Genomic DNA, 54,280 nt, shown 5'->3' on the forward strand with positions numbered 1-54,280 from the left:
TCTCGACGCGAAAGGGGCGCCGAAAGCCCCGGTCAAGACTGGGCATCCCGCCCGCTCCCACAAATCCTCTCCGCCAGATCTCGTCATATCGATATGCATAAAAGATATTTAAATTAATTTTCTTATATCGCTAGATTGAGGCTCTGCGTACCTGCCGACCAATCGGCGCGCCGCACTTAACGTTGGGCTCGAGCCCTTCCCGAGTGATGCGCCGATTGGCGCTCTTGCATGGAGTTTCTTCTATGTCGGCATCCGCACTGCCTCGCCTCGGCGCCCATTCCAGCCAGGCCTTCGAGGTGCATCCCTTCGATGCGCCCCTGGGCGCCGAGATCATCGGTCTCGACCTTTCCCAGCCGCTGGCCGACCCGGACTTCGCCCGCATCCACCAGGCCCATCTGGATCACGGCGTGCTGGTGTTTCGCGACCAGCGCATCACCCCCGAAGAGCAGATCGCCTTCAGCCGCCGCTTCGGCCCGCTGCAGATCCACGTGCTCAAGCAGTTCCTGCTGGCCGGGCATCCGGAGATCTTCATCATTTCCAACATCGTCGAGAACGGTCAGCCGATCGGCCTGGGCGACGCCGGCAAGTTCTGGCACTCGGACCTGTCCTACAAGGAGCTGCCCAGCCTGGGCTCGATGCTCCATGCCCAGGAGCTGCCGGAAGAGGGCGGCGATACCCTGTTCGCGCAGCAGCAGCTGGCCTACGAGGCGCTGCCCGCCGCGCTGCGCCAGGCCATCGACGGCAGGCGCGCCGCGCATTCCTACACCGCGCGCTACGCCGACGAGGTCTTCGAAGGCATCCAGCGGCCGCGCCTGACGCCCGCCCAGCTGGCCGAGGTCAAGGCCGTGGTGCACCCGGTGGTGCGCACGCATCCGGAGACCGGACGCAAGGGCCTGTTCGTCAACGAGAACTTCACCACCCACATCCTCGACATCCCGGAAGACGAAAGCCGGCAGATCCTCGCCGAGCTGTTCGCCCACAGCGCCCGCCCGGAGTTCATCTACCGCCACACGTGGCAGCCGCACGACATGGTGTTCTGGGACAACCGCGCGCTGATTCACCTGGCCACCGGCTGCCCGCGGCACCTGCGCCGCCGCATGCACCGCACCACCATCCAGGGCGATGCCCCGTTCTGACCTTCGCCGATCCCGGCAACCCGTACATGGAGTTTCGCGATGTCTCTAGGTGAGCGCTTTTCCCTGAAGAACCGCCTGGCCCGGCTGGTCGGCGGCCTGGGCCTGTCTTTCGGCCTGCTGGCCGGCGCCCTGGCCACGACCCAGGCCGCCCACGCCGAAGGGCGTATCCGCATCGCCGAGCAGTTCGGCATCGTCTACCTGCTGCTCAACGTGGTGCGCGACCAGCAGCTGATCGAGAAGCACGGCAAGGCCGAGGGCCTGGACATCACCGTCGACTGGCAGCAGCTGTCCGGCGGCTCGGCGGTGAACGACGCGCTGCTGTCCGGCGCCATCGATATCGCCGGGGCCGGCATCGGCCCGCTGCTGACCGTCTGGGACCGTACCCAGGGCCGGCAGAACGTCAGGGGCGTCGCCTCGCTGGGCAACTTTCCCTACTACCTGCTGAGCAACGACCCGAACGTCAGGACCATCGCCGACTTCACCGAGAAGGACCGCATCGCGGTGCCCTCGGTGGGCGTGTCGGTGCAGTCGCGCTTTCTCCAGTACGCCGCCGCCAAACGGTGGGGCGACGACCAGTTCGACCGCCTGGACAAGTACACCCTGGCGTTGCCGCATCCGGACGCCACCGCCTCGCTGATCTCCGGTGGCACCGAACTGACCGGGCATTTCTCCAACCCGCCGTTCCAGAACCAGGCGCTGAAGAACCCCAGCGTCCACGTGGTGCTGGACACCTACGAGCTGCTCGGGCCGAACTCGCCGACCGTGCTCTACGCCACCGAGAAATTCCGCCGGGACAACCCGAAGACCTACAAGGCCTTCGTCGCCGCGCTGGCCGAGGCGGCCGCCTTCGCCCAGGCCGACAAGGGCGCGGCGGCCGACACCTACCTCCGCGTGACCGGCGCCAGGATCGGCCGCGACGAGTTGCTGCAGATCATCGACAACGAGCAGTTCCAGTTCACCGTCACCCCCACCAACACCTACCCGCTGGCGGACTTCCTCCACCGCGTCGGCGCCATCAAAAAAAGGCCGGCCTCCTGGCAGGACTACTTCTTCGAAGACGCCGCCATCGGCCAGGGAAGCTGAAATCCATGAATGCCCCTCTGCAAGGCCACACGGCCAGCAACCTGAATAAGACCGCCTTCGACACCGTTCTCGAAGTGGACCGGGTCAGCCTCGAATACCGCACCCCGCAGCGCGTGGTGCGGGCCACCCACGAGGTCAGCTTCGAGGTCGACCGCGCCGACCGCTTCGTCCTGCTCGGCCCCTCCGGCTGCGGCAAGTCCACGCTGCTCAAGGCGGTGGCCGGCTTCATCGAGCCGGTCGCCGGCAGCATCCGCCTGGACGGCGCCCAGGTGCGCGAGCCGGGCCCGGATCGCATCGTGGTGTTCCAGGAATTCGACCAGCTGCCGCCGTGGAAGACGGTCAAGCAGAACGTCATGTTCCCGCTGCTGGCCTCGCGCACCCTGGGCCGCCGCGAGGCCGGGGAACGCGCGCTGCACTACCTGGAGAAGGTCGGCCTGAGCGCCTTTGCCGACGCCTATCCGCACACCCTGTCCGGCGGCATGAAGGCGCGCGTGGCGATCGCCCGCGCGCTGGCCATGCAGCCGAAGATCCTGCTGATGGACGAGCCCTTCGCCGCGCTGGACGCCCTGACCCGGCGCAAGATGCAGGAGGAGTTGCTGCAGCTGTGGGACGAGGTGCGCTTCACCCTGTTGTTCGTCACCCATTCGATCGAAGAGGCGCTGGTGGTGGGCAACCGCATCCTGCTGCTGTCGCCGCACCCCGGGCGGGTGAGGGCGGAGATCGACAGCCACCGGTTCGGCCTGCACAGCCTCGGCGGCCATGACTTCCAGCAGAGCGCCCAACGCATCCATCGGCTGTTGTTCGAAACGGCGCCCGGCGAGGCCACGGCGGGTCCGCAGGCGCCACAGATCCCTCTCGCCCAGCCCCAGGAGCGCACGTCATGAGCCGCGCCGAATACGAAATCCTCCCCCAGCCGCTGCCCGAGCTCAGGCTCGAGCGCGAGCTGTCGCCGGGCCAGCGCCTCTGGCAGCAGGGCTGGCTGCGCAAGTCGCTGATCCTGCTCATCCTTGCGCTGATCTGGGAGCTGGCCGCGCGCTACCAGGGCAACGACCTTCTGCTGCCGAGCTTCCTGCAGACGGCCCACGCCTTCGTCGAGGGCATCGGCAGCGGCGAACTGCTGGAAAAGGTGGCGATCTCGCTGTCGGTGCTGGTCAAGGGCTACCTGATCGGCATCGGCCTGGCCTTCCTGTTGACCACCCTGGCGGTGTCCACCCAGCTCGGCCGCGACCTCTTGTCCACGCTGACCTCGATGTTCAACCCGCTGCCGGCCATCGCGCTGCTGCCGCTGGCGCTGTTGTGGTTCGGCCTGGGCGAGAACAGCCTGATCTTCGTGCTGGTGCACTCGGTGCTCTGGGCCCTGGCGCTGAATACCTACGCGGGCTTTCTGGGCGTCTCCGACACCCTGCGCATGGCCGGGCGCAACTACGGCCTCAAGGGCTTGCGCTTCGTGCTGTTCATCCTGATCCCGGCGGCGCTGCCGTCGATCCTCGCGGGCCTGAAGATCGGCTGGGCCTTCGCCTGGCGCACGCTGATCGCCGCCGAGCTGGTGTTCGGCGCCTCCAGCGGCAGGGGCGGGCTGGGCTGGTACATCTTCCAGAACCGCAACGAGCTCTACACCGACAAGGTCTTCGCCGGTCTCGCGGCGGTGATCCTCATCGGCCTGCTGGTGGAAAACCTCATCTTCGCCAGCGTCGAGCGGGTCACCGTCAAGCGCTGGGGGATGCAGCGATAGGGTGGATCACGCTTCACCGATCCGCCGTTTTCAACCGGTTGGTGGATGAAAAGAGCGTCATCCACCCTACGTGGCCTGGAAGGAGAAACGACAGGCGAAAGTCCCCTGGGAGCGGTCTTGACCGCGAAGGGGGCGACGCAAAAGCGCGCGGTCAAGACGAGGCGTTTTCCGACCGTTCCCACAGCCCTCGTAGGGTGGATCACGCTTCATCGATCCACCGCTTCAACCGGATTGGCGGAGAAAAAAGCGTCGACTCCGCGTCACGATCCTCCCGACGTCCTGATCTTCCCGCGAACCTAACCACCCAAGGAACCGCCTGGCCCATATGGCCGGGCACAGAGGAGATATACCCATGAAAAAATCCCGTCTCGCCGCGGCCCTCGGCCTGCTCGGCGCCCTCACGCTGCCGCTGGCCGCCCAGGCCGAAGGCAGGATCAGCATCGCCCAGCAGTTCGGCATCGGCTACCTCATCCTGCACGTGGTCAAGGACCAGCAGCTGATCGAGAAGCACGGCAAGGCCCAGGGCCTGGACATCGAGGTGGACTGGCGCACCATCTCCGGCGCCACGGCGATGAACGAGGCGTTGCTGGCCGGCGCCATTGACGTGGTCTCGGCCGGCGTACCGCCGATGCTCACCGTCTGGGACCGCACCCACGGCCGGCAGAACGTCAAGGCGGTGGCCGCGCTCGGCTCGCTGCCCAACTACCTGCTGAGCAACCGCGAGGAGGTCAGGACCCTGCACGACCTCTCCGACAAGGACCGCATCGCCGTACCGGCCGCCGGCGTCGGCTTCCAGTCGCGCACCCTGCAGATCGAGACCGCGCGGCTGTTCGGCAAGGACGACTTCCAGCGCTTCGACCGAATCTCCGTCAGCCTGCCGCACCCGGACGCCACGGTCGCGCTGACCAAGGGCGGCTCGGAAATCACCGCGCACTTCTCAAGCCCGCCGTTCCAGTACCAGGCGCTGGAAAACCCCAGGGTGCACAAGCTGCTCAGCAGCTACGACATCCTCGGCGGCCCGGCCACCTTCAACGTGCTCTACGCCACCGAGAAATTCCACGACGAGAACCCCAGGACCTACCGCGCCTTCTACGACGCCCTGGCCGAGGCCGAGCGGATCATCAAGGCCGACAAGGCGGCGGCCGCCGAGGCCTACATCCGCGTGGAGAACTCCAGGCTGCCGCTGGAGTTCGTGCGCACCATCGTCGAGGACCCGGAAATCGACTTCACCATCACGCCGCAGCGCACCTACGTCTACGCCGAGGAATTGCACGGGCTGGGCGTGCTGAAGAACAAGGCAGGGTCCTGGCAGGACTACTTCTTCGAAGAGGCCCACACCGCACCAGGGAGCTGACCGTAGGGTGGATCACGCTTCACCGATCCACCGGTTTTGGCGGATTGGTGGATGAAAAGAGCGTCATCCACCCTACGCAGCTACTTCTTCGAAGAGGCCCACACCGCACCAGGAGCTGACCGTAGGGTGGATCACGCTTCATCGATCCACCGGCTTTGGTGGATCGGTGGATGAAAGGAGCGTCATCCACCCTACGCAGCTGGCAGGACTACTTCTTCGAAGAGGCCCACACCGCGCCGGGAGCTGACCGTAGGGTGGATCACGCTTCATCGATCCACCGCTCCCACGAAGCGCCTTCACGGCTGGATCACACCCGCCACCGCTCCCACAAGAAGCTCCACCGCGGGTGGGTCACGCTTTACCGGTCCGCCGCTTTCAACGGGGCTGCTGGATCAAGGCGCCCAGCCCTGCGCTGTCCGGGCATTCCTGCATGCTCGCAGGGCCCCTCGTTTCGAGAATCATCCCCAGCGGTCACGGTCTTAACCCGTGTCGTGCACTGCGAGACGACAGCCTGACCACGACGGCCAGGCAGGACAGTTCCGGCAAAGACGCCGACGTCCAACTCACCCGCAAACGAGGAGGACGGGGATGGCCGATACCCACGCGCATGAGTTCGATTGCCTGGAGAAGGTGATCGATGAAGTCATTGGTCTCGGCGAGGGGGGATCGGAGGTGTCGGTCGGCGATATCCAGCAGACGATCGGGGAGCGCAGCTTCGGCCCCTTTCTCTTCGTGCCCGCCATCATCGAAGTCAGTCCGATCGGGGGCATTCCCGGTCTGCCCACGCTGCTGGCCGCGATCATCGCGCTGTTCGCGCTGCAATTGCTGTTCGGGCGCCGTCACCTGTGGATGCCCGGTTTTCTTGCCCGTCGCTCGGTGAAGGGGCAGAAGCTCGAAAAAGGCCTGAACAAGGTTCGCCCGCTGGTGCGCTGGCTGGACAAGGTCAGCCGTCACCGACTGCCCTGGGCCACTCGCGGTGTGTTTCTGCGGGTCATCGCGGTGCTCTGCGTGCTGCTGACCTTGTCGGTGCCGCCGCTGGAACTGGTGCCGTTCGCCAGTACCGCCCCGTTTTCGGCGATCTGCCTGTTCGGCCTTGGCCTCACGACGCGGGACGGCGCGGCGATCGTGCTGGGCATGGTGGTGACGGTCGGTGCCTTCGTGCTCCTGGGCATGGGGTTGACCGGTTGAGAGGGGGCGCAGATGGCTATTGGCGCCTCGCCGCGATGATCGCCACCGCGAGCGTCGTGATGTTCGGCCCGATGTCGCTGGAATTCGGGGAGGCGCGCCCGACGCGCCCCTTGTGAGCGCTGCCGACGGGGCGTCGCCCACCCCCTGCTTTAGCGCCGCGCGCAGGCGAGCGTCAGGTGCGCTCCGGGCGCCAGCCGGACCAGGCCGCCCGCATGCCGGATCGGCGTATCGCGCCGGTTGGCCGCGTCGGCGCGGACGAACAGGGTGTCGCCTTCGAGCCGCACGCGCAGCCGATCACCCCGGTAGCGTACCGCCACCTCGACATCGCCCAGCGCCGCCGGTGGCGCCGGGAACACGTGCAGGCCGTCAATGTCCGGGCGGATGCCGAGGTAATGCCGCTGGAGCACGTCCAGCGAGCCGGCCATCGCCCCCAGGTGCACGCCCTCGAGCGTTCCGCCGTGCGACGGCGCCTCGAGGTCGATGCCCATGCTCTGCCGGAAGTAGGACCAGGACGCCTGCGGATCGAGGCGGGCCATCGCACCGGCGCAGACGACGATCGACAGGCTGGATTCGTGGGTGATGTTCGACAGGTGGAACTCGGCGGTTCGACGCAGCGCCCGCTGATCGAACCGATAGCCGAGGGACTCGATCAATGCCTGCAACGTCGGCGGCGCAAAGAGATAGAGCAGCATCAGCACGTCCGGCTGCTTGGTCAGGCGGTAGCGATCGGGGCGGTCGCCCAGGGCTTCGAGCATCCAGTCCAGGCGGGGCCGATCATCGTGCCGCCAGGCGTCGGGGCCGTGCTCGAGTCGCTCGGCGCCGTCGAACTGATCCAGCACGCCGTCAGGCCGGATCGGCAGGTACATGGCCCGGGCGATTTCGCCCCAGCCGTCCAGCTCCGCGGGCGTCACCTCCAGGCGCTCGCACAGGCCCTCGGCCTGGCCGTCCGGCAGGCAGTCCACGACCTGCAAGCCCAGTTTCAGCGCCCATACCGCCATCAGGTTGGTATAGGCGTTGTTGCTCAAGCCCGGCTCGTGCCCGTCCGGGGGGAAGTTGTGGTACTCGTCCGGACCGATGACCCCGTGGATCATGAAGCGGCTGTGCTCGCTGTCCCACTGCGCGAGGCTGGCCCAGAAACGGGCGATTTCGAGGATCAGTTCCCCGGCCTCGCCGGCCAGCAGGGTCTCGTCGCCGGTGGCCAGATACAGCTGCCACGCCCCCTGGGCGATGGCCGATCCGATGTGGCGCTGGCGCTCGGTGTGGTCGGGCATCCAGTGACCGGACAGGGGGTTGCACTGGAACGGAGGCGTCTGTTCGCGGCCGCTGTCGGCGCTGCGCCAGGGAAACATGGCGCCCCGCAGGCCCGCGCTCCGGGCCCGCTTTCTGGCCTCGTCGAGGCGACGATGACGGTAGCGGAGCAGTTGCCGGGCCAGGTCCGGGAAATGGGTACAGAGGAAGGGATAGGCGAAGAGTTCGTCCCAGAACACCTGGCCGAAGTAGCCCTCGTGCCATCCCCGCGGCGGGAACCCGATGTCCTGCCCCAGGCTGTGCGGCGACAGGGTTTGCAGCAGGTGAAAGGCGTGCAGGCGCAAGGGCCGCTCCAGTTCGGCGTCCGACAGCGCCAGCGGGGCCTGTGCCCAGATCTCGCGCCAGGCCCGCGCATGCCTGAGCGCCAGCCGGGCGAAGGGCTCCTGCGGCAGGCGTTCGAGTGCCTGCCGTCTCGCTCGGGACGCCTCTTCCGGCCGTTCGGCATCCACCTGAACGACGACGCGTTTTTCGATCACCAGCCGATGACCGCCGGCCAGCCGGCATTCGGACTGCTGCAGCAACCGGTCGCCCTGGCGTTGGCATCGCCACGGCAGGGGAGCGCCGTCGTGGCGCGTCTGGACGGCCATCGCCAGGCGGCGCCCCGGGGTCGACAACCGCGCGCTCAGGGCCGCCCGACCGTCATCGGAGGCGTCGATGCACAGGTCGAGCAGGCGCCTGCCCTCGTAGGCGCGGTTCTTCTTCACCAGCGCGTTCTCCACGCCCCCGTCGAGCACCGAGCGCAGGAAGAGTCGCTCGGTGCCCGGCGGGCATTCCAGCTCCCAGCGCAGCACCGCGAGTTCGGGGTCGGCCAGGCTCAGCAGGCGTACCTCGCGCAGGCGAAAGGCATGCCCGGCCAGCTCGAAGGTCACCTCCCGTTCCAGCTGGGCACGGTCCATGCGCAGCGATTGCCGGTACCGCGGCTGCGGTACATCGGCCGAGCCGAACCACTGGCAGCCATCGAGCGAAACACTCAGGCCGAACGGATCGGGCAGGTTGACCAGGGCCTCCAGGCGTACCGTTTCGCCGTTGACGTCGCGTCTGGCATCGTCGTACCAGCCGGCCCGGTAGAAGCCGGCGTAATGCCGTTCACGCGCCGCGCCGTCGGCGGCCGACACCTCGGGCGCGCTGGCGCGCCACGACAGCTGGCCGTTGCCCAGTGCCAGCAGCGCCTCGCGCCGGCGTTCGTCCTCTGCGTCGAAAGCCTCGAAGCAGACCTGCCAGCGGGCCTTATCGCGCCTCATCGAGGCACCTGGCGTCACGCAGCAACCGGGCGGCCATCGAGCTGACCTGCTGGCGGTCCGGATAGGCGGGCTTGGAGCCGTAGGCGGTGACCGCGAGGTTGGCCGCCGCCACGCCCCAGGCCGCCGCCTCGAGCGGCTCGCGCCCTTCGAGCAGGGCGATGGCGAACACGCCGGTGAAGGCATCGCCGGCACCGGTGCTGTCGGTCACCTGCACCTCGCCGGGCGGTACGTGGATGGCGCCTTCGCCGGCATCCAGCACGCAGCCGCCATCGCCCAGCTTGATGCAGGCGATGCGCACGCCCCGGTCGCGCAGCTGGCGGGCCGCCCAGGCGGCATCGTGCAGGCCCTGGATCTCGCGCCCGGTCAGCGCCCGGGCTTCGCTGGTGTTGGGCGTCACCGCCTGCAGGCGGGACAACAACTCGTCCGGTACCCGGTCGGGAAACGAGGGGTCGAGCACGACCGGGATGTCCTTCCCGGTGGCCGCTTCTACCGCCGGCAGCACCACCGCAGCCGGCACCTCGCAATCGACCACCAGGCAGGCGGGCGATTCGGTGCGTTCGATCAGCCGGACCATGGCGTCGATGGCGGGCTCATCCCAGCAATCGTTGGCGTTGGTCGCCAGCACGATGTGCTTCTTCCCATCCGGCGGCACCATGATCATCGAGACCGCCGTCGGCTCGCCCTCGGCCACGGTCACACCGCTGACATCGACGCCCGCCTCGCGCAGCGAACCCAGCGCCTGGTCGGCCAGCTCGTCGTCGCCGACCCGCCCGAGCAACAGGCTGCGATGGCCGAAGGTCGCGCCCAGCCAGGCGGTGTTGCTCGCCTTGCCGCCGGCGAGCCTGCAGAAATCATGGGCCAGCAGGGTCTCCTCGCTGCCCGGTGGCTGGTCGACGCGGACCTGGAAGTCGGCATTGATGCTACCCAACGACAACAGCGTCGGCCGGGGCGGGGCATTCATGGGCATCTCCTGAGCGTGTGATCAGAGCGACCGGGCAGCCAGCGGCTCGATGGCCGGGCCGTGGAGGACGTCGCCGTCTGCCTGGAAGATCGACCCATGGCAGGGGCAATCCCAGGTGCGGTCGGCGTTGTTCCAGGTCACCGTGCAGCCCATGTGGGTGCAGGCGGCGGACACCGCGTGCAGGGCGCCGGCGTCGTCGCGCCACACGGCGATCTTTTCATTGTCCCGGGTGATCACGCCGCCTTCGCCACGGTCGATGGCGTCCAGCCCGTCGACCTGCGACTGGCTGTCGCTGCTCTGGTTGTAGTCGTCCGGGGCCGGGCGGTTGGGGTCGTACAGATGCTTCCACGGACGGCGACCGGTGATGATCTGGCGAGCGATGCCGAGGCCGGCGGCGGTGCCGTTGCTGATGCCCCAGCCGTTGAAGCCGGTCGCGACGAACAGGCCGGGTGATTGCTTGGGGTCCGGCTCACCGACGTAGGCCACGCGGTCGGCGGTGTCGTAGTCCTCGTTGCACCAGCGCCAGACCGGCTCGCCTGCCGGCAGGTTGCTGCGCGCCCAGTTTTCCAGGTCGACGAAGCGGCGGGCGACGTCGCCGTCCTGCCCGGTCCTGAAACGGGGGCCGAGCACGATCAGCAGGGGGCCTTCGGCATCGCGGCCCATGCGGATCGAGTGGGTCGGCTCGTCGACGCCGATGAACATGCCGGGAAGGTGCGCGCCCTCCGTGGGCCTGAAGGCCATGGCCACGTGGCAGCGCGGCTGTGTGGGGCTGGCCAGGTCGATCGGTGTCTCGACCGGCATATGCGTGGCGAGGATCACCTGGTCGGCCTCGATGCTGCCCCCTTCGAAACCCACCTGCCAGCGTTGCTGGCGTTCGAAGCGCTGCGCGCGGGTCTGCTGGTGGATGCGGCCGCCGCGGGCCTCGATCGCCGCCGCCAGACCGACCAGGTAGCTGGCGGGGTTGAACTGTGCCTGGTCGGGAAACTCCAGCGCGCCGGCGGTCGCGAAGGGCAGGGGCGCCTGTTCCAGCACCCTGGCGGCGAACCCCAGGCGGCGCGCTGCTTCGGCTTCCTGCTCGATGGCCGCGCGCCAGTCTGGCGAGCAGGCGTAGGCGAAGGCGGACTGGCGCTGATAATCGCAGTCGATCTGCAGGGTCTCGACCCAATGGCGGATGCGGTCGACCGCTTCGCGATTGGCATCGGCATAGCATTGCGCGAGTTCCTGGCCGAAGGTGTCGATCAGGTGCCGGTAGATCAGCGCGTGCTGGGTGGTGATCTTCGCCGTCGAACGTCCGGTGACCTGCCGGCCGACGTCGCGCGCCTCGATCACCACGACGGATTTGCCCGCCTCGCACAGGGTCATGGCGGCGCTGAGCCCGACGATGCCGGCGCCGACCACCACCACATCGCACTCGCTGTGCCCGGTCAGTCGCGGGAAACGGCTGTCCGGCGCGCTGGCGGTCCAGCAGCAGTCAGGGGTTGCAGGGAGCTCGGGCATGGGGCGGGTCCTCATCGGCTGGGTCGCTGGGGCGGTCGACGTTCGTCTGGCGACCGCGCGGCGGTACCGGAGTGGTCCCGCAAACCTGCGAGGGCTTTTGCGCGGCGGGCTGCGAAACGCCAACACACCAGCCAGTAGAGCGGACCGCGCCCGGCCAGGTTCCTGCCACCGAGCGGAAGGCGGCGGTGGTCTTCCCCTCTCGTCGGCCGGGGGCGGGCCGGCCAAAACGGATGGGTGCCGCGCGGGTCATCTGTCTTGAACCCATCGCGGAGGCGGCCAATGAAGCTCTACTACTACGATCACTGTCCGTTCAGTGCCCGGGTGCGCATGGCCTTGAACCTGAAGGCAATCGAAGCCGAGCGTGTGGTGCTGCCGGCCGACGACGAGCAGACCCTCGTCGGCCTGATCGGCAAGCACCAGATACCGGTGCTGGTGCGCGATGACGGCACGCCCATGGCCGACAGCACGGACATCGTCCGCTACCTCGACGCGCTCGACGGCCGGCCGACGATCCGCGAGCCGGATACGCCCGCGCTGCACCGGTGGCTCGAACCCTTCGTGCCGAACCTGCAGTACCTCGGTTATCCGCGCTGGACGCGGATCGGTCTGGAAGAGTTCGCCAGCCCCTCGGCCTACGCGCATTTTCGCGAGAAGAAGACCGAAACCATCGGCGACTTCGACGAGGCGCTGGCCAACACCGATGCCAAAGCCCGCGAAGTCGAGGAGCAGCTGGCCCGGCTGCCGGACATCCTGGACCTGACGCCGACCCACGATCATCCCCGCTGGGACGACATCACCCTGTTCCCCATGCTGCGCAGCCTCAGCGTGGTCGAGGCCATCGACTGGCCGCAGGCGGTGCGCGCCTACGTGGTCACCCAGGCCGAGCGAAGCGGGCTGGACACCTTCTTCGACCGGGCGTTGTGAAGCGGCGCGACAGCCGAATAGGGGGCGGGTCTATCCGAGCATGCCGATGCGTTCCAGTTCGCGCTGGAGTTCGTCTCGGCCAAGGGTTTGGAGGGGCAGGGCCAGGAAGGCGCGGCAGCGTTTCTCGATGATCGCCAGGGTGGCGCGGAAGGCCGCATCCACCGCCGCCTCGTCGCCCTGGACGTCGGACGGGTCGGCCAGCCCCCAGTGGGCCTTGAGCGCCGGGCCGAAATAGACCGGGCAGGCCTCGTTCGCGGCTTTGTCGCACACGGTGATGACGATCTGCGGCGGCTCGTCCGCGAAGGCGTCGTTGCCCTTGCTGCTCAGGCCCGCCGTGGGGATTCCGGCCCGCTCGAGCGCCGTCAGGGTGCGCGGCAGCACCTGGCCCCGGGGCACGCTGCCGGCGCTCACCGCGCCGATGCCGTCCGGCGCCAGGTGGTTGAACAGGGCTTCGGACAGAATGCTGCGGCAACTGTTGGCCGTGCACATGAACAGGACTCGCATGTCGTGCTCCTGCCGCGTCGAGGCGGCCGTCAGAGGGTCAGGCGCAAGGCCAACGCGGACAGGGTGATCAGCAGAACCGGCAGCGTCAGGACGATGCCGATGCGGAAGTAGTAACCCCAGGTGATGGTGATGCCCTTGCGCTGCAGGACGTGCAGCCAGAGCAGGGTGGCCAGGCTGCCGATGGGCGTGATCTTCGGGCCCAGGTCGCAGCCGATCACGTTGGCATAGATCATCGCGTCGCGGACCACCCCTTCGGCCTCGCTCGCCTGGATCGACAGCGCGCCGATCAGCACGCTCGGCAGGTTGTTCATGACCGAGGAGAGCACGGCCGACAGCAACCCGGTGCCCAGCGCCGCCGCCCAGACGCCTTGGCCGGCGAGGGCGTCGAGCGCCCGGGTGAGGTAGCCGGTCAGCCCGGCGTTGCTCAGCCCATAGACCACCAGGTACATGCCCAGCGAGAACACCACCACCTGCCAGGGCGCCTCGCGCATCACGCGGCGGGTGGAGATCGTGTGCCCATTGGCCGCGACGGCGAACAGGATGGCCGCACAGACCGCCGCCACCGCGCTGATCGGAATGCCCAGCGGCTCCAGCGCGAACAGGCCGACCAGCAGGACCAGCAGCATCCAGCCGCCGACGACGAAGGTGGTGCGGTCCCGGATCGCGCTCTGCGGCGCTTTCAGCTGAGCCACCTCGTAGCGCACGGGCAGGTCGCGCCGAAAGTACAGGTACAGCACCAGCAGCGTGGCGGCGACGCTGACCAGGTTGACCGGCACCATCACCGAGGCGTACTCGGCGAAGCCCAGCCCGAAGTAGTCCGCCGACACGATGTTCACCAGGTTCGAGACCACCAGTGGCAGGCTCGCGGTATCGGCGATGAAGCCGGCGGCCATGACGAAGCCCAGGGTCGCCGCCGGCGAGAAACGCAGCGCCAGGAGGATGGAGATCACGATGGGCGTCAGGATCAGCGCCGCCCCGTCGTTGGCGAACAGCGCCGAGACGCAGGCGCCGAGCAACACGCAGAAGGCGAACAGCCGGTGCCCGCTGCCGTTCGCCCAACGGGCGACATGCAACGCCGCCCATTCGAAGAACCCCGCTTCGTCCAGCAGCAGGCTGATGACGATGATCGCGATGAAGGTCGCGGTGGCGTTCCAGACGATCGCCCAGACGGTGGGAATGTCCTGCACCGACACCGTGCCCACCGCCAGGGCGATGAGCGCGCCGATACTGGCGCTCCAACCCACGCCCAGGCCCCTGGGTTGCCAGATGACCAGAACCAGGGTGAACAGGAATACGGCGGCAGCGACAACCATCGGGGATACGTCCAGGGCGGGTTAGCAGCAGGCGGAGGCGCGCACGGGGCGGCCATCCATGTGAAGCAGGCGGGTGGCGTTTCGTTCGAGCCAGGCGGCATTGGCCTGCAGCGTCATGTGCAGCACCTGATGCGCCCAGTCGGGCAGTTCCGGATTCAGGCGGTAATACACCCATTGCCCCTGGCGACGGTCGAGCAGCAGCCCGGCGCTGCGCAGCAGGGCCAGGTGGCGGCTGATCTTCGGCTGGCTTTCATCCAGCGCGCAGGTCAGCTCGCAGACGCACAGCTCGCCGTGCTCGGCGATCAGCAGCGTGGCGCGCAGGCGAGTCTCCTCGGCCAGGCACTTGAAGACCTCCGGTGGGGTGAGCATTGGGGGATGCCTCGAAAGCGAAGATGCGAATATATGGATATCCATATATGAATGCAAGCAGCGGCGCTTGCCGGGCTCTTTCGGCACCCGACGGGCCTCTCCGACCGAGCGGTCACGATCGACGCTTTCATTGACGCAGATCAACCAAATGGATTCGGCCAAAGGCCGCGCGCCGTCGATAAGGATTGTGACGCAGGCATCGAGGCATGCCGGCGCTTTTCCGGCCCATCCGCGACGAAACGGGATGGGCCAAACGGCATTCGGCTCTGGCCGCACGACGCCATGAGCCGGCAAACGAGGTACACGACGTGCTCAGAAATATCCCATTGCGCTTCAAGCTGGTGATGATCCTCCTGCTCCCTTCGATCGGCTTTCTCTGGCTCGCGGGGGTATCCGTCTCCGACAGCTACCGGACGCTGCGCAACATGGATCACACCGTCGCGGCCAGCGCTGCCGCGCAGAAGGTCAGCCAGCTGATCACCACCCTGCAACGCGAGCGTGGCGCCAGCGGCGTCTACCTGGGCAGCCAGGGCAGGACCATGCAGGACCGCCTGCCCGGCATGCGGCGCGACACCGACCAGGCCCTCGAGGCCGTGCGCGCGCTTTCGCAAGGCAACGACCAGGTCGACAAGGCCGTCGCCGCGTTGAGCGGCCTGCAGGCGACCCGTCGCCAGATCGACGCCCTGAGTATCAGTGGGCGCGATTCGGGCGCGCGCTTCACCGAGATCATCCAGGCCCTGATCGGCTTCACCTACGAGCTGGAACTCAGCGTCAGCGACGTCGAGCTGTCCCGGCTGCTGGGCTCGCTGAACCAGTTCATCGAGATGAAGGAGCGCGCGGGCCGCGAACGCGCGATGCTCGGCGTGGTGTTCAATCAGGATCGCTTCGACGCCGGCCTGCTGTCCGGCTTCAGCCGCAACCTGGGCGAATTTTCCGCCTACCTGGACAGCTTCGAACGCGCGGCGTCCGAGCCCTTCGTGCGTCAGCTCGAGCAGACGCTGGAACAGCCCAGCGCCCAGGAAGTGGCCAGGCTGCAGCGCCTGGCGTTCGACGTACCGCTCGGCGAGTCGCTCGGAGTCAGGCCCGAAGCCTGGTTCGAGACCGCCACCCGCCGGATCGACCTGATGGGCCAGGTGGAGGATGCGCTCAGCCAGAGCGTAGGCAGCGTGGCGGCGCTGGCACGGGACAAGGCGCGGCTGGCCCTCTGGCTGACCGTTTCCCTGTCGCTGTTCGCCCTGGCCGCGGTCTCGGCCCTCTCGTACGTCATCATCCGCAACATCAACCTCGCCGTCGGCGACGTGAACCATGCGCTGGTCGCCCTTTCGGCGCGCGACCTGACCGCCAGGACGTCCTATGCAGGCAAGGACGAATTCGGCCTCATCTCCCACAACCTGAACGCCATGGCCGAGGAGCTGACCCACGTCGTCCAGGACATCGGCAACGCCACGGGCCAACTGGCGACCGCCGCCGAGGAATGCTCCGCGGTCACCGTCCAGACCAGCCAGAGCGTCGAACGTCAGCGCGAAGGCACCGAGCTGGTGGTCACCGCCGTCAACGAGATGAGCGCGACCGTCAGGGAAGTGGCCCGCAGCACCAGCGACGCGGCCGAACTGTCGCAACGGGTCAACCGCAGCACCGCCCAGGGCAAGAGCGAGATCGACGGCACCATCGAGCTGATCCGCCAGCTGTCCAGCCAGGCCGACCAGACCGCCGCGATCATCCGCGACCTCAAGCATGAGAGCGACTCGATCTCCTCGGTGCTCGACGTGATCCGCGGCATCGCCGAGCAGACCAACCTGCTGGCCCTCAACGCCGCGATCGAAGCGGCCAGGGCAGGGGACCACGGGCGCGGCTTCGCCGTGGTCGCCTCCGAAGTGCGCGTGCTCGCCCAGAAAACCCAGGAGTCCACCGGCGACATCCAGCAGATGATCACCAACCTGCAAGCCGGCTCCGACCGCGCCGCACGCTCGATGCAGGAAACGCTGAACACCGTGCAGGCCGGCGCCGACAACATCGTGCGCGCCGGCGACCTCCTGGCCGAGATCGCCGAAGGCGTCGCCGGCATCAGCGACCGCAACATCCAGATCGCCTCCGCCGCCGAAGAACAAAGCGCCGTCGCCGAAGACATCAACCGCAACGTCACCGAAATCAACGACGTGGCCATCCAGGTCAGCGCCGGCGCCGAACAGACCGCCACCACCAGCCTGGAACTCGCACGGCTGGCAGAACAACAGCAAGAGTTGGTGGGTAGGTTCAAGGTGGCGTGATGAAAGGCTGCCTGGGCTGAGCGATCAGCCCAGGCGAATGGCAGACATCGAGGGAAAGACTTTGCGCCAGTCGACAGGTGCGTGACCCTGTGACATATAAGATGCCAAACCCGTCAGTCAGACGTTGCAAGGCCCGCTCTGCGGGCCTTTGGCGTTTGATTGAAGAATGTTATCCGTCAGACGCGTCCGGCGTGTTATGCGTCAGGTGACGTCTAATTATAGTTAGAGATCAGCATGAAAAATTTATTCATTATTAAATTTATTTTAATAATCGCCTTTCTATCTGGCTGCTCAAGCAAAACCCAAATCAATGATGAGCCAGAATCACCAACCACAATAAATGCGCTTTGGAATGATAGCGGAAAAGATAGTGACATAGGCTTTTGGATTTATGAGAAAAATGGCACATGCCCTTCAATACGTAAAAATCTACCTATAGTTTTTTCACCTACTAAATTAATGTCGAAGGCCTCTATAAAAAACGTTAACGTCACGGATCTAAAATACTGCTTTGAAGCAATGCCAGAAGAGCCTGTTAAATATGGCAATAATTGCGAGAGCGGTAGAGTTTCATACGAGCACAATAAAAATGATAATAGGTACTACGGCACATACAGTATGAAGTTTACAAACGGCAAACTCATAGAAGGAGATTTTATTGCAGAATACTGTCCTCCCTCCAAATGAAAATTCTTCAGAAAATACAAATCTCTAACAACTGGTTCAAATCGTTCGCTTCGCTCTCTGGGACGGGCTAAAGCCCGCCCCTTAACCAAACGTTATACGGCAACGAGGAATTATCGTGGGATGGCTTGAGGACGCAGCGAAAATGCTACCAGTTGAAAAAATATATGACGATCTCGCTTCACCTGCTTTTAAAGAAATAGGGGAAGCCGCAAGAACCACTATAAAAGCCTCACGTTTCTTGCTTGCACCAATTGACTACCTAGCATCTCAGCACGACCGATGGCTAAATTACTTACAACGGGTTAACGATAAAGTCCCTGAAGAAAACCTAATACCTGCCCACCCGCAACTATCAGGTAGAGTTTTAGAGGGCTTGAAGTACCTAGAAGAAGACAGTCTGCTTGCAGAGTTTTTTCTTAATCTTTTGGCAAGAGCAATTGACAAGGAGCGCGCTAGCGAAGCGCATCCAGCATTCGCCACAGTTATTTCTCAGTTAGCCCCAGATGAAGCGCTAATTATTTTTCACCTCAGCAAAAGCAATAAAATATTAAAACAGCACTCACCTTACAATCCAGCCAACAACACATTTTCTGGAAGAACTTTGCTATCAAATGAATTTCCTACTGAAATATTAGCCTTCCCCCAAAATTTCTTTATGTATGCTGACCACTTGCATAGTCTTAATCTTGCTGGAATATGGCAGCAAGGCAACCAGGAAGCCACATATGAAAATGGCCAGCAAAGCGGTGTAAATATAACAAGTAGCGCTCAGCTGACTCCATTTGGCGAGTTATTTGCCAAGGCGTGTTTGCCCGAAAATATTGATGCGTACAATACCGTATAACAACTGGTTCAAACCGTTCGCTTCGCTCACTGGGACGGGCTAAAGCCCGCCCCTTAACCAAACGTTAGCCTACAGGAGGTCGTATGCGTGAGATTGAAGGCATTGATCGAGTAGTTGAGATACTTCGCCCTCATATGGCTGAGATTGAGGAGCGCTTCAATATTGAAAACCAGCGCTTCATCACTCTAATCCAGCACCCTCATGACATCATCGGCCGCTTGCTGAAATGCCATTTAATTATCGAACACTATTTAGAACGTTTTCTTTCCGCGCACTTCGGCCTTGAAAACATTGAAGATGCAAAGCTTAATTTCTTCAACAAAGCAATGCTGCTTCCAACTAGCTCCAGTAGCGCAGCTTTTGTTCGCCCCGGCATACTAAAACTCAACTCCATACGCAATAAGGCTAGCCATAACCTCGCACGCGAGCCGAGTTTCGAGGATCTTGGCCCCATCAGTGATGTGCTTGAAATCGCACGCCCGGCAGCATCCTTCAGCAGCCCCATTGAGGCGATAGAAGCATTTACAACCGTTGCTTGCACCTGGCTCATCGTTCCACCAAAAGAACATCAGCAGCTATTCGCTGATGCTTTCGCCGAAGTGCGAGTAACTGCAGGCTAACAACTGGTTCAAATCGTTCGCTTCGCTCACTGGGACCGGCTAAAGCCGGCCCCTTAACCAAACGTTAGACGTAGGACCATGAACAGACACGCCGAATTTCTTGAGTTAGTTCAGAAGCATAAAAGAGCTCAAGCAAATTTCAGCCTGAGCAGCAAAGTTGTTGGTGATTTAGGTATCGACGGCGACGACGCTGAAGAGCTTATCGAAGAGCTGAATACAAAACTTCAGCCTCAAAGAATTGATGTAAACTGGTTGAGGTATTTCCATACCGAAGCGGAGCTTCTGTCATGGAGCTACTACCTAAAGCTACTTACATATAAAGTAGGCATCAGAAAAAAACCAGCGCTTAGACACGTCGACCCTTTAACAGTTGAAAAGCTCATGGAGCTTTACAATGCACCCGTGTAACGTCGAGTCAGCCTTTCAGGTGTTCGCGCCCTGCAGCGTTTGGCTGCCAACAGCGCGGCTCGCCCGCCATGGATGAACAAGGTGCGGACGTAGACGTTGCCTTTGCAACTGATCCGTCCAAGCCTGCGACGCTCGCCACTACTGTATTCGTTCGGCGTCATGCCCAGCCAGGCGCTGAGGTGCCGGCCACTGGCGAAGCGCTCGGGTTTGCCGACTGCGGTTTTCAACGCACTGGCCGTCAGCAGGCCGATGCCACTTACTTCATCCAGCTTGTGCACGATTTCATCGTCGGCGTGCCAGCGGGCCAGTTGCGCTTCGCACTCGCGCATCGACTGTTCATATAGGTTGATCTCGGCCAGTACCACTTGCAGCGCACCGCGCAGAGTCTGCACTTCAGGCCGCTCGATCAGCTCGCACGCGTGGCGCAGCAAGGGCTTGATGCCGTTCGGCGCTTCAACCCCTGCTTCACGCAGGATGCCACGCAGCAAGTTGATGCGTTGCACACGGGATTTCTTCCAGCCCTCGCGCAGCTTGTGAAGTTGTTGCATCTGCTGCTGTTGCACGCTTTTGACCGGAACCGGGCGGATTCCTTGGCAGCGCGCCGCTTCCAGGATGGCGTCGCAGTCGTTGCGATCGGTCTTGTTCCGCCGCCGGTACGGGCGCACGTAACGGGGGTGCAAGAGCACGACGCGATGCCCTTTCTCCTGCATCAACCGGCCCCAATGGTGAGCCGTGCCACAGGCTTCCATCACCCACTCGACAGGCTCGAGCTGCTCCTGTACATATCGCGCAAATGCCCCGGAATCGAGCCGCCTGCGCCGATCCACCCGGCCGACCTGGACACTCTCGGCAACTTGGTAAACGGACTTGGCCAAATCAACCGCTATGCGTTTCATCGCACCTCTCCCAACGAACAGTCACCACGGTGTTATAGAAGAAACGTGGTGCAGGGAGAGTCCATTACAGCCCTCAAATCGTTCGCTTCGCTCACTGGGACAGGCTGAAGCCTGCCCCTTAGCTTAATCGTTAGCTGCACTTAGAAGTGTCATGTATGAATGATGATCAAATAGCAGTAGGCGGTGACTTCAACCGAATCTTTGATCACAAAGATTATCTCGCAATGATAAGCATCCCTGACGAGGCCACATGCGTTCTTCGAGGTCATCTGATACCGGTGAAAAGGGGACAGCTTTATTTCTCAGGGTGAAAAGGGTGAAAAGGGGACAGGGGTGAAAAGGGGACAGATTTATTTCTCCAGAGCGCTACCAAAAACTGCCCTCTTTTTAAGTGCTTGTTGGGCCGAGCTAAAATCGGTCCTTAACTCATGAAGATCTGAGTGGGTTGTAAGTGGCGCGTGGAAGAAGGAGGGTTAAGGCGTTTTCAGCGCTGTGCTATTTATAATCAACTTAGCCTTTGACTGGTTTTGTGTGCGCATTCGCTTAGTGATTTTGGTTGTTGTAAGTCCCGGCGGATGCGTGTCTGTAGGTTAAAAGTCCGGCAGTATTGCGAGAGCTATTGTAGGTGGCCATTGAGCAGCCGAAAAAAGCCGAGCAAGCCAGGATTCACGTAACTGGCTCGGTCAGGCTTTGGGAGTATCGAGTTGGTTTTATCATAAAAATCTGTCCCTATTTGTGAGACGAGAGTAATACTTACTTGAATTCCACGGCCGAAGTTGTCGGGCTGTGGTTATGCCAGCCTTGCTAGTCATGAAAACAGTCCTATGAAAAGAGCTTTAATTGCATTGATTTTTCTTCCAGCCTCTCAGCGGATCAGTCAGCTTTGGACCTTGAGCCTCTGGCCTGGGCTAACGTAAGCTGCGCTGCATTTTATGCGGCCGCACAAATGCTTGTTAAGCCAGAAGCGAAGAAGGAGCAGGAGTCGAAATTCAACACACATTACTCCTTGTCACATCAATTCACCTCTGCATATGAGAGAATATCAAAAGACCTGAATGCAGAGATTCAACGTGAATTTGCCGAGGCTGCGTCTTTGACAGAGCGCGAGCAGGTTTCCAACTACTTAAGCAGAAATCGTATCAAATGCTCTGTAATCGAGATGAATTCTGTTGGAGTATTACGTGGCGGCATGGTTAAAAACGATGTGGATCATGAATAAAACCCGTTAATCAAAATTAAAGACCGAAAGGTGGCGGATTTATTTTTCAGAGCGCTGCCCAGAAATAAATCTGTTCCTTTGTGATCGATAGCCCTAAGTTTGGTGCCAGGATTCTGGGCTTCCGGTATCTCGCGACGGTCGTCCGAAAGAACTCTTGAACAGAACGTGGACAGTACATTTACCCCTTATGACCATCCGAACCGCACTTACCTCTGACTTCCCCATCCTCGTGGGAATATGGGAAGCCTCCGTCCGGGCTACGCATGATTTTCTGGCGGAAGACGATCTGCAGGCGCTGCGCCCCCGCATGCTTCACGAATGGCTCCCGGCAGTTGAGCTGGCTGTTTTCGTCGACGCCAGGGGCGAGACCCTTGGCTTCATGGGCACGTCGGGCGAAAGCCTGGAGATGCTTTTCATCGCGCCTTCCGCGCGGGGGATGGGGATTGGTAGGGCGTTGGTGGAGCATGCGATCCGTGAGCTGGCCGTTCGCGTGGTCGATGTGAATGAGCAGAACGGCCAGGCGGTGGGCTTCTATCGGCGCATGGGGTTCGAGGTGGTAGGGCGGTCCGAGCTGGACGGCCAAGGCAGGCCTTACCCGTTGCTGCATATGCGCTTGGCCGGCTGAAGAGGCCGCCGACAAGGGCAAGAATCAGGCGCTTCTGCCGCACATTTGATTATGACGAATCAGTCTTGCCCGGCCGGGCTGTTTTGACGGCGAGCGCGCTTATACCAGCTAACGTTCAGGTGCTGGTTCGCAACGAACCTTTCCGCTGTTCCCAGATTGCTGCGTAAGCCCTTACGGAGTGACTCGTCATGACTATCGCAAAAATAACGACTGCCGCCGTTCTCGCGGTGCAGGTGCTGGCTGCCCATGCGCAAGGCAATAGCATAGAACTGGATCAGGAAGGCAATGCCAATGACGCAACGATCACCCAGGAAGGGGTTGGGGATCGCGTGCGCCATGTTCAAGCGGGGATTTCAACAGTTCCGTTATCCAACAGGCGAGCAGCGCAAGTGAGCTTGTCGATATTCAGCAGGGCAATGGCAACAGTTCATGGGTCTATCAACTGGGTGGCAGTGGGAATTCGATCGAAAGCGATCAGGTCGGCGATAACAATCATCATTCCAATGGGCAGTACGAGAGCAGCAGTTCCTCGATTTCCACGTATCAGGAAGGTAACGGCAATACGGGAGGCGGGGACCACCGGGATGCGACCAACGCGTCGGCGGCCTTCGAAACGATCGGGGACAACAATCACGCCAGTATGTCGCAGTGGCGTGGCGATTCCAGCGTGACCACCCTTTATCAGCACGGCAACGGCAACTGGAGCAGTACCTTTCAATACGGCACGCAATTGGTGAGTGACGTGCGACAGGAGGGCGATAACAACGAGGCGCATGCCGATCAGAGTTATTTTCACAACAACTATTCGACCATCACCATCCGTCAGGAAGGTAACGGCAATTACGCCTTGAGCCAGCAGGCGCTCGAACATAACAGTGCCTCGATCGTCCAGGTCGGCGACTCGAACCTAATCCGCAGCCGCCAATATGGCTTCGATAACGCGATCGATATCTACCAGGCGGGTTCCGGCAACGTGGTTAACGGCACCCCCAGCGGTACCGATCAAGCGATGACCCAGGAGGGGAACGATAACCTGGTATCGGTCGCGCAAATCGGCAATGACAATGAGCTGTTTCACGAGCAGATGGGCGACGGGCTTGACTTCGCGTTGAGCCAGATCGGCGATTCCCATCATGTGACGGCTGTCAGTGAAGGCGGGGATAACGCGATCGATATCGTTCAGTCCGGTGGAAATCACACGGCCATGGTCATGCAGTCCGGGAGCATGAACCGGCTCGGCCTGATCCAGGGCGGGTTCGGTAATAGCGTCAGCGCGACCCAGAACGGCAGTGGCAACACGGCCACGCTCATTCAGCGATAACCGCGCCGCCGGCCGTTCGAGCGGCCCACATGGCCCAACGCGCTGGCGGCCGAGTCCACGGCTGCCGGCGCGTTTCCCCACCTGGGGGTCTTTCGCGCCCCAGCATCACCAGCCAGCCAGCCAGCCAGCCAGCCAGCCAGCCAGCCAGCCCGGCCGGCCTTCGGTTACGCACCGTACTGTTACCGGCGCACGGCTTATGCTCCTAAATGGAACAGGCGCCTGGTCCGGATTCCGCGCTCGGTTTCACCCATGGTTCAAACGCTCGCGTTTTTCATGTGAAACATCCAACCTGTTGTTTCTCAAGCACATTTTTTTAGAGCCGGTTTTTGCCGATGATTGGCACTCTTCATGCTTGATTACATGGAAAACAATGTTCCATCCATAAAACAAAACTTCGGGCTGTTGGACTGAAGGTAGAGGAGGACGTGATGCTGAGTGAGGAGAAGAACCGTCGGCTGACCCAGGTCGGGCCAGGGACGGAGATGGGTGATTACCTGCGTCGCTACTGGCACCCCATCGCGGGGGAAAGCGAGTTCGACGATAAAACGATTCGCCCCATACGCATCCTTGGCGAGGATCTGGTCCTGTTCAAGGACCTCAGCGGCAACTACGGTCTGGTGGACCGCCAGTGTCCTCACCGCAATGCCGACATGTCCTATGGCTACGTGGAGCAGACCGGCATTCGCTGCAGCTACCACGGCTGGCAGTTCGGCGCGGACGGGCAGTGTCTGCACCAGCCCTACGAGCAGGCCTGCGATCCCACGGCGCGCATGTGCAAGAGCACGCGCATCAAGGCCTATCGGGTCCAGGTCAAGGCCGGCATGCTGTGGGCTTACATGGGGCCGGAGCCGGTGCCCGAGCTGCCGGACTGGGAGCTTTTCAACTTCCCCAACGGCTTTGCCCAGGCGGTCTTCGCGGAGTTGCCCTGCAACTGGTTCCAATGCCAGGAAAACTCCATCGACCCCGTGCATTTCGAGTGGACGCACAACAACTGGACGATCCGCCAGGCCGGGGATACGGGCCCCTATGTGCCTTCCCACCTGAAGCTGGCGTTCGACGAGTTCGAGTACGGCTTCACCTACCGCCGTCTGCGCGAGGGGGAGGACGAGAACAACGTGATGTGGACCACCGGCCGCGTCACCCTGTGGCCCAACGGTTTCTACCTGGGCCACCACTTCGAGTGGAGGGTGCCCATCGACGACCACAACACCTTGAGCGTGCTCTGGGTCCTGAGCCGCGTGCCCACCGAGCAGGAGCCCTACCGGCAGGAGAAGATCCCCTCCTGGTACGGCCCGATCCGCGATCCCCAGACGGGGCGCTGGATCACGTCCCACGTCGCCAACCAGGACTTCGTGGTCTGGGTCGGGCAGGGGACCATCACCGATCGCACCCGGGAGAAGCTCGGACAAAGCGACAAGGGCGTGGTGATGATGCGCCGGCGCTTCTTCGAGGAGCTGGACGCGATGCGGGAAAACCCGCAGCACGTGCCCAAGGGCACCATCCTCGATCCCGAGCTCAACAAGAACGTCTTCCTGCCTTCGGCCTGCCGTGACGAGATGCTCAACGGCCTGCCCCGCGAGGCGCTGGCCGAGCATCCGTTGCTGGGGCCCTACCTGAAGGACTTCTTCGGACAGGCCGGTCAGCCGGATGACGTGCGCGCCGCCTACGAGGAAGCCGTCGGCCAGAAGATGCAGGGCGCGAAGCTGTTCGTGGTGCACGGCTCGCGCAAATAACCCCGACGTTTCCCTGACAACACCAAGGCCTGCGTGGCGCCATGAGGCGCCGCGTCGGGCTCGATCCGCCCGGATTTCACGAACACTGCCGTCCCCTCTGAATAGGAATCCTTGTATGAACGTTCTACGGTCGTATGTACGGCGCCTCTGGTTGTTTGGCGTGTTGTGCCTGGTTGGAACCACCGCCCTGGCCGATGTCCAGCGCGTCACGCTGCTGATGCCGGCTCCGCCCAATCTGCCGGGCTTCGCGCCCTGGCTGCTGGCCAAGGAAAAGGGCTACTACCAGCGCTTTGGCTACGACGTCGATCTGGTCGCCGCCAAGGGCGGCGCCGACGTGGCCAAGCAGGTCGGCGCGGGCAATGCCCTGTTCGGCGTGGGTAATGGCGATACGCCGATCATCGTGCGCGGCAACGGCGTGCCGGTGAAGACCGTCGCGCTGCTGGGGATGCACCCGCACACGCTGCTGGCGCTGGACCCGACGCAGAACATCCGCTCGGTACAGGACCTCAAGGGCAAGACCGTCACGGTCATGTCCTATTCCGATTCGATGTACTACACCCTGCTCGCGACCCTGCGTGCCGCCGGCATGGGCCGCTCCGACGTGAATATCCAGGCGGCGGGCCCGGCCGGCGTCTGGCAGCTGTTTGCCGACGGCAAGGCGGACGCCATGGCGGGTTCGGCCGACTGGGTGGTGAACATCCGCGAAAGCGGCCGGCCCGTGGAGCTGATGCCGCGCGAGGCCCTGTTCGACGCGATGTCGCAGGCGGTGATCGCTTCCGACAAGGCCATCGCCGAGCATCCGGAGGCGGTTCAGGCGATCGTCAGCGGCACGCTGATGGCCCTGCGCGACATCATTGCCGACCCGGTTGCCGCCGCCCAGGTGTTCGCCAAGGTGGTTCCGTCCTACTCCGGCAAGGAAGCCAAGGTCGAGGAGACCTTCGCCCTCTACATCGAGCGTATCTACGGCAAGCAAGCCCGCCTGGGTGAAATCGACGCGGCGCGCGTCACCAAGTCGCGCGACTTCTACGCCAGCGAAGGCATGGTCCGCCAGGCCGAGCCCCTCGACGCCTACTACACCAACCAGTTCGCCAGCCAGGCCAACGCCACCGCCCTGGCTCCCTAAGACCCTCCCGAACGGGCAGGCATGCCTGCCCGAGCGCCTTTCAGCTACCTGGAAGGTGTGGAGCCGCTCGCCCTGAAAAAACCACGACAGGCTGTCCGCGCCCCATGCGCGGGGGCCATGACGGGACCGACACGAGGCCCTTTACGATGAAAACCACTCTAATCACGCCCTGCACCCTCGGCGTTGCCCTGCTGGCCGGTTCGTTCTGCGCGACCGCGTCCGCCGAGGGCTTCGTCGAAGATTCCAAGGCAAGCCTGATGCTGCGCAACCAGTACTTCAATCGCGACTACAAGGATGACGGCAGCAAGTCGCAGATCCGCGAGTGGGCCCAGGCCTTCATTGCCCAGTACTCCTCCGGCTACACCCAGGGCCCGCTGGGCTTCGGCCTGGACGCCCAGGGCTTTCTCGGCGTCAAGCTGGACTCCGCGCCCGGTCGCACCGGCTCCAACCTGCTGCCGATACACGACGATGGCCGCGCCGCCGATGAGTTCTCCGAGCTGGGGCTGACCGGTCGAATACGGCTCTCCCAGACCGAACTGCGGCTCGGCACCCATTACCCGCTGCTGCCCGTGGCCCTGGCGCCGGCGACCCGCCTGTACCCGACGACCTTCCGCGGCGGTTCGCTGCGCTCCAGGGAGATCGCCGGGCTGAACCTGGAAGCGGGCAAGTTCGACCGGGTCAACCTCCGCGATTCCAGCGACAACGAGCCCATGGGCGTGGCGGCACCCAACGCGCGCTTCGACCGCAGCGCACGGTCCAACGATTTCACCTATGCCGGCGGCACCTACCAGTGGTCGCCGGCCCTCGAGCTGCGTTATTTCCACGCCCGCCTGGAAGACATCTACCGGCAGGACTACGCAGGCTTCAACCACCGCCTGCCGCTGGGGCCGGGCGCGCTGCGCAGCCAGTTCCGCTATTTCGACTCGCGCGAGGACGGCCAGTCCCGCGCAGGCCAGGTGGACAACCGCAACGCCACCCTGAACCTCACCTACGACCTGGGCGGGCACAGCTTCGGCGTCGCCTACCAGCACATGACGGGCGACACGGGGATGCCGTACCTCATGGGGGGCGACCCGGACGGGCTGAGCGAGTACCTCTACAGTTCCGACTTCGTCAATCCGAACGAAAAGGTCTGGCAGATCCGCCACGACTACGACTTCGCCGCCATCGGTATCCCGGGGCTGAGCAGCTGGCTGCGCTGGGTGCACGGTTACGACATCGAACTGCCGGCGAGCCTCGGCGGCGGCAACCGCACCGAGACCGAAAAGCAGGTGCAGCTCGCCTACGTGGTGCAGAGCGGCCCGGCGCGCGGGCTGGCGGTGCGCGTGCGGCACTCGTGGTACAGCAACGACTTCAACAACACCGCCGCGTTTCGTGACGACCGGGAACTGCGCGTGCTGATCGACTACAAGCTGGATCTGCTCTGACCGGCCTTCGCCCCGGCGACCCCGCCCGGGTGGCCGGGGTTCGCCGTGCGCGGCTTCCGGGCCTCAGGGCTGCCAGTGCGTCTCGCTGCCGGAGAGTTTGCGGTCCAGAAAGTAGGCGGCGCTGATCAGCGCCAGGTGGGTCAGCGCCTGGGGTGTGTTGCCCAGGTGCCGGCCGCGGGCGTCCAGCTCCTCGGAGAACAGCCCCAGCGGGCTGGCATAGCCGATGAGTTTTTCGAACTCCATGTGGGCTTCTTCCGTCCGCCCGGCGCGGGCCAGGCATTCCACGTACCAGAACGAACAGGCGGTGAACGCGCCTTCCTCGCTGTGCAGCCCGTCCGGTGTCGCGTGCAGGTCGTAGCGTTTGACCATGCCATCGCATACCAGGCGTTTCTTGATGGCGTCGAGGGTCGCTAGCCAGGCCGGGTCGGTGGCGCCGACGAAGCGGAACAGGGGCATCAGCAGCATCGAGGCATCCAGCGAATCCTGCCCCAGCACGGCGTTGAAATGGCCTTTCTCCTTGTTCCAGAAATGGGTCCAGATGTCTTCCTTGATGTCCTCGCGTGCCTGCAGCCAGCGCGCGTAGGGCATCGACAGGGAGCGTTTCTGGGCCAGGCGGATGGCGCGGTCGACCGCCACCCAGCACATCAGCCGCGAATGCAGGAAGTGTCGATTGCCGCTGCGCACTTCCCAGATGCCCGCATCTTCGGAGCGCCAGTGCTCGCAGACGTAGTCGATGAGGCTGATGGTGGTTTTCCAGCCGCGATGGGAGATGGCCTGGTCGTACTTGTTGGACAGGTACACGGCGTCCATCAGCTCGCCGTAGATGTCCAGCTGCACCTGCTTGAACGCGTCGTTGCCGATACGCACCGGCCTGGCGCCGCCGTGGCCGCTGAGGTGGTCGAGTTCCTGCTCCGGCAGTTCGCGGCCGCCATCGAGGCGGTACATGATCTGCAGCTTGTGCGCGATGTCGCTGCTGCGCTCCAGGCATTCGCCGACCCAGTGCATGAAGTGATGGGCCTCTTCCTTGAACCCCAGGCGCATGAAGGCGTAGACGGTGAAGGAGGCGTCCCGGATCCAGGTCGCGCGATAGTCCCAGTTGCGTTCGCCGCCGGGGGCTTCCGGCAGCCCGAAGGTGGCCGCCGCGGCGATCGAGCCGTACTGGCGCGATACCAGCAGCTTGAGCACCAGGGCCGAGCGCATGACCTGTTCACGCCAGCGCCCCCGGTAATGGCTCTGCCGGCACCAGCGGCGCCAGAAGGCGAGGGCGTGCGCCAGGCTGTGCTCGGGATCTTCCTGCACCACCTGTTCATCCTCGGCGCAGCCAAAAACGAACGTGGCGCATTCACGCTCGCCAAGGGTGAAGTGCGCGACCGCCGCCGCCCCCTCGAGGGTCAGCGGCACCGAGCCCGCCAGGCGCATGCTGCGTTGCCCTTCGGCGGCGAAGACGACGCTGTCGCCATCGCGGCTGGCCGTGGTGTCGGCGCGTGCGTAGTCGAGCCGGGGCGCGCATCTGAGGTGTATGCGGGCGGTCCCCTTCACGGCATAGATGCGCCGCACCAGGCGGGGCAGGGCGTGCTTGTCCTCCTGCACCGGCATCCAGTCGGTCAGCTCGACGGCGCCTTCCTCGTCCAGCCAGCGGGTCTGCAGCACGTTGCTCTCGGGCAGGTAGAGTTGCTGCCGCCTGGCGTCGGGCAGCTCCGGGGCGATGCTGAACAGCCCGGCCTGGTCACCGTCGAGCAGTGCGGTGAAGACCGAGGGGCTGTCCAGGTCGGGCCAGCACAGGTAGTCGATGCAGCCGTCGTCGGCGACCAGCGCGCAGGTGCGCATGTCGCCAATCACGCCGTGCGCGTCGATGGCGCGGATGCCGTCTTCTCGTTCAGCCATTGTCCTTGAACCCCGGATACAGGCTCATGCCGCCGTCCACGAAGAGCGTGGCGCCCACCACGTAGTCGGACAGGTCCGACGCCAGCCAGACCACGGCGTTGCCGATGTCCTCGACCTCGCCGACCCGCCCGTAGGGAATCAGCTCGAGCAGCTCCCGCCGGCCTTGCTCGTTGCCCGTCACCTCGTCGTTGATCGCCGTGGCGATGGCGCCGGGCGCGATGCCATTGATGCGGATGCGCTTCTCGGCCATTTCCTGCGCCAGGGTCTTCATCAACAGGCTGACCCCGCCCTTGGAGGCCGCGTAGTTCACGTGTCCGGCCCAGGGGATGACCTCGTGCACCGAACTCATGTGGATGATCTTGCCGGCCGCGCGGGAGCGCTCGGGGTCGATGCCCTGGGCGAGGAACTGGCCGATCGCCGCCCGCGCGCAGAGGAACTGGCCGGTGAGGTTGGTCTGGATGACGGTGTTCCAGTCCTTGAGCGACAGCTCAGGCGAAGGCGCGTCGCGCTGCAGCCCGGAGTTGGCGACGAGGATGTCCAGCCGGCCGAAGGCGTCGATCGTTTCGGCGAACAGCCGCTCGACGGCCTGCTCGTCGCCCACGTCGGCGCCGATGGCGATCGCCCGGCCGCCCGCGTCGACGATCTCCCGGGCCAGCCGCTGCGCCGGCTCGGCGTTGGCGTGATAGTTGATGGCGACCGCCGCGCCGACCTCGGCCAGGGCCCTGGCCGAGGCGGCGCCGATCCCGGAACTGGCGCCGGTGACCAGCGCCACCTGGCCTTCGAGTGAAATCTGCATCGCAAGACTCCTGCCCATCGGGTTGAAAGCGGAGGGGGATCGCGGGCCCTGCAGGCGCCCGTGGTGCTGGGTTCGACCATCCGATTGGGCGACCCGTTTCGCGGCGCGGGATGGATGGTCCGATGTCGCCGCCGGAGGCTCGTTCGCGACCCGCCGGCACGACGGTAGCGCCCGAGCGGGCGTTTCGATCCGCCGAATGGTCGGGTTGCGCACTTGTAATCAGCGGTTTCGCGAGGTCACACGAATACGGCAGCTGTAAAGAGGCCGAGGCGGCTTGAGCGATCTGCCGGGGTGCCGACCGTTCCGCAAAAGCGGGGCGGTGCGTCGGAAAAAGATCGGCAAGCCATCGCTAGCTTGGCAGACTGTGAAGGCCGCGCCCCGGCACGGGTGGCGGCGATTCAGTCCCTTTCCTACCGAGTGCCTCATGCATACGACTTACAACATCGCATTGGTCTGTCTGTCGATCCTCATCGCCGTCACCGCGTCGTTCACCGCGCTGGATCTGGCCAGCCGCGCGCGGGCATCGGTCGGCTGGGTCCAGCACGCCTGGCTGGGCACCGCCGCGCTGTGCATGGGCGGCGGCATCTGGTCGATGCACTTCGTCGGCATGCTGGCGTTCGGCATGCCCGGCATGGAGATCAACTACGACCTGGGGCTGACGCTCCTGTCGCTGGTGGTGCCCATCGTGGTGACCGCCGCCGCGTTCTTCATCGTCAGCACCCGGGGCCTCGGCGCGAGAACCCTGGCGCTCGGCGGCCTGTCCATGGGCCTGGGCATCGGTGCGATGCACTACATCGGCATGGCGGCGATGACCATGCACGCCGAGCTTTCCTACGATGCGCCCTGGGTGGCCTTTTCCTTCGCCATCGCCATCGGTGCGGCGACCGCGGCGCTCTGGCTGGCCGGACAAGGGCGGCGCCTGTCCCTGCAGTCGGTGGCGGCCGTGCTGCTCGGGTTCGCGGTGTCGGGCATGCACTACGCCGCGATGGCCGGCGCCCGCTTCACGCCGTTGCACGATGCCATGCCGGCGCCCGCCGACAGCGGCCTGGACCTGCTGACCCTGGCGCTGGCGGTGGCCGGTTCGACCTTCCTGGTGCTGTTCCTCGGCCTCACCGCCTCGATGTACGACCGCCGCCTGGCGCTGATCAGCGAGCGCGAGGCCGCCGCCCTGCGGCAGAGCGAGGAGCGCTTCCGCGCGCTCTACAGCAAGACCCCGCTGCCGCTGCATTCGCTCGACGAGCAAGGCCGGCTGGAATACGTCAGCGACGCCTGGCTGGAACTGCTCGGCTACGGTCGCGACGACGTCATCGGCAGGCCGCTGGTCAATTTCATGACCGAAACCTCCGCGCGCCAACTGCTCACCCACGACTGGCCGCGCCTGATGCAGGTCGGCGAGATGCACGAGGCCGAGTACCGGATCGTGACCCGCGCCGGGGAGTTCGTCGACGTGCTGGCCTCGGCCCGGCTGGAGCAGAGCGCGCGCGGGCGCTTCGTGCTCGGTGGCCTGGCCAACGTCACCGAGCGGCGCCGCGCCGAGGCCGCGCTGCGCCAGGCGCAGAAGATGGAGGCGATCGGCAAGCTGACCGGCGGCATCGCCCACGACTTCAACAACCTGCTGGCGGTCATCGTCGGCAACCTGGAACTCTTGCGCAAACGCCTGCCGGCGCCCGAGCCGCGCATCGCCTCGCTGATCGAGAACGCGCTGCAGGGCGCGCAGCGCGGCGTCAGCCTGACCCAGCGCATGCTGGCCTTCGCCCGCAAGCAGGAGCTGCGCCCCGAAAGCGTGTCGCTGCCGGATCTGGTGATGAACATGAGCCAGATGCTGCAGCGCTCGGTCGGCTCGCACATCCATATCGAAACGCGCTTTCCGCTCGGGCTGCCCATGGCCTATGTGGATGCCAACCAGCTGGAGCTGGTGCTGATCAACCTGGTGGTCAACGCCCGCGACGCCATGCCCGAGGGCGGCACCATCTGCATCAAGGGCGAGCAGCGCACCCTCAACCAGGGGCCCGGGCAACCGGCACGCGAGTACGTGGCGCTGGTGGTGCGCGACGAGGGCAGCGGCATGGGCCCGGACACCCTGGCGCGCGCCACCGAGCCCTTCTTCACCACCAAGGGCACGGGCAAGGGCACGGGGCTCGGCCTGTCCATGGCCCAGGGCCTGGCCGAGCAGTCCGGCGGCCGCCTGACCCTGGAGAGCACCCTCGGGCAGGGCACCACCATCGAGCTGTGGCTGCCGCAGGGCACGCCCGAGGCGGATGCCGAGCAGGCGCCGGCGGAGGGCGCCGAGCCTCCCGATGCCGGGGCGCCGCCTGCCGTCACACCCCGGCGGATTCTGGTGGTGGACGACGATCCGCTGGTGCTCACCAACACCGTGGCGCTGCTCGAGGATGTCGGCCACCAGGTCGCTTCGGCGTCCGACGGCCAGGCCGCGCTGGCGGTGCTGCGCGCCGGCGACGAGTTCGACATCCTGGTGACCGACCAGATGATGCCGGGGCTGACCGGCACCCAGCTGGCCGACATCGTCGCCAGGGAGCGCCCGCAGCTGCCGGTGCTGCTGGTCAGCGGCTTCGCCGAACTGCCCGAGGGCAGCGGGCGGCTGCAGATACTCGCCAAACCCTTCACCCAGGCCTCGCTGATGCAGGCGATCGACGACACCATCGCCCGGCCGGGCGTCCGGGTCGTGGTACCGCTTCGCCCGCGCCGCTGAGCCGCCGGACCGACCGTTGCGCGGATAGCCGCGCCGTCGCGGCCCGATTACGGAACATCGGCCTGCAATCGGCGGTCCCCACCCCATGCGAAGGTCATCCGGCCGACCAGTCTCCTGAGCGGACCTTCGCCGATTCCCGGACGTGAAACGTACGTCGCCGGGAACCGGATCCCTCCTCTCACGCAGGCGAGACAGGTGTTCATGGTCAGACAGGCGGAAACGACACGGCATGCCGTCGCACGTGCAAGGTTCATCGCGCCGGTGTGCGCGGGCCTGGCCGTCGTGATCGCGTGCGGTGCCCTGGTCAACCGGTGGCGAGACGAGGCCCCCGTCGCGGGCGTCGATCCGCCGGTCATGGTGCCGCTGGTGGCCATCGGCATCCTGCTGGCGGCGCTCGCCCTGCTGCTGGTCCGCCCGCGCCGTGGCGAGCTCGCGCGCGGCCTGGGCCTGCTGGCCGCGGCGGGCACCCTGGCGGCGGGCATCTTCACCCTGGGCGAGTACCTGGCCGGATGGGGCGAGACGCTGGAGGAGGGCCACTGGCTGAGGTTGAGGCCGGGGCCGGCCAGCGGCCTGGGGCTGGTGATCGCTGGCACCGCTCTGATCGCATTCGGCCTTCGTCGCAGGTGGGCGCGGCGCCTGGCGATGGGCAGTGCGGCGGCCACCCTGGTGATCGCCTTCGCCGGCTTGGTCGGCCATGCCTACGGCGCCAGCGTGCTCTACGGCCTCAACCACTGGGGCGGCACCGCCGTGTCGACCGGCCTCGCGCTCAGCGCGCTGGCGCTGGGGATGCTGTTCGTCGATCCCGCGCGCGGCACCGCCGGGCTGTTCGTCAGCGCCAGTGCCTCGGGGTATCTGATGCGCCGGCTGATTCCCGCCGCCCTCGCCGCGCCGCTGCTGCTCGGGTGGCTGATGCTGATCGCCCAGGGCACCGACCGTGTCGACATCGAGTTCGGCACGGCGCTGCTGATCGTCTCGCTCATCGTCCTGCTGGTTGGGCTGATCGTCCACCAGGCGATGGTGCTGCACGCCACCGAGGCCGAACGCGAACGGCTGCTCGCCCGCGAACGCCAGTCCCGCGAGCGGATCAGCGACATCCTCGAAAGCATCCACGACGCCTTTGCCGCGGTCGATCGCGACTGGCGCTTCACCTACATCAACCGCGAAGCCGAACGCCTGCTCCGCCAGCCCCGGGAGGAGCTGCTCGGCCGCAGCCTGTGGGAGAAGTTTCCCGCCGTGCTCGGGACGGTGTTCGATCGGCAGTACCACTGGGCCATGGAGACCAAACAGGCGGTGCAGTTCGAGGAGTACTACGCGCCGCTGGAGTTCTGGGTCGACGTGCGCGCCTTCCCGACCGCCGACGGCCTGTCCATCTACCTGCGCGACGTCACCTCGCGCAGGCTGACGGAGGAACAGATCCGCCAGAGCGAAGCGCTCAACCGGCTGCTGGTGGAAATGATCCCGCAGCACATCTGGGCCACCGATCCGGACGGCTACCACACCTATTTCAGCCGTCGCTGGTACGAGTTCTCCGGCACCCAGCTGGAGCAGACCCAGGGCCAGGGCTGGCTCGAATACCTGCACCCCGAGGACCGCAAGCGCACGGTCAAGCGCTGGCAGCATTCCCTGAAGACCGGCGAGCCCTACGCCATCGAATACCGCTTCCGGGGGGTGGACGGGGAATACCACTGGTTCCTCGGCCAGGCCATGGCGCAGCGCAACGAGGCCGGCGAGATCGTCCGCTGGATCGGCACGCTGACCGACATCTCCGAGCGCAAGGCGCTGGAAGAGGAGCGCGAGCGGCTGCTGGCGCTCGAGCAGGAAGCGCGCGCCGAGGCCGAGCGCCGGCGTACCGAACTGGAGCGGGTGACCGAGAGCCGCGCGCGGCTGATGCGCGGTTTCAGCCACGACATGCGCAACCCCCTGAGCGCCGCCGACGGCCACGCCTGGCTGCTCGAAAGCGGCCGCATCGGCGCGCTGACGCCCCGGCAGTCCGACAGCGTGCAGGGCATCCGCCGGGCGATCCGCACCGCCGTGCGGCTGATCGACGACCTGCTGGAGCTGGCCCGTGCCGAATCCGGGCAACTGAACATCCAGCGCGTGGCGACGGACGTGGGGCAGGCGGCCGAGGAAGTAGCGCACGATTTCCACGCCAAGGCCACTTCCGCCGGGCTCAGCCTGGAGGTGCTGGCCCCCCATGGCCTGCAGGCCGACACCGACCCGGCGCGCCTGCGCCAGATCCTCGCCAACCTGCTATCCAATAGCGTGAAGTACGCGCCGCACAGCCACGTGACCCTCGATGCCCGGCGGGTCCACGACGGAGGCCCGCAGCCGGGCGTGTGGGTGGCGATCAGCGTTACCGACACCGGGCCGGGCATACCCGCCGACAAGCAGGAACTGATCTTCCAGGAATACACCCGGCTCGAACCCGAGGCGCAGCAGGGCGCTGGCATCGGCCTTGCCATCAGCCGCCGGATCGCCCAGCTGATGGGCGGCGACCTCACGGTCGAAAGCGAGCCCGGACACGGCGCCCGCTTCACCCTCTGGCTACCCCCCGCCGCTGCGGAGGAAAGGGCCGTGGCGACGCGTTAGACAACGACGCCACACCCCATGGGGGCGGTCGGGGGCGCCTGGTCTCGACCGCGGGCTTTCTCCCCCTCGATCACAGCCCGCAAACCCTCCGGGCGACGATCAACGGCCTCCCGCGTGGCGCTCGACCCAGCCGGCGTAGGTGTCGATGAATTTCTGCAGGAAGGGCCGCACCCCTTCGCCGGGTTTGCCCTCTTCGTCGAACAGGGTCGCGGCGCCGCCGAGGTAGGCTTCCGGCTGCTGCATCAGCGGCACGTCCAGGAAAACCATGCACTGGCGAATGGCGTGGTTGGCGCCAAAGCCGCCCATGGCGCCGGGCGAAGCGGTGATCACCGCGCCGGGCTTGCCGCTGAAGGCGCTCTGGCCGTAAGGGCGCGAGCCGACGTCGATGGCGTTCTTCAATGGCGCGGGGATCGAGCGGTTGTATTCGGGGCTGACGAACAACAGCGCGTCGGCGGCCTTGAGCTGGTCGCGAAAACGCCCGTACGGGCTCGGCGCGGACGGGCCGTCGATGTCCTCGTTGTAGAGCGGCAGATCGCCGATCTCGACGATTTCGAGCTTCAGCGATTCGGGCGCGAGGTCGGCCAGGGCGAGGGCCAGCTTGCGGTTGATCGATGCCTTGCGCAGGCTGCCGACCAGAACGGCGACGGTGTAGACCTTGCTCATGCGGATGCTCCTGGGTGGGTGGCGGTCTATGGCAGACCACGGCCTGTGGACGATGACTCCACCGGCGCGGCGAGATCGTCGGCGACACCGGCAGACGGCCGCGCTCGGCGGGCCTCGTGGAGTGTCGGGCCGGCGGCTTGTAAAGCTCGCGGTCAGACCAGGCGTCCCCGACCGCTCCCACGGGTGGTTTCAAGGTGAGGGGGCGGCAGAGTTCGCAGCCAAGGTCGCTTCCACAGTGGAGGTCGATGCGGTCGTGGTTTTCGTGGGGTGGTCGGGGCGCCTGGGCTTGACCGTGAATCCTCCTGACTCAGCCAGCGCCATGCCGCCAGTGTGCGGCACGTCACGGCGACTGATGCCCTTCTTGCGGACGGCCGCGCCGCTGCGGTCTACCCCTTCCAGGTACCCATTGGTAGACGAAAAAAATCAATATTTACACGTTGGTTTCTCGAATATAGATTCTTCGAGAAGCTCATGTTGTATATGTTGATTATCTTCGTACATGTCTACAAAAATAAAAAAGGGTACAACGCATGGCTTGGTTAGATTCCGCAAAGGTCGCCACCTTCATGGCGCCGGTTTTCGGCAAGCGATCATCCGCACTGGCTGTGCTGATACTGGTGGCGCTCGCATCCGGCCTCGCTGGCCAGACAGCGCTTGGCGAGATGGCCCCGGGTGGGGGGGCTGCAGCTGCACCCACCGCGTTCATATCGATGTTTCCCATCTTCTGTTTCGCGCTCCTGCACGCTCATCGCCGATGTCCGGGCGGCGTTACCGGAGCGATGCCCGCCGGGTTGGATCGCCCGGCCCCTTGCGCCATCGGTAGATGAGCCCGTGCTCCTGAAATCGAAAACCTGCTTTGAACTCGGGCCTGTCTGTCTGCCTGGCGCGAGCAGTTCGCGGGCTGCGTCCGTTTAATCAGCGAGCGGCATTTTCGAGCGGTTCTGTCTGTTTGCGTCTCGGCAAGTTGTCCGGCTTGAAAGTCGCCTGCTCGGCCGCTTTTGAATGTGCTGCCGGGGAGTCAAGTAGTTGTTTGATCGTTGCGGGCCTCGCATAGGCCTGTAGGGAAAGCCTTGTCCATATAAAAACAATAGAAGAGGTTCGTATGCTGGCGAAAAGAATGACGTTAATGGCCTGTTCGGTATTGCTTGCGGGTGCCGGTAGTTGTCTGGCGGCAACCATCGAATATCCCGAGCGGCTACAGGATGAAGGGAAACTGAACCTTTATATCCGCGCCTTGCAGATAGACACCGAAATATACAACGACCTGGTGGAGGACCAGTTTGGGGGATTTCCGGACGGATCGAAGTTGGGGGGTACCGGTATCGGCGCCATCGTGGATTACAGCTCCGGTTACTGGGGCGGATTCGTCGGATTCGATGCGTCGCTTTATGGCGTGGCCAAGATCGATTCCAGGCAGAACAGCCGGGATATCTTTGACGACACGAGTGGAAGCAACAAGGGCTTCGCCAAGTTGGGGCAGGGCTACCTGAAGTTTCGGCATGGCGGTACGGGCTGGGTTGCCGACATGCAGGTCGGCCGGGGTCGCTTCGATGCCGGCACGCTGGCAACGCTGGATACCCGGATCGCACCGGGGTCCTACCAGGGCGCGCGTGCGCGCCTCAGCTTCACCGACCTCGGAGTCGGCCCGCTGCCGGGCGAACTGGACTTCGACGTCGCCTACGTCAACCGCAGTTCGCCCCGGGACCGGGAAGACTTCGAGCGCCTGATGAGCAACACCGGCGAAACGATAGATGGCCTGTATACCTACGGCTTCAATTATGACCTGAAGGCCGTTGAGTTCAGCTACCGGCATGGTGTGGCGAAGGACTTCAACGAGAACAGGCGCTATGAACTCACCTTGCAGGCCCCGGTCGGCGAAAACGGCGGCGTCATATTGAATACACAGTATTACGACTTCAAACGTGCGGGCGACATATGGCGGCGTGACTGGTTGGAAGGTGAAGCCGCCTACGACGACAAGGCCAGTTGGTTGAACGTGAATCTGGGCATATTGATGAATCGCCTGCGCCTCGGGCTTTCCTACTCCGAAACGGATGCGAAGTTGAGCAACGGGCTACTTGGCTACGCCTTTTACGATCATGGCGATAACGTCGACGGGCTGATGGATGCCTGGACGGAAGCGGGCAACGACTTCAACAATGACGGCGAAAAAACCTGGCAGGTCGGGGCCGAATATGATTTCAGCGGGCTCTCCTTGTTCGATGTGCCTCTTGATGGCGTAAAGGCAATGATCATCCACAAGCGAGGTAAGTTCGATGCGGACAATCCCTTTACAGGGGTGTCGACGGATATCACCGAACGTCAGACGGAGTACCGTCTTTATTATCGTTTCGATGAAAAGGACTATGCCGGTTTGTCGGTGGGCATCATTTATACGGACTACCGGATCGACCAGGACTTCGTTTCCCTGGTCTCCGCCCAACCGGAGAACGTGGTGACGGGCAAGGAACTGCGGACCTATATCGATTACGCCTTCTGACCTGTCCGGATTGTCTGCCGGGCTGGCTTGAGGGAGTGTTGTTGTCCCCATTCGCGGTCGAGACTAGGCGCCCCCGACCGTTCCCACAAAGCCGCACGGAACCCGTGGGAGCGCGGTCTTGATCGCGAAAGACGTTCGAGCCGCCCAGACGATTACCGGCCAGGCTCGCCTGCCAGGGTAGGCGGGCGTTCTCACAACCACCTGCCGTGGCGGGATTCGCAGCCGCGGCCCTGATGATCGGAGCGGCCGTGATGCGGATATTCGGCGTGTTTCAGGCGGCGCCAGCCGTCGTTCGGCTCGGGGCCGTCGCGGCGCTGTGCCTGGTGGTGTCGTTCCATGCGAAGGGGGCGGAGTTGCCCGTCGGACCCGACGTGGGGGACATGGTCCTGTCGCCCTTCTATCGGTGGTCCGGCCCGGTGCCGGATACGCCCGGAACCCTGCTGAAACAGGAGGCGATGGCAGGGCAGGAGGACATGCCCGCCGCGTCGGCAGCCATTCGTATCCTTTACAGCTCGCGGGACGAGCGCTGGGGGTCGGGGCCGATACCGGTCAGCGGAACCCTGTTTCTGCCGGCAGGTGAACCGCCCGCCGGTGGCTGGCCGCTGTTGGCCTGGGCGCACGGCACGCTGGGCATCGCCGACAGCTGTGCGCCCTCCTGGGCGGGCTTCAGGAGCCGCGATGCGTCCTATCTGAACCGCTGGCTGGCGCAGGGCTTTGCGGTGGTCGCCACCGACTACCAGGGCCTGGGAGGGCCCGGGCCTCACCCTTATTCCTACTGGCAGGCGGAAGGCCGCTCGGTGCTGGATTCGATCCGCGCCGCCCAGGCTGTCGCGCCCGGCGCGCTTTCGGGCCGGACGCTGCTCGCCGGGCAGTCCCAGGGAGGAGGGGCGGCCTTGGGGGCGGCGACGCTGGCCGACACCCATGCCAGGGACCTGGATATCCGCGGCGCGGTGATCACCGGACCCAACAGCACCTTTCCCGAGGGGCCGATCGACTTGCCGAGGCGCCACTCGCTGACCATGTTCCTGGGATTCGCGACCGGGGCATTGAAGGACGGGGCGCCGCCGATGGAGGACATTCTGAGCCTCAAGGGGCGCACCTTGCTGGGCGTGGCGCGCCAGGGCTGCACGGGCGATATCGCGCGCAAGGCGAGGGAGCTCGAGGTCGGCTCGTTCGAGGATCTGCTGGCCATCAGCCCGCAGGAACTGGCGTCCCTGCGCGTGCCCACGACCGACATGCCGCTGTCCTCGATCCGCTTTCCACTGCTGATCGCAACCGGCAAGGCCGACCGGACGATCACGCCCATGGAGCAGTACGCGGTCGCCGCCGCCCTGTGCGCGGCCGGCAACCAGGTCACCTGGCGGCTGCTCGAGGGGATGGGGCATGACGGGGCGATGCACGGCTCCCTGGACGAGGCCTTCGCGTTCGCCAGGGCCCGGCTCGACGGGCGACCGGTCGGCGCCAATTGTTCCGACCTACAACCGCCCGGCCCTCCTGGCGAGCGGAACCCGCAGGCGCCCTTCAACGATGACTGAGGTGCGCTGAGCCCAGCATGAGGGGCGGGGCGTCGGCCCGCACTCGCCGCCGTACGGCCTGCGCCAAGGCGCGGACCGTCCGCGCCGAAGCTCAGCCCGGCAGGGCGCCGGTATAGCGGGCGCGGTGCCGGACCAGCGGCTGCTGGTTGTACTGCTCGCAGGCGTGGGCGATCCAGCCGATCAGGCGGGCGACGGCGGCGAGCGTCAGTTCCTGGCCATCCAGGCCCAGCTTGCGACCGACGAAACTGACCAGCAGGATGAATTCGGCCGGGCGCTGCACCAGTTCCTCGGCCACCTTCATCGCCTTGAGCAGGCGCAGGTACTCCGGGTCCTCGGCGAACATCTCGTCCAGCGTCCTTTTCAGGCTGATGGCGCGCGGGTCGGCGATGCTGTGCACGCGGTGCGCCGAGTGCGCGGTGGCGCAGAACCCGGGGATGTCCCCACCTTGGCTGTAGTACTGCAGGATGGGCTCGGCCGGGTCCTTGGCATTGCACACATCCGACAGCAGGCGGCTGACCGCCTCGCTGCGGCCATAGGCGATGCGCCGGCCCCGCGCGGCGGCCAGGCCCGTGATCGCGGCGTAGTAGGGTGTGACGCCGGTATTGGCCGCCGCGCGCACGCTGTAGGTGGAGTGGTCCAGCTCGTGATCGATGCAGAGGATCAGCAGGCGCCGGATGAGGTCGGCGAAGCGCTCATCGACGCCGCAGGAGGCGGCGATGAATTCGTGCAGCGGGCGGGTGTCGGGCGCCGTCGCGCCGACCACCAGCGCGGCGAACCAGCGCACCACGTCGGCGCCGGTGCGTGCGTAGCCTTCCGGTGACAGGTCGAAGGCCTTCGGGTTTTCCCGCTCCACCAGCGGAAACAGGGCGATGGCCTTCTCGGTCACCGTGGTGTGGGCGTACAGCTCGAGCAACGGCGCGACCCCCTCGGGCAGGTGCGGCAGGGTGTCGCCGAAGGCGCCCGGCACCTGCCAGAACATCTCCGCGACTTCTTCCACGGTGGCCTGTTCCACCAGCTCGTTGACGTCCCGGCCGCGGTAATACAGGCCGTCTTCGGTCAGCAGCGTCAGCGAGCTGTTGGAGTCGGGGCTGGCGCGTCGGGTCGATGGGCTGTCGCCGCCCCGGTTGCCCTTGACCAGGCGGTGGATATCCGCAGCCCAGTAGCGCCGCTTGCGCGAGCCTTCGACCTTCACCGAGCGGATGTTCTTGCGGCCCACGTAGGCATACAGGGTCGTCAGGTTGACGCCGAGCAGGCTCGCGGCCTCTTCAGCGGAGAGGTAGAGCTCATCTTGATTCGCCATGGCGCCCTTATGTAGACGATTCCCGTACAGATTTACCGATGTTAGTCCTCTGTATACAGTCCTGCAAATCCTCCTTCGGAGCGTCTAGATCGGCACTCCGCGCATAATCCACCCCCTGATCAGAGGCTTTCCTCATGAAATCGCTGTGTCTTGCTGTGTCTGTCGCTCACGCTGCTCTGCTGCTGCCCCTTGCGGCCCTGGCGGACAGGGAGCCCGGCTTCCAGTCCATCGGCCTGGGGGTGGCGGCGTCGGACAGCCTCTACGCCGGCGCGGACAAATCCGTGTCGGTGCTGCCCTTGCTGCACTACGAAGGGGAGCGCTTCTTCGTGCGTGGCGTGACGGCCGGCATGCGGTTGATCGAGCGCGAGGGCTTCGGCCTGGAGGCGATCGTCGCCGGGCGCTTCGAGGGGATCGACCGCAGCGACTTCGGGCGCGCCGAACTGGCCAGGAACGGCATCGACCGCGACCTGCTGGACGATCGTGACGATGGCGTCGACCTCGGCTTGCGGGCGAACTGGAAAAGCCTCGGGGGCGAGGTGCGCCTGTCCGCCCGTGCCGACGTCAGCGGCGCCAGCGAGGGTTACGAGCTGACCCTGGGCTATGGCTATCCAATGCAGCTGGCGGGCATGAAGGTGACGCCGTCGCTGGCGGTGAGCTACCTGTCGGACAAGCTCGCCGACTACTACTACGGCACTCTGAGCGACGAGGAGGCGCGCGGCGTGAGCCGCTATCGTCCGGGCGGCGCCGTGGTGCCCGGCGTGGCGCTGGGCCTGGCCAAGCCGCTCGGCGAGCGCTGGCTGCTCAGTGCCGAGGCCAGCTACCGCAGGCTGCCGGACCGTATCACCGACAGCCCGCTGGTGGACAGTGATTCCAGCCACGTCGGATTCAGGTTGGGAGTGTCCTGGCTGTCCGATTGAAGGGTGTACATAAAAAATCAAGATTTACGCAAAAAACGTCAATGTGTATGTTCATCCCGTCGTACATCTTGGCCGGCTGCCTGGCCGCCTGATGGTTCGCACCCCCACCTGAATTCCTAAGAACAAGGACAAAAATAATGGCTTGGGTTGGTTTCGCGATGGTTTCGGTGTTCATGCTGCTGATCCTCACGCGACGATTGTCGGCGATCGTCGCGCTGATCCTGGTGCCGGTGGCCTTCGGCCTCGGCATCGGGCTCGGTCCGCAGATGGGCGAGATGATCATGGACGGCGTCCTCAAGGTGACGCCCACCGCGATGATGCTGATGTTCGCGCTGCTGTACTTCGCGGTGATGTTCGACGCCGGCCTGTTCGAGCCGGCGGTGAAGCGGATCATCCGCTGGGTCGGTGACGACCCGCTGCGCATCACCCTGGGCACCGCCGCGCTGTCGGCGATCATCTCGCTGGACGGTGACGGCGCGACCACGGTGCTGGTGGTGGTGACCTCGTTCCTTCCGGTGTACCTGCGGCTGGGCCTGAATCCGCTGATCCTGGCGGTGATGCTGCTGCTGACCAACACGGTGATGAACATCGTGCCCTGGGGCGGGCCGACAGCGCGGGCTGCCAGTGCGCTGCACCTGGACGCGCTGGACGTGTTCCTCGGCCTGATCCCGACCATGGTGATCGGCCTGGTCTATGCCTTCGCCGCCGCCTGGTGGCTGGGCATGCGCGAGCGCAAGCGCCTCGGCTGGGTGCCCGGCCGGACGACGGACGCGGGCCCGCTGCTGGTGCGCGAGCCCAAGGCCAGCCACCGGCCCAGGCTGTTCTGGGTCAACCTGGCGCTGACCCTGGGGCTGGTCGTGTCCATGGGGGCGGGGCTGGGGCCCTTGCCGATGCTGATGATGATCGGCCTCGCCCTGGCGCTGGTGATCAACTACCCACGCCTGGCCGAGCAGCGCGAACGGATCGCCGCCCATTCCGAGAGCGTGCTGAGCGTGGTGGCCCTGATCTTCGCCGCCGGCGCCTTCACCGGCATCCTCACCGGCTCGGGCATGGTCGACGGCATGTCCCAGGCGCTGCTCAGGGTGGTGCCGGAAGACGCCGGCCCCTACATGGGCTTCATCACGGCGCTGGCGAGCGTGCCTTTCACCTTCTTCATGTCCAACGATGCCTTCTTCTTCGGGATTCTGCCGATCCTGGGCGCCGCCGCCGCGGAGTATGGCGTGGACCCGATCCACATCGCCCGCGCCTCGGTGCTGGGGCTGCCGGTGCACGCGATGAGCCCGCTGGTGGCGGCGCCCTACCTGCTGGCGGGTTTGCTCAAGCGCGACCTGGGCGAGTTGCAGCGTTACTGCCTGGGCTGGGCCCTGGGCAGCTCCGGGGTGCTGATCATCGGCGCGCTCGTCACCGGCGCCATCATCTAGCGAGCCCCTTTACAGAGAACCGCCACCCGCCCGGCCGCTGACGCCCGGGACGGGGAGCGGCTTGCCGAAAGAAACGCCGTGCCCTGGCGGGCGGACGGCGACCACGTGGAAGGACGAGCGACGCCATGAACGAGCAATTCCCGCGCAAGGTCGTGGTGACCCAGCGCTTCTTCGATCCCGAAAGCCTGGCCTACCTGCAGGCCAATGGCTGCGCGGTGGAGATCGCCCCGCTGGCCGACGGGCAGGCCGATGGCGACCTCGACGAAGCCCGGCTGCTGGCGCTGTTGGCCGATGCCGACGCCTGGATCGTCGGCCACGCCTGGATCACCGCCTCGCTGCTGGCCGGGCTGCCGCGGCTGAAGGTGATCGCCCGCCGCGGCGTCGGCTACGAGCGCGTCGATGTCGAGGCCGTGCGCGCCAGCGGCAAGGTGGCGACCATCGCGGTGGGCGGCAACGATGCCAGCGTGGCCGATCATGCCGTGGCCATGATGCTGGCGCTCGGGCGCCGACTGGGCGAGTCGAAGGCGCGCATGGCGGCTGGCGACTGGTCCATCACCCTCGGCCACGACCTCTGCGGCAAGACCGTCGGCATCGTCGGCCTGGGCCGCATCGGCTGCGGGGTCGCCAAGCGGCTGGTCGGCTTCGATGCCCGGGTGCTGGCCTGTACCCCGCACCCGGACCGGCGCCCCGGCTGGGCCCTGGGGGTGAACTACGTCGAGCTGGACACCCTGCTGGCCGAGAGCGACTACGTGACGCTGCATGCGCCGCTGCGCGAGGACACGCGCTTTCTCATCGACGCCGAGGCGCTGCGCCGGATGAAACCCACGGCCTTTCTGATCAACACCGCCCGCGGCGGCCTGGTGGACGACCGCGCGCTGCTCGAAGCCCTGCAGGCGGGCGTCATCGCGGGGGCCGGCCTGGACGTGTTCCAGAGCGAGATCGATCCCCTTTACCAACCCACCACCCAGGCGCTGCTCGCCCTGCCCAACGTCGTGGCCACCCCGCACAGCGGCGCCTCGACCCACGAGGGCCTGCAGCGCACCAACCTGATCGCCGCGCAGTGCGTCGTCGCGGTGCTGAACGGCGACACGCCGCCAGCGTCCTGCGTCATCGCCGACGGACGCGGCCAGCTTTCACACGAGGAATGACGATGAAAAACAGCATCAAGGTGCTCGTCCCGACTGGCTGCATCGGCTCGGGCGTACGACTGGACCTGTTCGAGCAGGCCCTGCTGGAAAAACCGGACGTGATCGCGATGGACGGCGGCTCGACGGACTCCGGCCCCTACTACCTCGGCACCGGCAAGACCAAGGGTTCGGCGGCCGTGCTCAAGGCCGAGCTGCTGGTGTACATGCGCGCTCGCGCCGAGCTGGGCGTGCCGCTGATCATCGGCAGCAGTGGCACCTGCGGCTCCGACGCCGGCGTCGACCTGCTGCGCGGCCTGTGCCTGGAAGTGGCCGCCGAGCTGGGGCAGAAGGTCAAGATCGCCGCGATCTACGGCGAGCAGGACGCCGCCACGGTGACCCAGGCGCTGGCCGACGGCCGCGTGCTGCCGCTGAACCCGGTACGCCCGATCGACGACGCGCTGATCGAGCGCTGCTCGCACATCGTCGCGGCGATGGGCGTCGAGCCCTTCATCCACGCACTGCAGCAGGGCGCGGACATCATCGTCGCCGGTCGCGCCACCGATACCGCGGTGCTCGCCTGCCTGCCGATCATGCGCGGCGCGCCGGCAGGGCCGGCCTGGCACGCCGGCAAGACCATGGAATGCGGCGCCCAGTGCACCACGACGCCCGCCGACGCCATGGTCATGGCCGAGATCGACGAGGGGGGCTTCACCATCACCGCGATCGGCGACCAGGCGCGCCTGACTCCGCAATCGGTGATGGCGCACATGCTCTACGAGAACAGCAACCCGCTGCTGCTGGTCGAGCCGGGCGGCGCGCTGAACGTCGAGGCGGCCACCTACACCGCCCTCAGCGAGCGCAGCGTGCGGGTGGAGGGTTCGGTTTGGGAGCCGGCCGAGCGCTACACGGTCAAGCTCGAAGGGGCCGCGCCGGCCGGCTATCAGTCGGTGCTGCTGAGCGTGGTGCGTGGGCCGGAATACATCGCGCGTTTCGATGAATGGCTGGGGCAGCTGGACGACGTGATGCGCAAGCGCATCGAGAAGAACCTTGGGATCGGCCCGGCGGACTACGACCTGCAGTTTCGCGCCATCGGCAAGAACTCGGCGCTGGGCGCGCTGGAGCCGCGGGTCGGCACGCCGGTGGAAATCGGCGTGCTGGCCATCGCCACCAGCCCGGACGAGTCGCGCACCCGCGACATCCTCGCGCTGCTCAACCCCTACATGCTGCATTTCCCGCTGCCCGAGGACGAGGAACTGCCGACCCACGCCTTCCCGCTGTCGCCGGCGTCCATGGATCGCGGGCTGATCTACGAGTTCGCGCTCAACCACGTGATGGTGGTGCCGGACCCGCTGACCCCGTTCCGCTTCGATTTCACCGTGACAGGAGCCTGAACATGATCCATTCCCAGGGTTACGAGATCCGTTCGAAGAGCGCCGGGCCGTTCTGGCTGACCTTCGACATCTTCTGCGCCGACGCCGAGACCTTCGGCAAGCTGTGCGGCGATCCGCACCTGAGCGCGCCGTCCATGGCCGCGCTGTTCCACAGCGACCCCGAGCAGGTGCGGATCTTCCACATGGCGCCGCTCAACGTGATCAAGATCAGCCTGCCGCGCCCCGTGGTGCAGGGCTCGGTGGCCGATCGCGACATGCACGGCGCGCAGTGGGGCTACGTGCTGGCCGAGGAACTGGCCCGGGCCGGCGTCTGATCGCGTCGTCGCTCTGATGCGGGAGCCGGGGCCATGCACGCGCAGGTCGCCCCGGCCCCGCCACCTGCAAATACCCAAGCGCTCGGCGCAGCCGCGCGAAGCCAAGAGACGGAGAGCCCCACATGTCTGACCTGACGTTGGCCCGGCGGATCGCACGCTACGCCTGCGAACTGTCCGTCGACGACATTCCCGAGCCCGTGACCGCCTGCGTGCGGCGGCGCCTGGTCGACAGCCTGGCCTGCATCCTGGGGGCCTACGGCGCCGGCCCGGTGCAGGTCGCGCTGGCGATGGCGGCGCAGACGCCGCTGCCGGCTGCCAGCGTGTTCGGCACCAACCTGCGCACCACGCCTGAGTTGGCGGCGTTCGCCAACGGCGTCATGGTGCGCTTTCTCGACTACAACGACGGCTACATGGGCCGCGAGCCGGGCCATCCGAGCGACAACATTCCCGCCTGCCTCGCCCTGGCGGAGGCCGAGGGCGCGACGGGGCGCGAGCTGATCGCGGCCATCGTGGTCGCCTACGAGATCCAGATGCGGCTGCAGGACGCGGCCAGCCTGAACAAGCGCGGCTGGGACCACGTCAACTACATCAACGTCGCCATGGCCGCCGCCGCGTCCCGACTGCTGAAGCTGGACGAAGCGCGCACTGAGCAGGCGATCAACATCGCGCTCAGCGCACACCTGGCCACGCGCCAGGTGCGCTCGGGCTCGCTGTCGGACTGGAAGGGCTGCTCGGCCGCCAACGCGGCGCGCAACGCGATCTTCGCCGCGCAGCTGGCGCGCCACGGCATGACCGGGCCGTCTCCGGCGTTCGAAGGCGAGATGGGCTTCTTCCGGCAGGTATCGGGCGAGTTCGAGCTCGACGTCGAAGGCTTCGGAAACCGCGCGAACGGCGACTTCGCCATCCTGCGCTCGCTCACCAAGACCTTCCCCACCAACGGGGAGCTGCACACGGCGGTGTGGGCGGCCATCGACCTGCGCGCGCGAATCCCCGACCTCGAGGCCATCGAATCCATACGGATCGAGACCTCCGAATTCAATCGCCGGGTACTGGCCGACCCGGAGAAATGGCAGCCCAGAACGCGCGAGACGGCCGACCACAGCCTGCCCTACAACGTGGCCCGGGCGCTGCTGGACGGAGACATCACCCTGGATTCCTATTCCATGGAGCGGATCTGCGACCCGCGCGCCATCGCCCTGATGGGCCGGACCACGGTCAGCGAGGACGCCGGGCTGACCCGGCTGTTCCCCCGCTACCTGGCGAACCGGGTGAGCGCGACCCTGGTGTCGGGCGAAAAGCTGACCTGCGAAATGATCAGCGGCCCCGGCTCCCTGGAAACCCCGATGACCGATGGGGATTTCGAGCGCAAGTTCCGCCGCATGGCGGCGCCGCACCTCGCCCCGTCCGCGCAGGACCGGGCCCTGGCGTTCGTCGCGAACCTGGAGCGGCAGAGCGACTACGCCGGGCTGTTCGACGCGATGAGGCCCTGACCGGTCGGGCAGGGCGGGCGGCCCTGTCGCTTACGGCTTCGGCGCGCGCTCGGTGGACCAGATGGCCACCACCATGATCGCGACGCCGATCAGTTGCAGCGTTCCCAGACGCTGCCCGTAGGCCAGCCAGTCGATGAGGATGGCGACCGCCGGGTAGAGAAACTGGTAGACCGCGATACGGTCGCTGCTCAGGCGCGCCATGCCGGCATACAGCAGCGCGTAGGCCAGCCCCGTGTGGATCAGCCCGAGACTCGAGAGCCAGACCCAGGACGCGCCCCATTCGGGCCAGCCATTTAGGGTCGGCCATGCCAGCAAGGCCAGTGTCCCGACCGCGCATTGCCACCACGCCAGAATGCCGGCCGGCATGTGCCGCAGCTGCCGCGCGATGATGGTGACCCAGGCCGTGCAGAAGGCGCCGAACAGGCAGAAGCCCACGCCCAGCCAGTAGCCCGCCTGCGATGGCTGGCCGGCGCCAAACGGCGAAAGGCGTTCGAGCACGCCGGTGGCCAGGATCAGCCCCAGCATGGCGATCCCCACCGAGACGATGCGTCGCCGGGCGACGGCTTCCTTCAGGTACCAGGCGCCCAGCAGCAGCACCCACAAGGGCTGCATGTGGAACAGCACGGTGGCCACCCCGGCGGACGTGCGCTCGATGGCGGCGAAGAACAATCCCCAGCCGAGCACCATCAGCACCCCGGCGGTGAGCACTCCGCGCCAGGTCGCCCGGCTCAGGCGCAGATGGCCGAGCTGCCTGCGCCAGCCTATCCAGAGCGTCAGGCCGAGCAGGCCGAAGGCGCAGCGGAACCAGGTCGCCGTCAGCGGATCGGTGCCGGCCTCGTGCACAAAAATGCCGATGGTGCCCAGGATGACGCTGCCCAGGACGAAGGGCAGGGCGCCGCCGGCGCGCATCCTGGCGTGTCTGTCGGGGGCTTGGGGGTTCTGCGGTTGGTCGGTGTTCATGCGGCCATCATCGGGCTGGTTCGCCCAGGCGAGAAGCGCATAATCTGGCAGACAGGTATTCGAATATCGAATAGAAGGATGGCGCCGATGATGCCCCGCGATTTGCAGATGGACTGGCTCAAGTGCTTCGTCGCCGTGGTCGACGCCGGCTCGCTGTCGAGCGCGGCCGGTGAGGTGCATCGCTCGCAATCGGCGGTGAGCATGCAATTGAAGAAGCTGGAGGCGGCCCTGGGACGCCAGCTGCTGGTGCGTGGCCCGCGCCATCTGCAGCTGACGGCCGACGGGCAGACGCTGCTGGGCTACGCCCGGCGCATGCTCGACCTGCACGCCGAGACCCAGGCCGTCTTCGGTGGCGAGACGCTCACCGGCCGGGTCCGGCTCGGCGTGCCCGACGACTACGCCACCCGCTACATCACCCCGGTGCTCAAGCGCTTCGCCCCTCGGCACGGCGCGGTGGAGATCGAGCTGAACTGCGAACAGTCGACCGCGCTCATCCCGCGCGTGGCCAGCGGCGACCTGGACCTGGCGCTGGTCTCCCGCGATCACGCTCGCCGCGGCACGCTGCTGTTCCACGAGCCGTTGGTGTGGGTGGGCTCCGCGCACTTCGAACTGTGGCGGCGCGACCCGCTGCCGATCGCAGTCTACGAGGCCGCCAGCCTCGCACGCCGCAGCGCGATCAATTCGCTCGCGCTGCAGGGGCGCCGCTACAAGGTGGTCTACAACAGCTCCAGCCTGGCCGGCCAGATCGCCGCGGTCGAGAGCGGCCTGGCGGTGGCGGTGCTGACCCAGTGCAGCGCACCCGACCACCTGCAGATCCTCGGCAGCGAGCATGGCCTGGGCCCGCTGGAACCGATGCAGGTCGCGGTCTACCGAAGCCGCGCCTCGCAAGGCTCCAGGGCCGTGGACAGCCTCAGGAACCTGATCATCAGGACGCTCAGGTCGTCCGGTTCGGATTGAGCAGCGAGGGGTGGATCGGGAGGTAAGAGCGGCAGCGGACTTCGTTCAGCGCTGCTTATGGAGTCGCTGCCAGCGTCTCGAATAGCCGAGCACCGAGCGCTTCGCCAGCGCGAAGGGCGAGTTCCGTGCCCGCGGTTTCGGAGTCGAGCAGCAGTTGTGAACTCACCACCTGCGCGCCGCAGTAGTCGAAGATGCCGTGATCGATCTGGGTTTGCATGGCCGCGGCGTACCCGTGTCGGGCGTAGGTGCCCGCATCGGCTCCGCCAATGCCGATGAGGTGTACCCGCAGTCGGGTCAGCTTTTTGATGAGCGGACCGTCCGGGCGAAAATCGAATGCCCAGCCATTGCTGAACACCCTGTCGATCCAGCCCTTCAGCAAGGCCGGCATGGACCACCAGTACACCGGAAAGACCAGCACCAGAGCATCGGCCCGGTCGATTTTGGTCTGTTCGGCCAGGACATCAGCGGGAGGCGTCTCCTGTCTGCGGTGCACGGCGAGGTCGGCCGGGGAAAAGCGGGGGTCGAAGTCCTGTACCGCCAGGTCGGCGATCTCGAAGGTGTTTGCAGACCCGATCCCTTCGGCAACGCGAGCGGCAACGCTATGGGTAAGCGAGTGCTGCTCAGGGTGGGCCACGACTATCAGTGCGTGCATGGAGAGCTCCCGGGCGATTGAGAGTGAGTGGGGAGGGTTATATACTAAAGGTAAGTTACGGTTAGTAAGTTACTTTTGGTACATAGCGATGTCAACACAGAAAGTCGCTCCAGCGGGAGTTCGTCGCCGGTTGAGTCGTGAAGACAGGGCGCGCCAGCTACTGGAGACCGCGTGGCAGCTTGTGCGTGAAGAGGGCACCGAGGCGCTGACCCTGGGGCGGCTGGCCGAGCGCTCTGGCGTAACGAAGCCGTTGGTTTATGACCACTTCGGTACGCGCGCCGGGCTGCTGGTGGCCCTCTATCGGGATTTCGACGAGCGACAGACTGAGGTCATGGACTCTGCGCTGGAATCTGGAGAACCCACCTTGCCTGGCAGGGCGAAAATCATTGCCGTCTCCTACGTCGACTGCGTCTTGCTGCAGGGTCGGGAAATATCAGGTGTCATCGCCGCATTGGCGAGTTCACCGGAGTTGGAACTCACCAAGCGTGAATACGAGAAGGCGTTCCTGGGCAAGTGCCGAACGGCATTGTCGCCTTTTGCCGGCGATGCGGGTCTGACATCCGCTGGACTGACGGCGATGCTGGGCGCGGCCGAGGCGCTTTCGCACGCCGCGGCGAGAGGGGAAGTCGATGCGGAGCAGGCGAAGGATGAGCTGATGCAAGTCATCGTATCCATGGTCAACCGAAGCGCGGGCGCCTGCTGCTGACTCGGCCGGTCGGGGCTCCGGTGAAGCCGGCCCGAGTCGACGCTGAAGCCTTGTGGAGGCGGCCTTACCCGTTTTCGGATGCGCGCTCCTGATCCGCTACCGAACCCGCTCCCAGACGATGTGGACCTGTGTGCCATCCGGGCGGAGGAAGTGCTCGGTCATCCGGTCGCCATCGACCTGCAGCAGCAGGTCGTCACGGGTGCGCACCGAACCCACCCAGTTAGGGAAGGTGGCGCCTTCGACGGTATTGCCGCTGAATTCACCCTTCTGGTCGACCGTGTAGCGACCGAAGAAACCGATGCTGCCGGCCATCGCCGCGCGATTTTCCTCATCGGTGCCTTCGCCGCGGACGTTGGATCTGAAGGCCGGGACGCGTGGGTCGGTCAGTACCTCGATGAAGGTCATTTCCCTGGTGAAGACCAGCCAGCCATGGGGCTCGGGCCCGTAGGCATCGGCCCTGATGCCTTGTCGCTCGGTCGTTGCACTGACCATGCTCCAGGTACCCACGAGCTGGTTCTTCGCACCATCGGGCGCGCTATTCCAGGCGCAAGCGGACAATGTCATCGCGGCACTCAAGGCGAGTGCGAGAACGCCGGTTTTCATGGTTGTACCTGCTGCATTGGCCGAATGCGTGCGTCGAACAAAGCGATCTTCTCGGCAGGCTCCGATATGGAGCCTGCCCTTGCTCGCTGCGTCATTGCGCGGTCTTGTCGGCCTGGAACGCCTCGCGCTTGTAGTCGCCCAGCACCTGCAACCGCTTGGTCAGTGCGGCATGAATGTTGTCGAACGCAGCGCTGCCGAGCGCGAGGCGCAAGGGTGGATTCGGCTGGTCGATGACCCGCATCAGCACCTCCACCGTGCGTTCCGGGTCTCCCTTCACCGGAAAGGCGTCGGAGCGAATGGCCGTGCGCACGTTGTCGGCGGGCGTACCGGCATACTCGGGAAGCCCCTGCGCATAATCGATACCGGCGCCGAACCGGGTAGCGGTCGGCCCCGGTTCCGCCAGGATGAAGTCGATGCCGAACCCGGCCACTTCCTGGGCGACCGTTTCGACGAAACCTTCGATGCCCCATTTGCTCGCGTGGTAGAGGCTGAACCCGGGGTAGGCGACCTGACCGCCTTCGGACGATACCTGCACGATGCGGCCGCCGCCCTGGTGGCGCAGATGCGGGAGTGCCGCGCGGATGATCTGGATGCTGCCGAGGAGGTTGGTGGCTAGCTGCCGCTCGATCTGCGCGTCGCTCAGCTCCTCGGCGGCGCCGACCAGCCCGTACCCCGCATTGCTGACGACCAGGTCGATGCGGCCCGCCTGGGCGAAGGCCGTATCCACGACCTGGCGGATGCCGGTCGTGTCGGTCAGTTCCAGCGCGAGCCTGTGCAGGCGCTCCGGGTAGCGCGCCTTCAGCTCATCCAGGGCGGCGAGCTTGCGCGCGGTGGCGAATACCTGATCGCCTCGGGCCAAGGCACGTTCTGCCAGGATGCGTCCGAGGCCGGAGGAGGTGCCGGTGATGAACCAGGTCTTGCTCATGTCGCTCTCCTGAAAAAGGAAGATGAGGGCTCATGCTAGTCGCCGGTCATTGATGTCAGAATCCCCATCGAACAGAACGTGCTGGTGAGGAAAATTCACCAATGAAAAGACCTTCCTGGAGTGACCTTAACGCGCTGGGCGAGATCATTGCCCGGCGCAGCTTTCGCGAAGCGGCCGATGCGCTGGGCGTTACCCGCTCCTCGCTCAGCCATACGGTTCGCGCCATGGAGCGGGACCTCGGGGTGCGCCTGCTGCATCGGACGACCCGCAGCGTGTCGCCCACGCCCGAGGGCGAACGCCTGATCACCCGTGCGCTGCCGCTCATGAGCGCGCTGGACGAAGTGCTGTCCGACCTTGCGCCGTCGGCCGAGCAGTTGCGCGGGGTGCTGCGCATCAACGGCAACGAAGGAGGGATCCGCTACCTGCTGTCCACCGTGGTGCCCCGGTTCGTCGAACGGTATCCACAGGTGGAGCTGGACCTGGTCACCGACGGCGCCCTGGTGGACATCATCGAGCGAGGCTTCGATGCCGGCGTTCGCCTGACCGAGGCGGTGCCGCGCGACATGGTGGCGGTGCCCCTGGGGCCTGCGTTGCGGTTTCTCGCGGTGGCCTCGCCCAGGTATCTGGCAGGGCATCCCGAAATAACCGAACCGCAAGCGCTTCACCGCCACCGCTGCATTCGCCAGCGGCTGCCCAGCGGCAAGCGCTACCGCTGGGAATTCGCCCGCGACGGCAAAGCCGTGTCGGTCGATGTACCGGGCCAGCTGACCCTCGACAACAGCACGCTGATGGTCGAGGCGGCCATCGACGGCCTGGGAATCGCCTACGTCCCCGAGCCCTATGCGCAGGCTGCGATCGCCGAGGGCCGCCTGGTCGCGGTCTTGCTGGACTGGTGTCCTGTCGAGCCGGGACTGGCGCTTTACTACTCGGGGCACCGACAGGTGCCGGCGGCGCTGCGTGCCTTCATCGACATGCTGAAGGCCGTCTGAGCAGAGTTTCCGTCGCTTCCCGTTCTCATTGCGCCGCCAACATGAGCGCCGAGTCGCCGCGGCCTGCTAGG

At 65.4% G+C, this 54,280-nt stretch carries 48 protein-coding genes; 32 read left to right on the top strand and 16 right to left on the bottom strand.

The genetic code is table 11. The features are described from left to right. Positions 1–242 precede the first annotated feature (242 nt). The 6 genes from DN824_RS17650 to DN824_RS17675 all read left to right on the top strand — a co-directional run bounded on the left by DN824_RS17650 (position 243) and on the right by DN824_RS17675 (position 6,493). Positions 243–1,136 carry a TauD/TfdA dioxygenase family protein gene (locus tag DN824_RS17650; protein ID WP_138409721.1) on the top strand — a complete coding sequence of 298 codons (894 nt, stop codon included), beginning with the start codon at positions 243–245 and terminating at the stop codon, positions 1,134–1,136. A 39-nt stretch (positions 1,137–1,175) separates the two neighbouring features. Then, a complete protein-coding gene (locus tag DN824_RS17655; RefSeq protein WP_138409722.1) occupies positions 1,176–2,219 on the top strand; it encodes an ABC transporter substrate-binding protein in 1,044 nt (347 codons plus the stop codon). A gap of 5 nt (positions 2,220–2,224) precedes the next feature. Next, positions 2,225–3,103, top strand: coding sequence for an ABC transporter ATP-binding protein (locus DN824_RS17660; RefSeq protein ID WP_174236534.1), 879 nt, complete (start codon positions 2,225–2,227; stop codon positions 3,101–3,103). Continuing rightward, entirely contained in the window at positions 3,100–3,951 is an 852-nt protein-coding gene (locus DN824_RS17665) for an ABC transporter permease (protein WP_138409723.1), read from the top strand. Before DN824_RS17660 ends, DN824_RS17665 begins: the two co-directional genes overlap by 4 nt. Before the next feature lie 352 nt (positions 3,952–4,303). Then, complete coding sequence (locus DN824_RS17670) at positions 4,304–5,305, top strand: ABC transporter substrate-binding protein (protein ID WP_138409724.1); 1,002 nt, start codon at positions 4,304–4,306, stop codon at positions 5,303–5,305. A gap of 588 nt (positions 5,306–5,893) precedes the next feature. After that, entirely contained in the window at positions 5,894–6,493 is a 600-nt protein-coding gene (locus tag DN824_RS17675) for an exopolysaccharide biosynthesis protein (protein WP_138409725.1), read from the top strand. Positions 6,494–6,642: 149 nt separating this feature from the next. On the opposite strand, the gene DN824_RS17680 is transcribed toward DN824_RS17675, so the two are convergent. From DN824_RS17680 to DN824_RS17690, 3 genes are read right to left on the bottom strand one after another with little or no spacing between them, the layout of a single operon-like run. After that, on the bottom strand, positions 6,643–9,042 hold the full coding sequence (locus tag DN824_RS17680) for a glycoside hydrolase family 65 protein (protein WP_138409726.1): 2,400 nt from the start codon (positions 9,040–9,042) through the stop codon (positions 6,643–6,645). Then, on the bottom strand, positions 9,029–10,003 hold the full coding sequence (locus DN824_RS17685; protein ID WP_138409727.1) for a PfkB family carbohydrate kinase: 975 nt from the start codon (positions 10,001–10,003) through the stop codon (positions 9,029–9,031). Before DN824_RS17685 ends, DN824_RS17680 begins: the two co-directional genes overlap by 14 nt. Before the next feature lie 21 nt (positions 10,004–10,024). Next, positions 10,025–11,500, bottom strand: coding sequence for an FAD-dependent oxidoreductase (locus tag DN824_RS17690; protein WP_138409728.1), 1,476 nt, complete (start codon positions 11,498–11,500; stop codon positions 10,025–10,027). A 279-nt stretch (positions 11,501–11,779) separates the two neighbouring features. On the opposite strand from DN824_RS17690, the gene grxB reads away from it, so the two are divergent. Beyond that, the gene (gene grxB, locus DN824_RS17695; protein ID WP_138409729.1) at positions 11,780–12,424 is read left to right on the top strand and encodes a glutaredoxin 2; all 645 of its coding nucleotides are present in this window, start codon (positions 11,780–11,782) and stop codon (positions 12,422–12,424) included. 30 nt (positions 12,425–12,454) lie between these two features. Here the strand turns inward: grxB and DN824_RS17700 are convergent, their stop codons facing one another. Genes DN824_RS17700 through DN824_RS17710 form a run of 3 tightly spaced genes read right to left on the bottom strand, consistent with a single transcriptional unit; the run spans position 12,455 to position 14,610 of the window. Then, positions 12,455–12,928, bottom strand: coding sequence for an arsenate reductase ArsC (locus tag DN824_RS17700; protein WP_138409730.1), 474 nt, complete (start codon positions 12,926–12,928; stop codon positions 12,455–12,457). A gap of 29 nt (positions 12,929–12,957) precedes the next feature. Next, the gene (locus DN824_RS17705; RefSeq protein ID WP_138409731.1) at positions 12,958–14,241 is read right to left on the bottom strand and encodes an arsenic transporter; all 1,284 of its coding nucleotides are present in this window, start codon (positions 14,239–14,241) and stop codon (positions 12,958–12,960) included. Positions 14,242–14,262: 21 nt separating this feature from the next. After that, positions 14,263–14,610: a metalloregulator ArsR/SmtB family transcription factor gene (locus tag DN824_RS17710; protein ID WP_138409732.1), complete on the bottom strand. Its 348-nt coding sequence runs from the start codon at positions 14,608–14,610 to the stop codon at positions 14,263–14,265. A gap of 308 nt (positions 14,611–14,918) precedes the next feature. Here DN824_RS17710 and DN824_RS17715 point away from each other — a divergent pair, with 308 nt between their 5' ends. From DN824_RS17715 to DN824_RS17735, 5 genes are all read left to right on the top strand, one after another. After that, positions 14,919–16,877: a methyl-accepting chemotaxis protein gene (locus DN824_RS17715; RefSeq protein WP_138409733.1), complete on the top strand. Its 1,959-nt coding sequence runs from the start codon at positions 14,919–14,921 to the stop codon at positions 16,875–16,877. Between the two features lie 234 nt (positions 16,878–17,111). Then, positions 17,112–17,564: a hypothetical protein gene (locus DN824_RS17720; RefSeq protein ID WP_138409734.1), complete on the top strand. Its 453-nt coding sequence runs from the start codon at positions 17,112–17,114 to the stop codon at positions 17,562–17,564. 115 nt (positions 17,565–17,679) lie between these two features. Continuing rightward, positions 17,680–18,408: an Abi-alpha family protein gene (locus tag DN824_RS17725; RefSeq protein WP_138409735.1), complete on the top strand. Its 729-nt coding sequence runs from the start codon at positions 17,680–17,682 to the stop codon at positions 18,406–18,408. Between the two features lie 83 nt (positions 18,409–18,491). Further along, a complete protein-coding gene (locus DN824_RS17730) occupies positions 18,492–19,028 on the top strand; it encodes a hypothetical protein (RefSeq protein ID WP_138409736.1) in 537 nt (178 codons plus the stop codon). A gap of 78 nt (positions 19,029–19,106) precedes the next feature. Further along, complete coding sequence (locus DN824_RS17735; protein WP_138409737.1) at positions 19,107–19,436, top strand: DUF1493 family protein; 330 nt, start codon at positions 19,107–19,109, stop codon at positions 19,434–19,436. On the opposite strand, the gene DN824_RS17740 is transcribed toward DN824_RS17735, so the two are convergent. Then, complete coding sequence (locus DN824_RS17740; protein WP_414718420.1) at positions 19,418–20,332, bottom strand: IS110 family RNA-guided transposase; 915 nt, start codon at positions 20,330–20,332, stop codon at positions 19,418–19,420. The genes DN824_RS17735 and DN824_RS17740 overlap by 19 nt on opposite strands. A gap of 883 nt (positions 20,333–21,215) precedes the next feature. On the opposite strand from DN824_RS17740, the gene DN824_RS17745 reads away from it, so the two are divergent. Next, positions 21,216–21,551 carry a hypothetical protein gene (locus tag DN824_RS17745; protein WP_138409738.1) on the top strand — a complete coding sequence of 112 codons (336 nt, stop codon included), beginning with the start codon at positions 21,216–21,218 and terminating at the stop codon, positions 21,549–21,551. Positions 21,552–21,738: 187 nt separating this feature from the next. Next, positions 21,739–22,176 (top strand): acetyltransferase, encoded by a 438-nt coding sequence (locus DN824_RS17750; protein WP_138409739.1) that lies wholly within the window; start codon positions 21,739–21,741, stop codon positions 22,174–22,176. 59 nt (positions 22,177–22,235) lie between these two features. On the opposite strand, the gene DN824_RS22735 is transcribed toward DN824_RS17750, so the two are convergent. Then, positions 22,236–22,520, bottom strand: coding sequence for a hypothetical protein (locus DN824_RS22735; RefSeq protein ID WP_241666730.1), 285 nt, complete (start codon positions 22,518–22,520; stop codon positions 22,236–22,238). On the opposite strand from DN824_RS22735, the gene DN824_RS22915 reads away from it, so the two are divergent. From DN824_RS22915 to DN824_RS17775, 5 genes are all read left to right on the top strand, one after another. Further along, entirely contained in the window at positions 22,410–22,847 is a 438-nt protein-coding gene (locus tag DN824_RS22915) for a curlin repeat-containing protein (protein WP_414718421.1), read from the top strand. The genes DN824_RS22735 and DN824_RS22915 overlap by 111 nt on opposite strands. Then, positions 22,844–23,497, top strand: a complete 654-nt coding sequence (locus DN824_RS17760) for a hypothetical protein (protein ID WP_158295398.1) — start codon at positions 22,844–22,846, stop codon at positions 23,495–23,497. The genes DN824_RS22915 and DN824_RS17760 overlap by 4 nt, the downstream gene beginning before the upstream one ends. A 428-nt stretch (positions 23,498–23,925) precedes the next feature. Next, the gene (locus tag DN824_RS17765) at positions 23,926–25,230 is read left to right on the top strand and encodes an aromatic ring-hydroxylating oxygenase subunit alpha (RefSeq protein WP_138409742.1); all 1,305 of its coding nucleotides are present in this window, start codon (positions 23,926–23,928) and stop codon (positions 25,228–25,230) included. A gap of 115 nt (positions 25,231–25,345) precedes the next feature. Continuing rightward, positions 25,346–26,353 (top strand): ABC transporter substrate-binding protein, encoded by a 1,008-nt coding sequence (locus DN824_RS17770; RefSeq protein ID WP_138409743.1) that lies wholly within the window; start codon positions 25,346–25,348, stop codon positions 26,351–26,353. A gap of 146 nt (positions 26,354–26,499) precedes the next feature. Further along, positions 26,500–27,780: an OprD family porin gene (locus tag DN824_RS17775; protein WP_138409744.1), complete on the top strand. Its 1,281-nt coding sequence runs from the start codon at positions 26,500–26,502 to the stop codon at positions 27,778–27,780. A gap of 63 nt (positions 27,781–27,843) precedes the next feature. Here the strand turns inward: DN824_RS17775 and DN824_RS17780 are convergent, their stop codons facing one another. Next, positions 27,844–29,664, bottom strand: a complete 1,821-nt coding sequence (locus DN824_RS17780) for a glycoside hydrolase family 15 protein (RefSeq protein WP_138409745.1) — start codon at positions 29,662–29,664, stop codon at positions 27,844–27,846. Beyond that, positions 29,657–30,460, bottom strand: a complete 804-nt coding sequence (locus tag DN824_RS17785; RefSeq protein ID WP_138409746.1) for a glucose 1-dehydrogenase — start codon at positions 30,458–30,460, stop codon at positions 29,657–29,659. Before DN824_RS17785 ends, DN824_RS17780 begins: the two co-directional genes overlap by 8 nt. 424 nt (positions 30,461–30,884) lie before the next feature. On the opposite strand from DN824_RS17785, the gene DN824_RS17790 reads away from it, so the two are divergent. Together DN824_RS17790 and DN824_RS17795 are read left to right on the top strand one after the other, a co-directional pair. Then, complete coding sequence (locus DN824_RS17790) at positions 30,885–33,170, top strand: MHYT domain-containing protein (RefSeq protein WP_138409747.1); 2,286 nt, start codon at positions 30,885–30,887, stop codon at positions 33,168–33,170. A gap of 201 nt (positions 33,171–33,371) precedes the next feature. Further along, positions 33,372–35,759, top strand: coding sequence for an ATP-binding protein (locus DN824_RS17795; protein WP_241666733.1), 2,388 nt, complete (start codon positions 33,372–33,374; stop codon positions 35,757–35,759). A 99-nt stretch (positions 35,760–35,858) separates the two neighbouring features. Here DN824_RS17795 and DN824_RS17800 read toward each other — a convergent pair whose 3' ends face one another. Continuing rightward, positions 35,859–36,422 carry an NADPH-dependent FMN reductase gene (locus tag DN824_RS17800; RefSeq protein WP_138409749.1) on the bottom strand — a complete coding sequence of 188 codons (564 nt, stop codon included), beginning with the start codon at positions 36,420–36,422 and terminating at the stop codon, positions 35,859–35,861. A 1,102-nt stretch (positions 36,423–37,524) separates the two neighbouring features. Here DN824_RS17800 and DN824_RS17805 point away from each other — a divergent pair. Then, on the top strand, positions 37,525–38,922 hold the full coding sequence (locus DN824_RS17805) for an OprD family outer membrane porin (RefSeq protein WP_241663968.1): 1,398 nt from the start codon (positions 37,525–37,527) through the stop codon (positions 38,920–38,922). A 251-nt stretch (positions 38,923–39,173) separates the two neighbouring features. After that, positions 39,174–40,457 (top strand): lipase family protein, encoded by a 1,284-nt coding sequence (locus tag DN824_RS17810; protein WP_206666174.1) that lies wholly within the window; start codon positions 39,174–39,176, stop codon positions 40,455–40,457. A 91-nt stretch (positions 40,458–40,548) separates the two neighbouring features. Here the strand turns inward: DN824_RS17810 and DN824_RS17815 are convergent, their stop codons facing one another. Further along, positions 40,549–41,757, bottom strand: a complete 1,209-nt coding sequence (locus tag DN824_RS17815) for a citrate synthase (protein WP_138409750.1) — start codon at positions 41,755–41,757, stop codon at positions 40,549–40,551. A 155-nt stretch (positions 41,758–41,912) separates the two neighbouring features. Here DN824_RS17815 and DN824_RS17820 point away from each other — a divergent pair, with 155 nt between their 5' ends. The 6 genes from DN824_RS17820 to DN824_RS17845 all read left to right on the top strand — a co-directional run bounded on the left by DN824_RS17820 (position 41,913) and on the right by DN824_RS17845 (position 48,417). Further along, complete coding sequence (locus DN824_RS17820; RefSeq protein WP_241666731.1) at positions 41,913–42,674, top strand: MipA/OmpV family protein; 762 nt, start codon at positions 41,913–41,915, stop codon at positions 42,672–42,674. Between the two features lie 134 nt (positions 42,675–42,808). Then, on the top strand, positions 42,809–44,095 hold the full coding sequence (locus tag DN824_RS17825) for a CitMHS family transporter (RefSeq protein WP_206666175.1): 1,287 nt from the start codon (positions 42,809–42,811) through the stop codon (positions 44,093–44,095). Positions 44,096–44,220: 125 nt separating this feature from the next. Further along, positions 44,221–45,243: a phosphoglycerate dehydrogenase gene (locus DN824_RS17830; protein WP_138409752.1), complete on the top strand. Its 1,023-nt coding sequence runs from the start codon at positions 44,221–44,223 to the stop codon at positions 45,241–45,243. Positions 45,244–45,245: 2 nt separating this feature from the next. Continuing rightward, a complete protein-coding gene (locus tag DN824_RS17835; protein WP_138409753.1) occupies positions 45,246–46,613 on the top strand; it encodes an acyclic terpene utilization AtuA family protein in 1,368 nt (455 codons plus the stop codon). 2 nt (positions 46,614–46,615) lie between these two features. After that, positions 46,616–46,927 carry a DUF4387 family protein gene (locus DN824_RS17840; protein WP_174236536.1) on the top strand — a complete coding sequence of 104 codons (312 nt, stop codon included), beginning with the start codon at positions 46,616–46,618 and terminating at the stop codon, positions 46,925–46,927. Between the two features lie 122 nt (positions 46,928–47,049). Continuing rightward, a complete protein-coding gene (locus DN824_RS17845) occupies positions 47,050–48,417 on the top strand; it encodes an MmgE/PrpD family protein (protein ID WP_138409754.1) in 1,368 nt (455 codons plus the stop codon). 30 nt (positions 48,418–48,447) lie between these two features. On the opposite strand, the gene DN824_RS17850 is transcribed toward DN824_RS17845, so the two are convergent. Continuing rightward, positions 48,448–49,377 carry a DMT family transporter gene (locus tag DN824_RS17850; protein ID WP_174236537.1) on the bottom strand — a complete coding sequence of 310 codons (930 nt, stop codon included), beginning with the start codon at positions 49,375–49,377 and terminating at the stop codon, positions 48,448–48,450. An 87-nt stretch (positions 49,378–49,464) separates the two neighbouring features. On the opposite strand from DN824_RS17850, the gene DN824_RS17855 reads away from it, so the two are divergent. Further along, positions 49,465–50,334: a LysR family transcriptional regulator gene (locus DN824_RS17855; RefSeq protein WP_138409755.1), complete on the top strand. Its 870-nt coding sequence runs from the start codon at positions 49,465–49,467 to the stop codon at positions 50,332–50,334. Between the two features lie 55 nt (positions 50,335–50,389). On the opposite strand, the gene DN824_RS17860 is transcribed toward DN824_RS17855, so the two are convergent. Further along, complete coding sequence (locus tag DN824_RS17860; protein WP_138409756.1) at positions 50,390–50,986, bottom strand: NAD(P)H-dependent oxidoreductase; 597 nt, start codon at positions 50,984–50,986, stop codon at positions 50,390–50,392. Between the two features lie 88 nt (positions 50,987–51,074). Between DN824_RS17860 and DN824_RS17865 the strand changes: the two genes are divergently transcribed. Then, entirely contained in the window at positions 51,075–51,692 is a 618-nt protein-coding gene (locus DN824_RS17865) for a TetR/AcrR family transcriptional regulator (RefSeq protein WP_138409757.1), read from the top strand. Positions 51,693–51,788: 96 nt separating this feature from the next. Here the strand turns inward: DN824_RS17865 and DN824_RS17870 are convergent, their stop codons facing one another. Further along, entirely contained in the window at positions 51,789–52,256 is a 468-nt protein-coding gene (locus DN824_RS17870; protein ID WP_241666732.1) for a lipocalin-like domain-containing protein, read from the bottom strand. A 130-nt stretch (positions 52,257–52,386) separates the two neighbouring features. Beyond that, a complete protein-coding gene (locus DN824_RS17875; protein WP_138409759.1) occupies positions 52,387–53,220 on the bottom strand; it encodes an SDR family oxidoreductase in 834 nt (277 codons plus the stop codon). A 101-nt stretch (positions 53,221–53,321) separates the two neighbouring features. Here DN824_RS17875 and DN824_RS17880 point away from each other — a divergent pair, with 101 nt between their 5' ends. Then, complete coding sequence (locus tag DN824_RS17880; RefSeq protein ID WP_138409760.1) at positions 53,322–54,209, top strand: LysR family transcriptional regulator; 888 nt, start codon at positions 53,322–53,324, stop codon at positions 54,207–54,209. Positions 54,210–54,280 lie beyond the last annotated feature (71 nt).

The sequence above is a fragment of the Stutzerimonas nosocomialis genome (assembly GCF_005876855.1).
Lineage (GTDB): Bacteria > Pseudomonadota > Gammaproteobacteria > Pseudomonadales > Pseudomonadaceae > Stutzerimonas > Stutzerimonas nosocomialis.

Bases quoted from the DNA above. Each gene is read 5' to 3' on its own strand.
- DN824_RS17795 (WP_241666733.1), top strand. From the start codon at position 33,372: ATGGTCAGACAGGCGGAAACGACACGGCATGCCGTCGCACGTGCAAGG.
- DN824_RS17670 (WP_138409724.1), top strand. From the start codon at position 4,304: ATGAAAAAATCCCGTCTCGCCGCGGCCCTCGGCCTGCTCGGCGCCCTC.
- DN824_RS17855 (WP_138409755.1), top strand. From the start codon at position 49,465: ATGATGCCCCGCGATTTGCAGATGGACTGGCTCAAGTGCTTCGTCGCC.
- DN824_RS17785 (WP_138409746.1), bottom strand. From the start codon at position 30,460: ATGCAGATTTCACTCGAAGGCCAGGTGGCGCTGGTCACCGGCGCCAGT.
- DN824_RS17830 (WP_138409752.1), top strand. From the start codon at position 44,221: ATGAACGAGCAATTCCCGCGCAAGGTCGTGGTGACCCAGCGCTTCTTC.
- DN824_RS17750 (WP_138409739.1), top strand. From the start codon at position 21,739: ATGACCATCCGAACCGCACTTACCTCTGACTTCCCCATCCTCGTGGGA.
- DN824_RS17665 (WP_138409723.1), top strand. From the start codon at position 3,100: ATGAGCCGCGCCGAATACGAAATCCTCCCCCAGCCGCTGCCCGAGCTC.
- DN824_RS17765 (WP_138409742.1), top strand. From the start codon at position 23,926: ATGCTGAGTGAGGAGAAGAACCGTCGGCTGACCCAGGTCGGGCCAGGG.
- DN824_RS17685 (WP_138409727.1), bottom strand. From the start codon at position 10,003: ATGAATGCCCCGCCCCGGCCGACGCTGTTGTCGTTGGGTAGCATCAAT.
- DN824_RS17815 (WP_138409750.1), bottom strand. From the start codon at position 41,757: ATGGCGAATCAAGATGAGCTCTACCTCTCCGCTGAAGAGGCCGCGAGC.
- DN824_RS17690 (WP_138409728.1), bottom strand. From the start codon at position 11,500: ATGCCCGAGCTCCCTGCAACCCCTGACTGCTGCTGGACCGCCAGCGCG.
- DN824_RS17735 (WP_138409737.1), top strand. From the start codon at position 19,107: ATGAACAGACACGCCGAATTTCTTGAGTTAGTTCAGAAGCATAAAAGA.
- DN824_RS17810 (WP_206666174.1), top strand. From the start codon at position 39,174: ATGCGGATATTCGGCGTGTTTCAGGCGGCGCCAGCCGTCGTTCGGCTC.
- DN824_RS17800 (WP_138409749.1), bottom strand. From the start codon at position 36,422: ATGAGCAAGGTCTACACCGTCGCCGTTCTGGTCGGCAGCCTGCGCAAG.
- DN824_RS17710 (WP_138409732.1), bottom strand. From the start codon at position 14,610: ATGCTCACCCCACCGGAGGTCTTCAAGTGCCTGGCCGAGGAGACTCGC.
- DN824_RS17730 (WP_138409736.1), top strand. From the start codon at position 18,492: ATGCGTGAGATTGAAGGCATTGATCGAGTAGTTGAGATACTTCGCCCT.
- DN824_RS17805 (WP_241663968.1), top strand. From the start codon at position 37,525: ATGCTGGCGAAAAGAATGACGTTAATGGCCTGTTCGGTATTGCTTGCG.
- DN824_RS17680 (WP_138409726.1), bottom strand. From the start codon at position 9,042: ATGAGGCGCGATAAGGCCCGCTGGCAGGTCTGCTTCGAGGCTTTCGAC.
- DN824_RS17675 (WP_138409725.1), top strand. From the start codon at position 5,894: ATGGCCGATACCCACGCGCATGAGTTCGATTGCCTGGAGAAGGTGATC.
- DN824_RS17650 (WP_138409721.1), top strand. From the start codon at position 243: ATGTCGGCATCCGCACTGCCTCGCCTCGGCGCCCATTCCAGCCAGGCC.
- DN824_RS17850 (WP_174236537.1), bottom strand. From the start codon at position 49,377: ATGAACACCGACCAACCGCAGAACCCCCAAGCCCCCGACAGACACGCC.
- DN824_RS17875 (WP_138409759.1), bottom strand. From the start codon at position 53,220: ATGAGCAAGACCTGGTTCATCACCGGCACCTCCTCCGGCCTCGGACGC.
- DN824_RS17740 (WP_414718420.1), bottom strand. From the start codon at position 20,332: ATGAAACGCATAGCGGTTGATTTGGCCAAGTCCGTTTACCAAGTTGCC.
- DN824_RS17780 (WP_138409745.1), bottom strand. From the start codon at position 29,664: ATGGCTGAACGAGAAGACGGCATCCGCGCCATCGACGCGCACGGCGTG.
- DN824_RS17700 (WP_138409730.1), bottom strand. From the start codon at position 12,928: ATGCGAGTCCTGTTCATGTGCACGGCCAACAGTTGCCGCAGCATTCTG.
- DN824_RS17845 (WP_138409754.1), top strand. From the start codon at position 47,050: ATGTCTGACCTGACGTTGGCCCGGCGGATCGCACGCTACGCCTGCGAA.
- DN824_RS17835 (WP_138409753.1), top strand. From the start codon at position 45,246: ATGAAAAACAGCATCAAGGTGCTCGTCCCGACTGGCTGCATCGGCTCG.
- DN824_RS17790 (WP_138409747.1), top strand. From the start codon at position 30,885: ATGCATACGACTTACAACATCGCATTGGTCTGTCTGTCGATCCTCATC.
- DN824_RS17655 (WP_138409722.1), top strand. From the start codon at position 1,176: ATGTCTCTAGGTGAGCGCTTTTCCCTGAAGAACCGCCTGGCCCGGCTG.
- DN824_RS17880 (WP_138409760.1), top strand. From the start codon at position 53,322: ATGAAAAGACCTTCCTGGAGTGACCTTAACGCGCTGGGCGAGATCATT.
- DN824_RS17865 (WP_138409757.1), top strand. From the start codon at position 51,075: ATGTCAACACAGAAAGTCGCTCCAGCGGGAGTTCGTCGCCGGTTGAGT.
- DN824_RS17840 (WP_174236536.1), top strand. From the start codon at position 46,616: ATGATCCATTCCCAGGGTTACGAGATCCGTTCGAAGAGCGCCGGGCCG.
- DN824_RS17775 (WP_138409744.1), top strand. From the start codon at position 26,500: ATGAAAACCACTCTAATCACGCCCTGCACCCTCGGCGTTGCCCTGCTG.
- DN824_RS17870 (WP_241666732.1), bottom strand. From the start codon at position 52,256: ATGACATTGTCCGCTTGCGCCTGGAATAGCGCGCCCGATGGTGCGAAG.
- DN824_RS17660 (WP_174236534.1), top strand. From the start codon at position 2,225: ATGAATGCCCCTCTGCAAGGCCACACGGCCAGCAACCTGAATAAGACC.
- grxB (WP_138409729.1), top strand. From the start codon at position 11,780: ATGAAGCTCTACTACTACGATCACTGTCCGTTCAGTGCCCGGGTGCGC.
- DN824_RS17705 (WP_138409731.1), bottom strand. From the start codon at position 14,241: ATGGTTGTCGCTGCCGCCGTATTCCTGTTCACCCTGGTTCTGGTCATC.
- DN824_RS17860 (WP_138409756.1), bottom strand. From the start codon at position 50,986: ATGCACGCACTGATAGTCGTGGCCCACCCTGAGCAGCACTCGCTTACC.
- DN824_RS17720 (WP_138409734.1), top strand. From the start codon at position 17,112: ATGAAAAATTTATTCATTATTAAATTTATTTTAATAATCGCCTTTCTA.
- DN824_RS17770 (WP_138409743.1), top strand. From the start codon at position 25,346: ATGAACGTTCTACGGTCGTATGTACGGCGCCTCTGGTTGTTTGGCGTG.